Annotated in this window: 52 protein-coding genes and 1 pseudogene (1 of these 53 only partly in view); 23 read left to right on the top strand and 30 right to left on the bottom strand. The window is 62.1% G+C overall.

All coding sequences use genetic code 11. The features are described from left to right. Positions 1-384: hemagglutinin repeat-containing protein (locus HHJ18_RS15090; protein WP_296916657.1), on the bottom strand; the 384-nt coding region annotated here is incomplete at its 3' end. A gap of 209 nt (positions 385-593) precedes the next feature. On the opposite strand from HHJ18_RS15090, the gene HHJ18_RS15095 reads away from it, so the two are divergent. Both HHJ18_RS15095 and HHJ18_RS15100 read left to right on the top strand, forming a co-directional pair. Then, on the top strand, positions 594-1,193 hold the full coding sequence (locus HHJ18_RS15095; RefSeq protein ID WP_296916658.1) for a phosphoheptose isomerase: 600 nt from the start codon (positions 594-596) through the stop codon (positions 1,191-1,193). Continuing rightward, positions 1,190-1,852, top strand: coding sequence for a BON domain-containing protein (locus HHJ18_RS15100; RefSeq protein ID WP_296916660.1), 663 nt, complete (start codon positions 1,190-1,192; stop codon positions 1,850-1,852). Before HHJ18_RS15095 ends, HHJ18_RS15100 begins: the two co-directional genes overlap by 4 nt. Before the next feature lie 57 nt (positions 1,853-1,909). Here the strand turns inward: HHJ18_RS15100 and HHJ18_RS15105 are convergent, their stop codons facing one another. The 4 genes from HHJ18_RS15105 to HHJ18_RS15120 form a co-directional block, all read right to left on the bottom strand. Then, positions 1,910-2,812 carry an NAD(P)-dependent oxidoreductase gene (locus HHJ18_RS15105; RefSeq protein ID WP_296916662.1) on the bottom strand — a complete coding sequence of 301 codons (903 nt, stop codon included), beginning with the start codon at positions 2,810-2,812 and terminating at the stop codon, positions 1,910-1,912. A gap of 96 nt (positions 2,813-2,908) precedes the next feature. Beyond that, the gene (locus tag HHJ18_RS15110; protein WP_296916663.1) at positions 2,909-4,045 is read right to left on the bottom strand and encodes a PilT/PilU family type 4a pilus ATPase; all 1,137 of its coding nucleotides are present in this window, start codon (positions 4,043-4,045) and stop codon (positions 2,909-2,911) included. A gap of 42 nt (positions 4,046-4,087) precedes the next feature. Continuing rightward, positions 4,088-4,720 (bottom strand): cyclic nucleotide-binding domain-containing protein, encoded by a 633-nt coding sequence (locus HHJ18_RS15115; protein ID WP_296916666.1) that lies wholly within the window; start codon positions 4,718-4,720, stop codon positions 4,088-4,090. Between the two features lie 26 nt (positions 4,721-4,746). After that, the gene (locus tag HHJ18_RS15120) at positions 4,747-5,790 is read right to left on the bottom strand and encodes a type IV pilus twitching motility protein PilT (RefSeq protein WP_296916668.1); all 1,044 of its coding nucleotides are present in this window, start codon (positions 5,788-5,790) and stop codon (positions 4,747-4,749) included. Between the two features lie 62 nt (positions 5,791-5,852). Here HHJ18_RS15120 and HHJ18_RS15125 point away from each other — a divergent pair, with 62 nt between their 5' ends. Further along, a complete protein-coding gene (locus HHJ18_RS15125; RefSeq protein ID WP_296916670.1) occupies positions 5,853-6,572 on the top strand; it encodes a YggS family pyridoxal phosphate-dependent enzyme in 720 nt (239 codons plus the stop codon). 134 nt (positions 6,573-6,706) lie between these two features. Here HHJ18_RS15125 and HHJ18_RS15130 read toward each other — a convergent pair whose 3' ends face one another. Next, entirely contained in the window at positions 6,707-9,214 is a 2,508-nt protein-coding gene (locus tag HHJ18_RS15130) for an EAL domain-containing protein (protein WP_296916672.1), read from the bottom strand. Positions 9,215-9,724: 510 nt separating this feature from the next. On the opposite strand from HHJ18_RS15130, the gene HHJ18_RS15135 reads away from it, so the two are divergent. Both HHJ18_RS15135 and HHJ18_RS15140 read left to right on the top strand, forming a co-directional pair. Further along, positions 9,725-10,006, top strand: a complete 282-nt coding sequence (locus HHJ18_RS15135; RefSeq protein WP_296916674.1) for an RNA-binding protein — start codon at positions 9,725-9,727, stop codon at positions 10,004-10,006. Positions 10,007-10,253: 247 nt separating this feature from the next. After that, positions 10,254-10,805 (top strand): polymer-forming cytoskeletal protein, encoded by a 552-nt coding sequence (locus HHJ18_RS15140; RefSeq protein ID WP_296916675.1) that lies wholly within the window; start codon positions 10,254-10,256, stop codon positions 10,803-10,805. A gap of 99 nt (positions 10,806-10,904) precedes the next feature. Here the strand turns inward: HHJ18_RS15140 and HHJ18_RS15145 are convergent, their stop codons facing one another. The 3 genes from HHJ18_RS15145 to HHJ18_RS15155 form a co-directional block, all read right to left on the bottom strand. Continuing rightward, positions 10,905-11,630: an LrgB family protein gene (locus tag HHJ18_RS15145; protein ID WP_296916677.1), complete on the bottom strand. Its 726-nt coding sequence runs from the start codon at positions 11,628-11,630 to the stop codon at positions 10,905-10,907. Continuing rightward, positions 11,623-12,003, bottom strand: coding sequence for a CidA/LrgA family protein (locus HHJ18_RS15150; RefSeq protein WP_296916679.1), 381 nt, complete (start codon positions 12,001-12,003; stop codon positions 11,623-11,625). Before HHJ18_RS15150 ends, HHJ18_RS15145 begins: the two co-directional genes overlap by 8 nt. 153 nt (positions 12,004-12,156) lie before the next feature. Next, the gene (locus HHJ18_RS15155; protein WP_296916681.1) at positions 12,157-13,659 is read right to left on the bottom strand and encodes an FAD-linked oxidase C-terminal domain-containing protein; all 1,503 of its coding nucleotides are present in this window, start codon (positions 13,657-13,659) and stop codon (positions 12,157-12,159) included. 774 nt (positions 13,660-14,433) lie between these two features. Here HHJ18_RS15155 and HHJ18_RS15160 point away from each other — a divergent pair. Beyond that, on the top strand, positions 14,434-14,946 hold the full coding sequence (locus tag HHJ18_RS15160; protein WP_296916683.1) for a nuclear transport factor 2 family protein: 513 nt from the start codon (positions 14,434-14,436) through the stop codon (positions 14,944-14,946). 93 nt (positions 14,947-15,039) lie between these two features. Here the strand turns inward: HHJ18_RS15160 and HHJ18_RS15165 are convergent, their stop codons facing one another. Genes HHJ18_RS15165 through HHJ18_RS15180 form a run of 4 tightly spaced genes read right to left on the bottom strand, consistent with a single transcriptional unit; the run spans position 15,040 to position 20,008 of the window. Next, positions 15,040-16,023 carry a response regulator gene (locus HHJ18_RS15165; protein ID WP_296916685.1) on the bottom strand — a complete coding sequence of 328 codons (984 nt, stop codon included), beginning with the start codon at positions 16,021-16,023 and terminating at the stop codon, positions 15,040-15,042. Continuing rightward, positions 16,020-17,237, bottom strand: a complete 1,218-nt coding sequence (locus tag HHJ18_RS15170; protein WP_296916687.1) for a hybrid sensor histidine kinase/response regulator — start codon at positions 17,235-17,237, stop codon at positions 16,020-16,022. The genes HHJ18_RS15165 and HHJ18_RS15170 overlap by 4 nt, the downstream gene beginning before the upstream one ends. Before the next feature lie 9 nt (positions 17,238-17,246). After that, positions 17,247-18,581: an ATP-binding protein gene (locus HHJ18_RS15175; protein ID WP_296916688.1), complete on the bottom strand. Its 1,335-nt coding sequence runs from the start codon at positions 18,579-18,581 to the stop codon at positions 17,247-17,249. 20 nt (positions 18,582-18,601) lie between these two features. Further along, positions 18,602-20,008, bottom strand: coding sequence for a class I SAM-dependent methyltransferase (locus tag HHJ18_RS15180; RefSeq protein WP_296916690.1), 1,407 nt, complete (start codon positions 20,006-20,008; stop codon positions 18,602-18,604). Between the two features lie 203 nt (positions 20,009-20,211). Here HHJ18_RS15180 and HHJ18_RS15185 point away from each other — a divergent pair, with 203 nt between their 5' ends. Together HHJ18_RS15185 and HHJ18_RS15190 are read left to right on the top strand one after the other, a co-directional pair. Beyond that, positions 20,212-21,156 carry an alpha/beta hydrolase gene (locus HHJ18_RS15185; RefSeq protein WP_296916692.1) on the top strand — a complete coding sequence of 315 codons (945 nt, stop codon included), beginning with the start codon at positions 20,212-20,214 and terminating at the stop codon, positions 21,154-21,156. A 127-nt stretch (positions 21,157-21,283) separates the two neighbouring features. Then, positions 21,284-21,754, top strand: a complete 471-nt coding sequence (locus HHJ18_RS15190) for an OsmC family protein (RefSeq protein WP_296916693.1) — start codon at positions 21,284-21,286, stop codon at positions 21,752-21,754. Positions 21,755-22,031: 277 nt separating this feature from the next. Here HHJ18_RS15190 and HHJ18_RS15195 read toward each other — a convergent pair whose 3' ends face one another. From HHJ18_RS15195 to argS, 9 genes are all read right to left on the bottom strand, one after another. After that, positions 22,032-22,853 carry a UPF0149 family protein gene (locus HHJ18_RS15195; protein WP_296916695.1) on the bottom strand — a complete coding sequence of 274 codons (822 nt, stop codon included), beginning with the start codon at positions 22,851-22,853 and terminating at the stop codon, positions 22,032-22,034. Between the two features lie 121 nt (positions 22,854-22,974). Further along, positions 22,975-23,433 (bottom strand): putative toxin-antitoxin system toxin component, PIN family, encoded by a 459-nt coding sequence (locus HHJ18_RS15200; RefSeq protein WP_296916697.1) that lies wholly within the window; start codon positions 23,431-23,433, stop codon positions 22,975-22,977. Continuing rightward, complete coding sequence (locus tag HHJ18_RS15205; protein WP_296916698.1) at positions 23,430-24,776, bottom strand: THUMP domain-containing protein; 1,347 nt, start codon at positions 24,774-24,776, stop codon at positions 23,430-23,432. Before HHJ18_RS15205 ends, HHJ18_RS15200 begins: the two co-directional genes overlap by 4 nt. Positions 24,777-24,999: 223 nt before the next feature. Next, a complete protein-coding gene (locus HHJ18_RS15210) occupies positions 25,000-26,535 on the bottom strand; it encodes an RNA polymerase factor sigma-54 (protein ID WP_296916699.1) in 1,536 nt (511 codons plus the stop codon). 301 nt (positions 26,536-26,836) lie between these two features. Beyond that, positions 26,837-27,595, bottom strand: a complete 759-nt coding sequence (lptB, locus tag HHJ18_RS15215) for an LPS export ABC transporter ATP-binding protein (RefSeq protein WP_296917340.1) — start codon at positions 27,593-27,595, stop codon at positions 26,837-26,839. A gap of 40 nt (positions 27,596-27,635) precedes the next feature. Then, on the bottom strand, positions 27,636-28,277 hold the full coding sequence (lptA, locus tag HHJ18_RS15220) for a lipopolysaccharide transport periplasmic protein LptA (RefSeq protein ID WP_296916700.1): 642 nt from the start codon (positions 28,275-28,277) through the stop codon (positions 27,636-27,638). Positions 28,278-28,421: 144 nt separating this feature from the next. Further along, on the bottom strand, positions 28,422-29,081 hold the full coding sequence (locus HHJ18_RS15225) for a thiol:disulfide interchange protein DsbA/DsbL (protein WP_296916701.1): 660 nt from the start codon (positions 29,079-29,081) through the stop codon (positions 28,422-28,424). Between the two features lie 143 nt (positions 29,082-29,224). Beyond that, on the bottom strand, positions 29,225-29,869 hold the full coding sequence (locus HHJ18_RS15230; protein WP_296916702.1) for an SPOR domain-containing protein: 645 nt from the start codon (positions 29,867-29,869) through the stop codon (positions 29,225-29,227). Positions 29,870-29,914: 45 nt separating this feature from the next. Then, positions 29,915-31,600, bottom strand: a complete 1,686-nt coding sequence (gene argS / locus HHJ18_RS15235) for an arginine--tRNA ligase (protein WP_296916703.1) — start codon at positions 31,598-31,600, stop codon at positions 29,915-29,917. A 106-nt stretch (positions 31,601-31,706) separates the two neighbouring features. On the opposite strand from argS, the gene HHJ18_RS15240 reads away from it, so the two are divergent. The 3 genes from HHJ18_RS15240 to HHJ18_RS15250 all read left to right on the top strand — a co-directional run bounded on the left by HHJ18_RS15240 (position 31,707) and on the right by HHJ18_RS15250 (position 33,477). Further along, positions 31,707-32,006 carry a PsiF family protein gene (locus HHJ18_RS15240; RefSeq protein WP_296916704.1) on the top strand — a complete coding sequence of 100 codons (300 nt, stop codon included), beginning with the start codon at positions 31,707-31,709 and terminating at the stop codon, positions 32,004-32,006. Between the two features lie 110 nt (positions 32,007-32,116). Further along, the gene (locus HHJ18_RS15245; protein WP_296916705.1) at positions 32,117-33,103 is read left to right on the top strand and encodes a glycosyltransferase family 2 protein; all 987 of its coding nucleotides are present in this window, start codon (positions 32,117-32,119) and stop codon (positions 33,101-33,103) included. Beyond that, the gene (locus tag HHJ18_RS15250; protein WP_296916706.1) at positions 33,085-33,477 is read left to right on the top strand and encodes a GtrA family protein; all 393 of its coding nucleotides are present in this window, start codon (positions 33,085-33,087) and stop codon (positions 33,475-33,477) included. Before HHJ18_RS15245 ends, HHJ18_RS15250 begins: the two co-directional genes overlap by 19 nt. Here HHJ18_RS15250 and HHJ18_RS15255 read toward each other — a convergent pair. From HHJ18_RS15255 to HHJ18_RS15270, 4 genes are all read right to left on the bottom strand, one after another. Next, a complete protein-coding gene (locus tag HHJ18_RS15255) occupies positions 33,373-35,007 on the bottom strand; it encodes a glycosyltransferase family 39 protein (protein ID WP_296916707.1) in 1,635 nt (544 codons plus the stop codon). The two genes, HHJ18_RS15250 and HHJ18_RS15255, sit on opposite strands and share 105 nt — an antisense overlap. Positions 35,008-35,010: 3 nt before the next feature. After that, the gene (locus HHJ18_RS15260; RefSeq protein WP_296916708.1) at positions 35,011-35,829 is read right to left on the bottom strand and encodes a ChbG/HpnK family deacetylase; all 819 of its coding nucleotides are present in this window, start codon (positions 35,827-35,829) and stop codon (positions 35,011-35,013) included. Further along, complete coding sequence (locus tag HHJ18_RS15265; protein WP_296916709.1) at positions 35,826-36,737, bottom strand: LysR family transcriptional regulator; 912 nt, start codon at positions 36,735-36,737, stop codon at positions 35,826-35,828. Before HHJ18_RS15265 ends, HHJ18_RS15260 begins: the two co-directional genes overlap by 4 nt. Before the next feature lie 72 nt (positions 36,738-36,809). Further along, entirely contained in the window at positions 36,810-37,736 is a 927-nt protein-coding gene (locus tag HHJ18_RS15270; RefSeq protein ID WP_296916710.1) for an HTH-type transcriptional regulator ArgP, read from the bottom strand. A 143-nt stretch (positions 37,737-37,879) separates the two neighbouring features. On the opposite strand from HHJ18_RS15270, the gene HHJ18_RS15275 reads away from it, so the two are divergent. From HHJ18_RS15275 to HHJ18_RS15295, 6 genes and pseudogenes are all read left to right on the top strand, one after another. Then, entirely contained in the window at positions 37,880-38,536 is a 657-nt protein-coding gene (locus tag HHJ18_RS15275) for a LysE family transporter (RefSeq protein ID WP_296916711.1), read from the top strand. Between the two features lie 615 nt (positions 38,537-39,151). Next, positions 39,152-40,519: a HAMP domain-containing sensor histidine kinase gene (locus tag HHJ18_RS15280; RefSeq protein ID WP_296916712.1), complete on the top strand. Its 1,368-nt coding sequence runs from the start codon at positions 39,152-39,154 to the stop codon at positions 40,517-40,519. A gap of 88 nt (positions 40,520-40,607) precedes the next feature. Beyond that, a pseudogene (locus tag HHJ18_RS20995) lies at positions 40,608-40,754 on the top strand (DNA-binding response regulator); the annotation flags it as partial. A 117-nt stretch (positions 40,755-40,871) separates the two neighbouring features. Continuing rightward, positions 40,872-41,108 carry a sigma 54-interacting transcriptional regulator gene (locus HHJ18_RS21000; RefSeq protein ID WP_366558857.1) on the top strand — a complete coding sequence of 79 codons (237 nt, stop codon included), beginning with the start codon at positions 40,872-40,874 and terminating at the stop codon, positions 41,106-41,108. 113 nt (positions 41,109-41,221) lie between these two features. Next, a complete protein-coding gene (locus HHJ18_RS15290) occupies positions 41,222-41,923 on the top strand; it encodes a haloacid dehalogenase type II (protein WP_296916714.1) in 702 nt (233 codons plus the stop codon). Between the two features lie 71 nt (positions 41,924-41,994). After that, a complete protein-coding gene (locus HHJ18_RS15295; protein ID WP_296916715.1) occupies positions 41,995-44,205 on the top strand; it encodes a malate synthase G in 2,211 nt (736 codons plus the stop codon). Positions 44,206-44,388: 183 nt separating this feature from the next. Here HHJ18_RS15295 and HHJ18_RS15300 read toward each other — a convergent pair whose 3' ends face one another. After that, positions 44,389-45,801, bottom strand: a complete 1,413-nt coding sequence (locus HHJ18_RS15300) for an SEC-C metal-binding domain-containing protein (RefSeq protein ID WP_296916716.1) — start codon at positions 45,799-45,801, stop codon at positions 44,389-44,391. 307 nt (positions 45,802-46,108) lie between these two features. Here HHJ18_RS15300 and HHJ18_RS15305 point away from each other — a divergent pair, with 307 nt between their 5' ends. The 3 genes from HHJ18_RS15305 to HHJ18_RS15315 all read left to right on the top strand — a co-directional run bounded on the left by HHJ18_RS15305 (position 46,109) and on the right by HHJ18_RS15315 (position 50,186). Next, the gene (locus tag HHJ18_RS15305; RefSeq protein WP_296916717.1) at positions 46,109-48,643 is read left to right on the top strand and encodes a DUF1631 family protein; all 2,535 of its coding nucleotides are present in this window, start codon (positions 46,109-46,111) and stop codon (positions 48,641-48,643) included. A 308-nt stretch (positions 48,644-48,951) separates the two neighbouring features. Beyond that, on the top strand, positions 48,952-49,779 hold the full coding sequence (locus HHJ18_RS15310; RefSeq protein WP_296916718.1) for a fused MFS/spermidine synthase: 828 nt from the start codon (positions 48,952-48,954) through the stop codon (positions 49,777-49,779). A 134-nt stretch (positions 49,780-49,913) separates the two neighbouring features. Continuing rightward, positions 49,914-50,186: a hypothetical protein gene (locus HHJ18_RS15315; protein ID WP_296916719.1), complete on the top strand. Its 273-nt coding sequence runs from the start codon at positions 49,914-49,916 to the stop codon at positions 50,184-50,186. Positions 50,187-50,234: 48 nt separating this feature from the next. Here HHJ18_RS15315 and HHJ18_RS15320 read toward each other — a convergent pair whose 3' ends face one another. Next, positions 50,235-50,915 carry a hypothetical protein gene (locus HHJ18_RS15320; RefSeq protein ID WP_296916720.1) on the bottom strand — a complete coding sequence of 227 codons (681 nt, stop codon included), beginning with the start codon at positions 50,913-50,915 and terminating at the stop codon, positions 50,235-50,237. 250 nt (positions 50,916-51,165) lie between these two features. Between HHJ18_RS15320 and HHJ18_RS15325 the strand changes: the two genes are divergently transcribed. From HHJ18_RS15325 to HHJ18_RS15335, 3 genes are all read left to right on the top strand, one after another. Next, complete coding sequence (locus HHJ18_RS15325) at positions 51,166-51,936, top strand: Crp/Fnr family transcriptional regulator (protein WP_296916721.1); 771 nt, start codon at positions 51,166-51,168, stop codon at positions 51,934-51,936. A gap of 139 nt (positions 51,937-52,075) precedes the next feature. After that, positions 52,076-52,267, top strand: a complete 192-nt coding sequence (locus HHJ18_RS15330) for a 4-oxalocrotonate tautomerase (RefSeq protein WP_296916722.1) — start codon at positions 52,076-52,078, stop codon at positions 52,265-52,267. Between the two features lie 2 nt (positions 52,268-52,269). Further along, positions 52,270-53,067: a class II glutamine amidotransferase gene (locus HHJ18_RS15335; protein ID WP_296916723.1), complete on the top strand. Its 798-nt coding sequence runs from the start codon at positions 52,270-52,272 to the stop codon at positions 53,065-53,067. Positions 53,068-53,073: 6 nt separating this feature from the next. Here HHJ18_RS15335 and gshB read toward each other — a convergent pair whose 3' ends face one another. Beyond that, positions 53,074-54,033, bottom strand: coding sequence for a glutathione synthase (gshB, locus tag HHJ18_RS15340; RefSeq protein WP_296916724.1), 960 nt, complete (start codon positions 54,031-54,033; stop codon positions 53,074-53,076). A gap of 257 nt (positions 54,034-54,290) precedes the next feature. Further along, on the bottom strand, positions 54,291-56,118 hold the 3' portion of the coding sequence (locus tag HHJ18_RS15345; RefSeq protein ID WP_296916725.1) for a potassium transporter Kup. The gene runs 41 nt beyond the window's last position; only the last 1,828 of its 1,869 coding nucleotides appear in the window; the start codon falls outside the window, past its right edge; its stop codon occupies positions 54,291-54,293.

Here is a 56,118-nt window from a genome sequence, read left to right on the forward strand (position 1 = left end):
CAAGCATTGGTGGAAGACACGGGTTGATCCGTTTGCCGACGCCTGGTCGACCATTGAAGGCTGGCTGATTGCTGAGCCCGCTGTTTCGGCGAACGACTTGATGGATCGGTTAGCCGCGATGGAGCCGAAGAAGTCGCTTTCGCTGGTGGTCAGCCCAAAGCTGTAGCCGTTAGTTTGCTGGCCTGCCGTGAGATTGACGTCGTTGCCGACCATGGCCAGCAGGGCGCCTTGCGCCTGGACCTTGGCGGCCTTGGCGTTCAGGTCAGCGCCGGCGGCCAAACGAAGATTGCCTGCGGCCCGGATCTGGCTGCCGAGCTCGGCGCTTTGGCTGTCCTTGAGGTAGTTGTCGGCATCACCTTTGAAATATCCGGGACAGTTGTTCAAACAACCGGGGCCACTTCTTGAGAGGGGGGAACTCACTTTGAAAACTGCCAGAACTGCAAAGGCGACGTCGATTGGTAAATCAAACTTTCGCAACGATGAAGGCTTTGATACGCGTAAGCTGTTGATTTGTAAAGAATAACAAATCAAACTTAATTCTAGGAAGTCAGACTTAATTCCAGATCACAACCAGCACCCGCTATCATTGATACATGCTTGAACAACGTATCGAACAGCAATTTATTGACAGCGCCGACCTCAAATACCAGGCGGCGCAGGTCTTGTCCAAACCCATCGCGGCAGCGGTGCAAGCCATTTTGGCCAGCGTCACCAGTGGCGGCAAGGTGCTGTCCTGTGGCAATGGCGGATCGGCCGCCGATGCCCAGCATTTCGCCGCCGAATTCGTTGGCCGCTATGAGCGCGAGCGGCCCGAGCTTGGCGCGATTGCCCTGACGACGGACAGCTCCATCCTCACGGCGATTGCCAACGACTACGATTTCAGCGTGATTTTCTCCAAGCAGGTGCGCGCTTTGGGCGGTGCCGGCGACGTCTTGCTGGCACTCAGCACCAGCGGTAACTCCGCCAATGTGCTGGCCGCCGTTGAAGCGGCCCACGAGCGCGAGATGACGGTAGTGGCACTGACCGGCCGGGGCGGCGGCAAGATGACCCACGCATTGCGCGAAACCGACGTGCATATTTGTGTTCCGCATGAGCGCACCGCGCGCATTCAGGAAGTGCATCTACTCGTCCTTCACTGCATTTGCGACGGTGTGGACACCCAGTTACTTGGCGATCAGGAGTCTTCTGTATGAAATTTATTGTGATGAAACGGCTGGCTTTGGCGCTGGGCGCGGCGGCTTTACTCTCTAGCGCCCTGACCGCCTGCGTGCCGTTGGTGCTGGGCGGCGCCGTGGCCGGAGGCACCCTGCTGGCCAGCGACCGCCGCACCTCCGGCACCCAGCTGGAAGACGAAGGCATCGAATTGCGCGCACTCAGCCGCATTCGCGGCAACGTCGGCGACCGCGTTCATGTGAACCTGACCAGCTACAACCGCCAGGTGCTGTTGACGGGCGAAGTGCCCACCGCACAGGAAAAGCAGCTGGTTGAGCAGATCGCTTCGCGCGTGGAAAACGTTAACTCGGTGGTTAATGAACTGGTCGTCGCGGGCAACTCCTCGCTGGCCGATCGCTCATCAGACACCCTGACCACCGGCCGCGCCAGAGCCATGCTGATTGATGCCCGCGACCTGCATTTCAATGCTTTCAAGGTCGTGACCGAGCGCGGCACCACCTACCTGATGGGGCGCGTGACCCAGCGCGAGGCAGACCGGGCCACGGCGGTGGTTCGCGCCACGCCGGGCGTGCAAAAAGTCGTGCGGATTTTTGAGATCATCAGCGAAGAAGAGCTGGCGCGCGTACCGGGCAAGCCGCAAGCGCAACCCGCAGCCGCTATCAAGCCCCTGAGCGACTAAGGCGGACCGGCCCCGCAGGCAGGGCCATTGCCTTGGTGGGCCCATGTCCTCGGTTTCCTATTTCAAGCGCTTGATCAGGCTGGAAGTATCCCAGCGCCGGCCGCCCATGGCTTGCACATCGGCGTAGAACTGGTCGACCAGCGCCGTCACCGGCAAACGGGCGCCATTGCGTTTGGCTTCGTCCAGCACCAGCCCCAGGTCCTTGCGCATCCAGTCCACCGCGAAGCCGAAATCAAACTGGTCGGCCACCATGGTTTTGCCCCGGTTGTCGAGCTGCCAGCTTTGCGCCGCGCCCTTGCCAATCACGTCCAGCACCTGGTTCACGTCCAGCCCGGCTTTCTGGCCAAAGGCCACGGCTTCGCTCAAGCCCTGCAGCAAGCCTGCAATGCAGATCTGGTTGACCATTTTGGTGAGCTGGCCAGCGCCGCTGCCGCCCATCAAGGTGAAGGCTTTCGAAAAAGCCAGGCCCGCCGGCTTGACGACATCGAACGCGCTGGCATCGCCGCCGCACATCACGGTGAGCGCGCCATTTTGGGCGCCTGCCTGGCCGCCCGAGACCGGTGCATCGACAAAATGCAGCCCGAGGTTTTTTGCCGCGCCGTGCAGCTCGCGGGCAACATCGGCCGAGGCCGTGGTGTGGTCCACCAGCACCGCGCCGCTTTGCATGCCCGCCAACGCGCCGTCGGCACCCAGCGTGACGAAGCGCAGATCCGCGTCATTGCCGACGCAGCAAAACACGATCTCGGCGCCTATGGCAGCCTCGCGCGGCGTGGCTGCGCTGGCGCCCTTGAATTCTGCGACCCAGGCCTGCGCCTTGGCGGCGCTGCGGTTGTATACCGTCACCTGATGGCCGGCCAGCGCGAGATGGCCGGCCATGGGATAGCCCATGACACCCAGCCCCAAAAATGCGACTTTGCGCGGCGTGGCTGCTTCGTAGGTTTTCAGATGGGTGCTGGTCATAGGGGCGTGAGATCAAGGGTTGGATGGGCGAAGGCTGCGTTCATCATTTTGTGCATTGCATGGCCATGAGCATGCCAGGCGGCAGGTATCGGCAGCCTAGACGATGGCGAAATTTTCCGTGCCAGCGGCCAGATCCGTTGACTTAGCGCGCTTTGAATTGAGCTTGATTTGCAGTCGAAGGTCGTTGATCGAGTCGGCATTGCGCAAGGCCTCTTCATAATTGATGAGGTTGCTTTCGAAGGCGTCAAACAGCGCCTGGTCGAAGGTCTGCATGCCCGAGTTGCGGCTTTTCTTCATGATCTCCTTGATCTCGCTGACTTCGCCTTTCAGGATCAGGTCGGAAATCAAGGGCGAATTGAGCATGACTTCAACCGCCGCAATGCGGCCCTTGCCGTCCTGTTTGGGAATCAGCCGCTGCGACACCATGGCTCTGAGGTTGAGTGACAAGTCCATCAGCAGCTGGGTGCGCCGCTCTTCAGGAAAGAAGTTGATCACCCGATCAAGCGCCTGGTTGGCGCTGTTGGCGTGCAAGGTAGCCATGCACAGATGACCAGTTTCGGAAAAGGCGATGGCGTGTTCCATGGTTTCACGGTCGCGGATCTCGCCCATCAAGATCACATCAGGGGCTTGGCGCAGCGCATTCTTGAGCGCAGCGTCCCAACTGTCGGTGTCCAGCCCTACTTCGCGCTGCGTCACCACGCAGTTTTTGTGCGGATGCACGAACTCCACCGGATCTTCAATCGTGATGATGTGGCCGCACGATTGCTCGTTGCGCCAGTCCACCATGGCGGCAAGGGTCGTCGACTTGCCCGATCCGGTTGCCCCCACCAGAATCGTCAGCCCACGCTTGGACATCACCACCTGCTTGAGGATCTGCGGCATTCCCAGCCCGTCAATCGTCGGCAGCACGGCCGGAATGACACGCAGCACCATGCCAACCTTGCCTTGCTGCAGGAAGGCGCTGACCCGAAAACGCCCGACGCCCGGCGGCGAGATCGCGAAGTTGCACTCCTTGGTGCGTTCGAATTCGGCGGCCTGCTTGTCGTTCATGATGGCGCGCGCCAGCGCCAACGTGTGGCTGGCATTGAGCGGCTGCGGCGACATCTTGGTCATGGACCCATCGACTTTAATGGCCGGTGGAAATTCCGCCGTGATGAACAGGTCGCTGCCGTTGCGGCTGACCATCAACCGCAGAAGATCGTTGATAAATTTGCTAGCCTGGTCGCGTTCCATCACATGTCCTTTGGATCTGCTTGGCTTGCCCTGCGGCGGCCGCTAGCTGTTGTTGTCGGTGAGTCGGGCGCTGACCAGGCGCAGGCGCAGCGATAGCTTGCGCGCCAGCAGTGCGATCAGGCCGGCGGCCAGTGCCGGGTCGGCGCTCGTCATCTCGTCGAGCGCGTGCGCATCGAGCACCGCGATGTCGCATTCGGTCAGCGAGGCGCAGATCGAAAAGCGTTTGCCGCTGTCGAGCAGCGACATTTCACCAAGAATGTCGCCGGGGCGCGCCTCCGTCAGGCGCAGGCGCTCGCCCCAGGGCTGCAAACGGTCCACCGCGATGACGCCGCTCAGCAGCACGATCATGAAGTTGCCGTATTCCTCTTGCCGGATGATGTCGCGGTTGGCCGGTATGCTGGCGAACTCGAAAAAATGTTCCAGCCTAGGCATGGCGTCGGGCGTCAGCCGCGCCATGTACTTGTCCTGGTTCCACAAGGCCTGCAGCGTCTTGCTGCCGCGCGCGGCCGAAAGGCGCTTGGCACCCACCTCGTTGGCACGCGCCTCCCAAGGGACCAGCTTTGAAGAATCTACCCCCTGATCGGCAAAGGCGGTGCTGAACATCAGTGAATCCTGCGGCTCGACATCTCGTCGGGGAGGGCTGGACTTCTTGAGGAGCCCGAGTAATCCTTTCATTTGTCTTGTCTCCTAATAGCCAGGCGTTAGCCGGGAAAGTTGTCAGGTATTTTGGCCTTGCCACGCGCTTCCGCAGCAGAAATCACATTGCGCTTGACCAGGTCGGTCAGGTTCTGGTCCAGTGTCTGCATGCCCACATTGCTGCCAGTCTGAATGGAAGAGTACATCTGCGCGACCTTGGCTTCCCGGATCAGGTTGCGGATGGCGCTGGTGCCCAGCATGATTTCGTGCGCCGCCACACGGCCCTGGCCGTCCTTGGTTTTGCACAGCGTTTGCGAGATCACGGCCTGCAGCGATTCCGACAGCATGGAACGGATCATTTCTTTTTCCTCGGCGGGAAACACGTCGATGATCCGGTCTACTGTCTTGGCCGCACTCGAGGTGTGCAGCGTGCCGAACACCAGGTGGCCGGTCTCGGCAGCCGTCATGGCCAGGCGAATGGTCTCCAGGTCGCGCATCTCGCCTACCAGAATCGCATCCGGATCCTCGCGCAGCGCGGACTTCAGCGCGGCGCTGAAGCTCAGCGTGTGCGGGCCGACCTCGCGCTGGTTGATCAGGCATTTTTTCGATTCGTGTACGAACTCGATCGGGTCTTCCACCGTCAGTATGTGGCCATACTCGGTTTCGTTGAGGTAGTTGACCATGGCAGCCAGCGTGGTCGACTTGCCCGAGCCGGTCGGGCCGGTCACCAGTACCATGCCGCGCGGCTTGAGTGCCAGCTCGCCAAAAATCTTGGGCGCGCCCAGCTGCTCCAGCGTCAGGATTTTTGAAGGAATGGTACGCAGCACGGCACCGGCGCCGCGGTTGTGATTGAAGGCATTGACACGAAAGCGCGCCAGCCCATCGATCTCGAAGGAAAAATCAACCTCTAGAAACTCTTCGTAGTTTTTGCGCTGGGTGTCGTTCATGATGTCGTACACCATGGCATGCACCTGCTTGTGGTCCAGCGGATCGATGTTGATGCGCCTTACGTCGCCGTGCACCCGGATCATGGGCGGCAAGCCTGCCGACAAATGCAGGTCGGACGCCTTGTTTTTGACGCTAAAGGCCAGCAGCTGGGTAATGTCCATCCCGGGGGATCCTTGAAAGTCGCGGTTGAGTCTTGGTTTGTAACTAAGTTTACAGTTCGATTATGACCACGATTGAGCAAAACCTTCACTTGGTGCGTGACCGAATCGCCACAGCCTGCCGGGCCGCCGGGCGCGCACCAAACAGCGTGCGGCTGCTGGCCGTGTCCAAAACCTTCGGCGCCGATGCCGTGATAGCGGCGCTGCCGGCCGGGCAGCGCGCGTTTGGCGAAAACTACGTCGCCGAGGGAATTGAAAAGATTCTGGCGCTGCGCGTCTGGTGCGCGTCCCACTCCCTGGCTGCTGGCAGCGCGCTGGAGTGGCACTGCATAGGTCCGCTGCAAAGCAATAAAACCCGGCCAGTTGCCGAACACTTTGACTGGGTTCAGTCGGTTGACCGCCTGAAAATTGCACAGCGCCTGAGTGAACAGCGACCTGCCCACCTACCGCCGCTGCAAATATGCCTGCAGGTCAACATCGACGCCGGCGCCAACAAATCGGGCGTGGCGCCGGCCGACGCCCAAGCGCTTGCCGCCGCAGTCGCACAACTGCCGCGCCTGACGCTGCGCGGACTTATGGCCATCCCTGAGCCTGCTATTGATTTTGTAGCGGCTTGCGCCCTCCACGCAAGGACCAAAGCCCTATTCGACCAGATAAATGCGGCGGGGGTGCTAGCCCGGCCGATGGACACGTTGTCGCTGGGCATGACGGCGGACCTGGAAGCGGCGATCCATGCCGGCAGCACCATGGTGCGAGTCGGCACCGCCATTTTTGGCGGCAGATAAAGAGTAGCGCTCGGGCGGTGGCGCTACTACCGGCTCCGCCTGAAATAGATATCAAATTGGCTTCTAGACCAATACACACGGGCGCAAGCAGCTATTAATTTAGTAGCATTCTATTTGCATTCGCTAGCCGGCGCCTACAAGGCCTGCAGCGGCAAGCCTTGTAGCGCACGGGCTTGCATAAAGGCCTCAAGTTCGTAGAGCGGCAAGGCTTTGCAAAACAGATGGCCCTGGTAGTTCTCGCAGCCGTGCCGTGCCAGAAACTGGCGCTGGGCCTCAGTCTCGACGCCCTCGGCCATGACGTCCAGACCCAGGCTTTGCGCCAGGCCAATGATCGTGCGGGCAATGGCCGCATCGTTGGGGTCGGTCAGCAGATCCTTGATGAAATTCCGGTCTATTTTTAGCTGGTCCAGCGGCAGGCGCTTCAAGTAAGAGAGCGCTGAGTAGCCCATGCCGAAGTCGTCGATGGACAGAGTGACGCCGGCGCGCTTGAGCCGTCCCATTTTGGCAATGGTTACCTCGATCCCGGTGGCCAGCGAGCTTTCAGTCAGCTCCAGTTTAAGCCGCCGTGCGCGAACGCCGTGCTTCTGAATGGTGCGCATCACCAACTCGACAAACTCCGGGTCGCGAAACTGGCGCGCACTCACGTTCACGGCGATGCTCAGCCTTTTGGTTTCAGGGTGAGCGGCCCAACGGGCCAGTTGCGCGCAGGCGGTCTCCAGCGCCCACTGGCCCAGCGGCAAGATGAGCCCGCTTTCTTCAGCATGGAGGATGAACGCATCTGGAAACACCAGACCGCGCTCCGGATGCCTCCAGCGGATCAGCGCTTCGACGCCGAGCATGCGTCCGTCGCGTCCCACCTGCGGCTGGTAGTGCAGCAAAAACTCATGATTGCGCAAGCCCTGACGCAGCTCCATATCCAGGCCGGCGCTCGCGCTGGCGACCGCCTGCATCATCGGATCAAACAGGCAGATGGCGTTGCGCCCCTGCGCCTTGGCCTGGTACATCGCCAGATCCGCCTGCTTGAGCAGGTCGCCAATGCTTTGCTGGTCCTGGCTGAATGAGGTGATACCGATACTGCAGGTGCTGTGGTGCTGGAAGCCCGCCAGGTCATACGGTTCACTGAGCGTGGTCAAGATTTTATGGCCGACCACCTGGGTCTTGTCCGCAGCGACCTGCGCGTCGTCGCCCAGGTCCTCCAGCATGACAACGAACTCATCCCCACCCAGGCGCGCAACCGTGTCGGTGATGCGCACACAACTCGACAGGCGCGTGGCGACCTGTTGCAGCAGCAGGTCGCCTATGGCGTGCCCCAGCGTGTCGTTAAGCACCTTGAAGTTGTCCAGATCAATAAACATCAGCGCGCCGATTTTTGTATGCCTGGCGCCTTGGGCCAGCGCATGCTGCAGGCGGTCCATCAGCAGTTGCCGGTTGGGCAACTGCGTCAGCGTGTCGTAAAACGCCAGATGCTCGATTTCTTCTTCCGCGCCCTTGCGTGCGGTAATGTCACGGGCCACGGCGACCCAGTGCGTCAGCCCACGGTCGAAATAATCCACCGGCACAATGTCCAGCTCAAGCCAGAACAACTCGCCATTTTTTTTGTAGTTGATGAGCTCCGCACACACCGGTTGCGCTTGCTGCAGCGCTGCGCGGATACGGTCCAGCTCGCTACGCTGCGTTAGCGGCCCCTGCAGCAGGCGGGGCGTCTGGCCCAGCACTTCTTCTCGGCTATAGCCGGTGAGCCGTTCAAAGGCGTCATTGACAAACACAATCCTCGGACCCGGCGCGTTGAGCGTCTTGGCTTCGGTGATAAAGACCATGTCGTTCAGGCGGGAAATGCTCGTCATCAGCAGCAACTGCTGCTCTTGTGACTGCCGCCTGTCGCTGACGTCGCGAATATACACGGCCAGGCCTTCCTCGAAAGGATAGGCGCGCAGCTCAAGCCACTTACCCAGCGCTGCATAAAACTCCTCGAATTCCAGATGTTTTTCGCCGTTCATGGCTTTAATAATTTCGCTACGTGTACGCCCGCTCCCTTTGATGTCCAGCTCGTGCCATATTCTTTGCCCAAGCAACTCCCCGCTGCTGCGGCCAAGCAAGCGTTCGGTCTCGCGGTTGACGTAGGTAAAGCGCCCCTCGCGGTCCAGCGTGACAAAGGCGTCGGTGATGCTGGCCAGCGTTGTGCTCAGCTGCATGGTCAGGCTTGAGGACGCCTGCTGATCGCGTTTTTTCAGGGTGAGATCCTGCAGCACACCTTCCATGCGCAACACCGTCCCGCCGTCGTCCAGCACCGCCTGACCGAGCGAGCGCACCCACACGCGCCGCTGGCTGACCGTGATGACCTCCACCTCTTCATCAAACGCGGCACCGTTCGTGCGACAGGCATGCAGCGCCGCCGCCATCCGTTCGCGCGATTCAGGCGCATAAAAATCGAGCGGGTCGGCATACAGCGTCGCGTCGTCGTGCGGCACCTCCAGCAGCGCGGCCAACGATTCGGACCAGGTCAGGCGCCCGCCTGACCTGTCAAAGACCCAGGTTCCTGCGCCTGCCGCATGTTCAAGCAGCGCTAGAAGCGGACGCGCCGGATCATCAGTACTGTTGCAGCGGTGGGCCGGTAGCGGCACGGTCTGACGTGAAGGTTGCATGGCATGGTGGGTTGAACATAAACATGGCGGGCAGCCGGCGCACCGGTCCCTTCTAGCTTACTGCTTTGGGCGGACAACTGCAGCCTGCAGGCGGCTCAGCAAGCTACGGCGCTTGTGCCCTAGCGTTTTATTTCTTGTAATTGCATACCAAGGAAAAGACATAACGAGGGCGGAGCGGTTCGGCCGCAAGCTCTGTCCTCATGCATTGCGTTTGCCGTTAAAGATTCAAAATGTTTTGTAATTGTAATAAACGTCTTGATATGTCTTTTCACCAGCGTTAGTCCGACAGAATTTATAGCACTTTTAAACTAAAAAGTGCTGCCATCTCCTTGTCAGTTTACTCAACACTGAATTTTTATGACTAATTTTAAATGTAAGTGACTGTCACAAACTTGCAGGTGAGATACCCGAAAGTTCCGGTAGATTGCTATCTAGCGCTTGGGCAGGGGCGCGCAAACCGCATGCCGTTGAGGCGCAAAAAGTCCACGAACTCACAAGAGGAAAAGTATCGTGAATGCACTTGATGATCTCAGGCAATGCCCGGACGTTGCCACCTTGAAGCCTGCCCTGCAAAAACTTTGTGAAAAGTTCGGGAAAATTGCAAGGCTGGACATCCTTACCGCCATGCATGAAGGCACGAAACAGGCCATCTGTTTTTTGCGGCTGGACGCGCCAGACAAGGAAGTGGCACTGATGAAGGCCTTGGGTGTGGGGCGATTCGGCGGGGAAATTGTGTTTGTGGTGAACCTCGATGATTCGGCCATCGGCAAGGGCGCGAGTTCTTCCTCCTAGTGGGCCGAGGTCGAGGGCATGGAATAGGAAAATAGGCTGAACGGGACAGCCCGGTCCGACGCCGGCCATCCTGCCGCAACCTCGCGCTTCAAGCAGGGACGCGAAAATTATTGGGTCGCCGCTGACTTCCTGACACAAGTTCAAGTGAATCCCTGAGTGTAAAAATTGGTTCAGTTACCACTCTTGCATGAACGTGACGTTTGGGGATCTTTGCGGACGTACCATGCGTCCCTTTAAAGGAAGTCACATGGCAACACCGTTTTTTGGCAAACGCGAAAATGAGTCCCCTAGCAATTTGCGTCCCGGTGCAGCCGGCGGCTATGGCTCTACGGGCTCTTCAAGCACGCTGCATTCTGCCGCCCCAGGTGCCAGCCAGCAAAATTCGTCCAAACCTGTGAACGAAGCAGCCTCCTCTGCGAGCACCGGCAAAGAAGGCGGCAGCAAGCTGACAGTGGGGCCGAACATCAAGCTCAAGGGCGTTGAAATTACCGACTGCGATACCCTGGTAGTTGAAGGGCTGGTTGAAGCCACCATGGACTCACGCGTGATTCAGATCGCGGAGCAAGGCGCTTTCAAGGGTTCGGCTGAAATCGATGTAGCCGAGATTCGTGGCGAATTTAACGGCAATCTGACGGTGCGCGACAAGCTGGTGATTTATTCGACCGGCAAAGTCACTGGCACCATTCGCTACGGCAAGCTGGTGGTGGAAGAAGGCGGCCAGCTCTCCGGCGAAATCATGCCTGGCACGGGCGGCACCAAATCGAGCAGCGCCAGCAAGACCGGTTTGCAGGCAGTCTGAAACGCGAAAGCCTGGCGCAACCGTCGCCAGGCAAACACAACACTGACCGGCGAAAGCAAACTTGCCTGACGCTGCGGTCACGCCATTGCAAAGTCGCTGCTAAAACAGCCGGAAAGCCAACGGTATCAACAGCGACGCCAGCACCACTTGCAGGCCCAGGGCCAGTCCCGCATAGGCGCCGGCATCGGCATTAACTTGAAGTGCGCGTGCCGCACCAATGCCGTGTGACGCAGTGCCCAGCGCGAAGCCGCGCGCGGCCCAGCCGGCGCTGTCGGTCGGGATGCGCAGCCCGTCAAACAGGTATTTGCCGCTGAGCGCGCCCACCAGCCCGGTAATCACCGCAAAGACGGCCGCCAGTGCCGGAATGCCGCCTATCTGTTCAGCGATACCCATCGCCACCGGCGCCGTCACCGACTTGGGCACCAGCGACAAAATGACCCCTGCAGGCAAGCCGAAGAGCCAGCCTAGCAGCAGCGTGCAGCCCGCGGCGACGCTGCCACCGGCCAGCGCGGCGATCAAGAGATGGCGCCAACGTTGGCGCAGCTCTTCACGGCGCAGCCATAGCGGCCAGGCCAGCGCCACCACGGCCGGGCCCAGCAGGAAATGGATGAATTGCGCGCCGGCAAAGTAGCTCGGGTAAGGCACGCCGGTTGTCAGCAGACCGGCGGCAAGGACCACCACCGTCCACAGCACCGGATTGGCCCACGGCGCTTGCCGCAGACGCACATAAACTGCTTGCGCCAGGGCATACACCATCAGCGTGGCGGTCAGGCCGAACAGCGGCGTGGCCGAAAGATAAACCCACAGCTCGACAAACTTAGGCATGCGGCACCTCTTCGGGTGGCGGCTTGCCGGACCCTGGGCGGTTGCGCAACAAGTGAAGAGTGAGCACCGTCACGGCCAAACCGGCCAACGTCGAGACAACAATAACCACCAGCATGCGCACACCGTACTGGCTGACAAGCGAAAGATGGGTCATGACACCCACGCCCACCGGTACAAAGAGTAACGAAAGGTGAGAGAGCAGAAAGTCGGCGCAAACAGCCACCGGCTCGCGCACCAGGCGCCAGCGCAGCGCCAGCAGAAGTAAAACCATGCCGACAACCGGCCCAGGAAAGGGCAAAGACAGGCCGCGCGCCAGCACTTCACCGAGGGATTGAAGCACCAGCAGCCAGACCAGCCCGCGCAATGCTTGCATTTCAGGCTTTCCCGAAAATGTTCTGAGCGGTGAATCGCCACGCGCCGCGCTGGGCCGCCCCAAGCAAGGCCAGCCCTTCTTCCTGGTGAAAGGGGCCTCGCACCGCCGAAGGCACGCGAAGCGACAAGCGTGGGGGCTCCATAGGTTTATGGTTTAAAAACGAGGCAGGTCAGGGTGCGTTATCTGCCCGTCCCGCACCAGCATTTTTCCGTAATCGGCGCAGCGATTGAGTGTCGGGATCACCTTGCCGGGATTGAGCAGGCCTTTGCTGTCAAAAGCGCGTTTCACGCCGAACATCTGCTCGTTTTCCTGCGCTGAAAACTGCACACACATGGAGTTGAGCTTTTCCACGCCGACGCCATGCTCGCCGGTAATGGTGCCGCCCATGGCAACGCTGGTTTCCAGAATCTCGGCGCCAAACAGTTCGCAGCGGTGCAGCTGATCGGCATCGTTGGCATCGAACATGATCAGTGGGTGCAGGTTGCCATCGCCCGCGTGGAACACGTTGGCACAGCGCAGACCGTATTTCTTTTCCATCTCGCCTATCGCCAGCAAAATGTCGGCCAGGCGCTTGCGTGGAATGGTGGAGTCCATGCACATGTAGTCGGGGCTGATGCGGCCAGAGGCTGGGAATGCGTTCTTGCGTCCGCTCCAGAAGCGCAGGCGCTCGGCTTCGTTCTGGCTCACAGCAATGGCGGTCGCGCCGTGCAGACTCAGCACGGCGTTCATGCGGCCGATTTCTTCCTCGACCTCTTCCGGCGTGCCGTCGCTCTCGCACAGCAAGATGGCCGCGGCGCTCAGGTCATAACCGGCATGGACAAAGGCTTCCACTGCAGCCGTCATCGGCTTGTCCATCATTTCCAGCCCGGCCGGAATGATGCCTGCGGCAATCACCGCAGCCACCGCATCGCCGGCTTTGCGCAAATCGTCGAAGCTGGCCATGATGCAGCGCGCCAGTTGCGGCTTGGGCATCAGTTTCACGGTGACTTCGGTGGTGACTGCCAGCATGCCTTCGCTGCCAATGACGATGCTGAGCAGGTCAAAGCCCGCCGCATCCAGCGCATCGCCGCCGAACTCGACTTCTTCACCCTCGATGGTGAAGCCCCTGACCTTGAGCACGTTGTGCACCGTCAGGCCGTATTTGAGGCAGTGCACGCCGCCGGAATTTTCAGCCACATTACCGCCTATGGTGCAGGCGATCTGGCTGGAAGGATCGGGTGCGTAATACAGGCCGTGCGGCGCCGCCGCTTCGGAAATGGCCAGGTTGCGCACCCCGCCCTGCACCACCGCAGTACGGCTGATTGGATCAAGCTTGAGGATTTTGTTGAACTTGGCCAGCGACAAGGTCACGCCAAGCTTGTGCGGCATGGCCCCGCCGCTCAGGCCGGTGCCCGCGCCGCGCGCCACCACCGGCACATCGAGTGCGTGGCAGGCCAGGAGCACAGCCTGTACCTCGGCGTAGGTTTCCGGCAAGGCCACGACCAGCGGCCGCTGGCGGTAAGCGGTCAGCCCGTCGCACTCGTAAGGCGTGGTGTCTTCACTGTTCCACAGCAGGGCATGGGCGGGCAGCACTGCCGTCAGCGCGGCAACCACTTGCGACTGGCGCTCTGCTCTGCTCAAAGAATCATGCTGCTGCGAAGAAAGAGGTGCGTTCATGCTGGGGTTCCCGGTGTGAAAGCAGACTGTAGAGCAAGCCGCCGCCGTCGGGTTGAAGAAAATTAAGGCCGCGCATGAAAACGAGCTTGAGTTCCACCGGTGATTTTGTCGAAGGCGTCTTGCTGAATCAGTCCCCCCAAAGCTGGCGGGCTGTTTCCGCGTCATTTTGTCGAAAATTGGACAAAATAAGCTTCCAGCCCAACCAGGGCGGGCGCTAACAGCTATGTTTTTTATAGCATTCAAGCCTTCGTTGCTGCCGCACCGTGGCTCACCAGGCGCGCCTTGCCGCAGATCAATTTTCCGGCCGCCCCTTCAGCGCATGGCCGATTGTGCGCGCGCAGTTTGCGCTGCGCACCGACGACATGCTGGCCTACTGAAAAGCGATACGTCCCGGTCTGGGCGTCGGGTTTGTCGCCAAATATTTGCTGGCCACCGACCCCGGCGTACGGCGCGTGCTCCCACGCTCTCGCTGCCGGCACTGCCGATCTGGCTAACCGTGCACCGTAAGTTGCGCAGCAACGGCCGCATCCGGGCGGTTTACGCTTTTCTGGCGCCGGCGGCCCCGCAGGCGTCGATCCCACGCATTTGCGAAAGCCTCGCGCTGCGCGCTGCCCCGGTTTGCTATTGTTTCAATAGCTGTTTTCGCCCGTATCTATTGGACTACAGGCACTATTTGCTATTAAAATTAATTGCAGGGCAGACTCGTATAGAGTTGCAAAACCGGCCGAAGCTTGCAGTTGCCGGTACAGATCAGACCCCACCAGAGGACTCAGCATGCATCCCAACCAGACCAGGCTCGACGACTTTTACGCGGCGTTTTCCCGTCTTGACGCCGACACCATGGTCACTTTTTATGCGCCTGATGCGCAGTTTCATGACGAGGCCTTTTCGCTGCGCGGCCACGAACAGATAAGCGGCATGTGGCGCATGCTGTGCGACGGGACCAAGACAAAGGGCGACGTCTGGAAACTAGCCTACAGCGGCATTGAGGCAGACGCACAGCGCGGAAAGGCCCATTGGGAAGCCGACTACTGTTTCGGCCAGCCCGGGCGCCTGGTACACAACGTCGTCGACGGTGTGTTTCAATTCGATGAAAGCGGGCTGATTACCCACCACTATGACCGCTTCAGTTTCTGGGCCTGGTCGCGCCAGGCCTTGGGGGCGCCCGGCATGTTGCTGGGATGGACGCCGTTCTTGCGCCGCAAGGTCGAAGCGCAGGCCGCAGCCAACCTGCAGAAATACCTGTCCACGCGCAGAACTGATACGGCGCAGGCAGTCGCCGCCTGAACGTCTGGCTAGGTAAAACCCAGAACAGGTTGCTGTTTGCGGCGCAGCACCTCATCTTCGATGCGCTGACACCGCCACCCCATGCCAGCCGACCTACTGCTCCATCAGCTGTTCGATCATGCGCTCCAGCCAATCGGACGCCGGCGCGCTCTCTTGGCCGTCCGGGCTGTCGGCAAGGGGTGCTCGCAGAGTCAGCCCGCCCGCCGCACTGGCGTGCACCTGAACTGGTGCGTTCCACCACAGCAGCCAGGCCAGCCATGCCGTGTCGCCGGCTTGCGGCAGCTGGCCCGGCGCGGCGTCCAGCAACACCGTCAGGGAAGCCGCGGAAGGCAGGTGCACGCTGGCTCCTTGCGCCTGCGCACCGAGCGCACCGGCCAGCAACGCAAAGGCGCGTTCGGGCGTGCGGTCATCGCCAAACTCGCCGTGCCAACGCGCCAGGCCTTGAGCAATGGCCACGCCGCGTTGCGCCTCGGCTTGCAGCAGACCGGCATAGTCCCACTGATGCAAGGGCGCGAGCGGCGTGGTGGCCGCGTTGCAACCGGCCGCCAGCGCGGCACGCGCAAAGCGCTGCATGGCGGCGTTGCTGTCGCCGCGCACGAAGCCCGCGCCCAGCATGGCCAGGCTGGCCAGGCGGCTGCCCAGCAACTGCTGCTGCTGCACCAGCATCTTCTCGCGCACCAGATGGTCGCGTTCATTGCGCAGCTCGGCCAGTTCCAGCGCATTTTTCAGGTCGGCATGCAGGCTGCCCATGTCCCAGGGCTTGGTGATGTAGCGGTAAATTTCGCCGCTGTTGATGGCTTCGATAGCTTCACCGAGTTCGGAGTAGGCCGTGGTCAGCATGCGAACAATGCGCGGATGGTATTCGCGCGCAAAGCGCAGCAGTTCATTGCCATGCGCGCCCGGCATCCGCTGGTCGGACACCAGCACGGCGATTTCGCCGCCGCGCTCGCGCAATACGGCCTTGCCTTGCTCGACCGACGACGCGGTGATCACGGGTGCCAGGGGACTGACCAGCCGCTCAAAATATTTGAGCGCCATCGGTTCATCGTCAACGAAAAGAATCTTGTCTGGACTCATAGTTCAGCCCCTCCCAGGTTTGCATCAGAATTAAATAACAGCGCGACGCTGGCACCGCGCCCCAGCTCGGACTGGACTTCCATCAGCCCGCCCATGGACTGCACCACGCGTCGGCAAAACAGCAGCCCCATGCCGCTGCCACCTTGCGCGGCGCGCGTGGTGACCGGCTCGCGCGTCAATCGCGCAAAGATTTCAGGCGCGATGCCCGGGCCGTTGTCGGTAAAACGAATGATGGATTGCAGTGCCCGGTCTGGCGCGCTGATCTGCTCCAGCGTAATGTGCAAGCTGGGGTGCGGGCCACCGCGCAAGGCCAGCAAGGCATTTTTGGTCAGGCTGCACAAAACGAGGTAAAGCAGGTCAGGCTGCCCCGGCAGCTCAAAATCGGCAGCCATGTCGCAACTCACCCAGGCGCGCTCGTCGCCTTCAAAAGGGTATTCGTCCAGCAGCGCACTGACCAGTCGGCTGGCCCGCAGCGGCGCCGGCGCCGCGCCGGGGTAGGCATCGCGCGCCGACTGCACAAAGGTCGCCACCAGCGACAGCGCATACAGCGTGCGGCGCTCGGCCGCCTCAATCATCGTGCGCGTGTCACCAGCGCGGTTTTCAGCAATGCGCGCAATGCCAGGCAACTCATCCGGCGCCGGGGCACAAGTGCGGCGCTTGAGCTCTTCCATGTAACCGAGCACCGTTGCCAGCGGGGTGTTCAATTCGTGCGCCAAAAAGCCCAGCGTCTCGCGCATGGCGGCCGCCCGGCCTTCCACCAGAAAATGTTCGCGCTCGCGCCGGCGGTAAATCGCCAGGGCTTCGCGCAAGGCTTCGCGCACCTGCAAATCGTCAAACGGTTTTTCCAGGATTCGCAGCACCCGGCCCTGGTTGATTGCCGCAATCGCCACGTCTTTTTCGGCATAAGCCGTGGCCAGCAGCCGCACGACATGCCGATGTTCGCGCTGGGCCGTGATCAGCAAGGCCAAGCCGTCGCGACTTGGCATCCGGTAGTCGGTGACCAGCACGGCGATCTCCGGGCCGCGCTCGCGCAGCGTGCGCAGCGCCTCATCCACACTGCCTACCGTAAGAATAGAAAATTCATCGGAGAACGAACGGGCGAACCACTTGCGCGCCTGGGGCTCATCGTCCACGAACAGGATCACGCTGGCGTCTTGTGAGGCCGAAGAGGCCGGGGAGGCCTGAGAAATTGGGGGCAATGGGGTCAAGGGCATGGCAATCGTTCAGCGCTGCGGCGTCGCAAGGTCAAAGGAGAACTCGGTCCACGCGCCAAACTCGCTGCTGACTGACAGCGTGCCCGCATGGCGCTGGATGATGCCGTAGCTCACGCTCAAGCCGAGACCCAGGCCAGCACCGACATCTCGGGTGGTGAAGAAGGGCTCCAGCACGCGGCCGATATTTTCGGGTTTGATGCCGGTGCCGTTGTCACGCACCGCCAGCCAGAGGCGCCCGCCACGGTGTTCGCCGCGCATGGAAATTTGCGGCAGCGCGCGTGCCGCGCTGACCAGGGCCAGCGCGGCATTGCTTAGCAGGTTGATCAACACGCCAATGATGGCCGGCTCATCGCCCAGCACATGCGTGTCCAGCGGCAGCGCCAGTTCCACCTTGACATTCTTGAGCTCAAAACTGGTCAGGCGCAACGCTGACTGCACGGCCTTTTCGAGCAGAAATACGCGCTGGCTGTCCTCCTCGCCAGGTTTTTGGTAAGCAAAAACCTTGAGGTCGGACACGATGGCCTGAATGCGCTGCATGCCTTCGCGCGCATCGACCAGGCTTTCCTTGAGGTCGGCACTTTGCACCACGGCTTGATCTAACAGGGCCATGTTGATGGCCATCAGGCTGTAGTTCACCGGGTTGTTGACTTCGTGCAGCAGGCCGGCAGACAAAGTACCCAGGGCTGCCATTTTTTCGCGCTGGACTAATTGGCCTTTGACTTCGGCGAGTGCTGCGTTGGTTTTTTGAAGTGCGTCATTTTGCGTCGCTACCTGCTCTTGCAGCGCAAACATGCGCAGGCGTCCTAGCTCAGCGAAGTAAGCGGCACCCGCTGAAATGATCGCGGCAAACGACAAGAGCATCAGATTGGTCGCGAACTGCCCAATATCGCCAATGCCACCCGGATGAAAAAAGCAGGCCAGTATGTACACCAAAACGGTGAACAAGCCGTAGCCCAAATTCTCAAGATGGTTGGCCGGTACGAGCATGCCTCCACCGAAAAATGCGAGCTGCATACCCACAAAGTAGATCGACGCCGAACCATCGGTCACGGCAATCATCCAGCCGATCATCAGCTGCGGCAGTGCGAGCCATAAAAAGGTCAAGGACTGAACATGTGGCCGGCCGCGCTTTGTCAGGATAAGCAGCAGGATCAACAGCGTGAGCCCGGCTGTCAGTACCCGGGCCGCAAAAAAATAGGCGAGGTGCTCGGGATACAAGCTGTAATCCAGACCCACGCCAAGGAGTACCAATCCAATGACAAACAAACAGCCCGTTTTGCTATGGGCAATACGCAGCTTATGCAGCGCCTGGTTGTATCGGATCAAGGTCTGATCACGGGTCATGCCCGCCAACAAGGCGGCAGTCAAGACTGCCTCGGGATGCGAAACTCGGCGAATACATTCACGCCCGTGTCATCGGTGTAGATGCGCGTGTCCTCACGCGGCGAAGGCAGCACGGACTCCAGCGAGCGCTCGTCGCGGTAGATCAAATGCCATTCCAGCACATGCTCCATCACGCCGGTATTCGGGTTGCTCGAATGCACATTGGTCACCAAAATGCTCCCGCCCGGGCGGCTGCGCTGCACAAAATACTGCAACAACCGCGCGCAAACCTTGTCCGACAAATAATCAAACAGGCCCGCGCAATAGACGAAGTCGAAAAGCTCGCCGTCCGCCGTCGCTTCGGGTCGCACCGCACGCTTGAGCAGGTCATGAACCGATTCATGCACCAACTGAACATTCGTCGTCTTGCCTCCCGCACGGGCGGCGCTGTCAATACGTTCGCGCGTGTAGGCCAGGGTTTCCTCGCTGAAGTCCACCAGGGTGAACGACAGACATCCGGGGTCAGGGTGTGTCTCGATGAATCGCTGAATCTCCACGGCGGGCCCGCAACCCACATTCAAGATGCTCACCTGCCGCTGCTCTCGCTTGGCCAGGTCTGCAGCCCGGTTGAGATAGTCCACCAGCGTGTCAATGCGGTTGCAATGGGCCTTCACCACGGCGGCCTGAAGAAACTGCGCATTGACGATCTGGAAATAAGTGCTGGGCCCCTGCTGCGGATCCCCGAGTATCTGGTTGACCATTTCATAATCACCGGCATAACCAAGTGGTTTGACAAAAGTGCGGTAGACGAAGGGGGCACGCAGCAGCAGAGGATGCAAGGCCGTTTGCAAAAAGCTGCGATGCGCAACGGCGTCATCTGCCGGAACGGACCTGGTCTCTTCCTCTATCCGGTCAAAGTATTCTGCCCCCTTCACCATGATCGGCTTGGCCAAATCAAGAAACACATCCGAGCGGATGCGCCCGTCTTCATTGCGGGGCAGGATGCCACTCATGTCGGCTTGGTCCGCCCAACGTGCAGTTTCCGACAGAAAGGCTCTTGTTTCGCTGACCGCCACCTGGTAAGTGCGACCGATCCGAAATCGGCTCTGCCAGTCATCGACAAAGCGTTGTGCCTCGTCTGAGATGCGCGTCATATCTCCGCGCACGACGTTCAGGTCAGTCCACTCGTCAATCAGCACCACGGACACCACCGCCATCAAGCCGGTATTGAGCAGGCTGGTGACCACCGCCTTGCCCTTGTAGATGCTGCGCTCGCCCGAGCGGATGTTGAGGTCGTTGAGCACCTCGCTGACCTGAACGATCGAGTAGGGGTTGTAAATTTCCATCACCAGCGAGCGGCGCTGGACGTTGGTCAGGGTGCCGCGCACCGCTTCACCCTGACTGTTGCGAAAGGAGATGACGGGATCGATAGGGCGAATTGGATGCACGGTGTCAGGCGTCCTTGAGGATGTAAAGGGCCGGTAGCGCAACAGCAGGTAAGTTGTCGCGCAACTTGCGATTGTGACATTGAAGGCCGGGCCCCAGCCTTTCAACCAACCAGGGCCGAGTCAAGCAGGCAAGCATTTACACCGGCTGGCACTGGCGTATGCTTAGTCCCGCACTAAAGCCCACTCCAACAAGGGAAAGCCGCATGAATTCATCGAGCCACTGGTTTAACGGTTTTGAATCGCGCAGTTTTGAGGTCAATGGCGCATCCATCCATGCCCGCTTCTCCAAAGTGGCGCTGGGCGAGCCGCTGCGCCCGGCCCTGTTGCTGCTGCACGGCTTTCCGCAATCGCATGTGATGTGGCACCGCGTGGCGCAGCGCCTGAACCAGTACTACTTTCTGGTCATGCCGGATTTGCGCGGCTACGGAGACTCTTCCAAAACGCCGGGCCTGCCCAACCACAGCAATTACAGCAAGCGCAACATGGCCCACGACATGGTGGCCGTGATGGACGCCTTGGGCTTGGACAGTTTTTACCTGTGCGGCCACGACCGTGGCGGCCGTGTGGCGCACCGGCTGGCGCTGGACTACGCACCGCGCGTCGACAGACTTTGTGTCATCGACATTGCCCCTACGCTGGACATGTACGAGGGCCGCAGCATGACGCAGCCCTACATGGAATTTGCCCGCGCCTACTACCACTGGTTTCACATGCTGCAGCCGGCGCCGCTGCCGGAAATCATGATGGGCGCCAACCACCCGGAAACTGCCAGGGCCTATCTGCACGCCAAGCTGGGCGGCTGGGGCAGCGCGGGGTTGCACTACATAGAACCCCAGGCGCTGACCGAGTACGAACGCTGCTTTTGCAATGCTGAAGCGCTGCACACTGCCTGTGAAGACTACCGGGCCAGCGCCGGCATAGATCTGGAGCACGACCGCGAAAGCCGCGCCCGGCACCTCAAGGTGGCCTGCGACATGCTGGTGCTATGGGGTGAGCGCGGCGTGGTCAACCGGCTGTTCGACCCGATGGCGCTGTGGCAAGACCAGTGCAGCGGCGAGGTGGCCGGTCATGCCATGGCGGCCGGACACTTCATTCCCGAAGAGCAGCCCGAGGCGACGGCCCGCGCGCTTCAACAGTTTTTCATCTAATTCCATTCTTAAATAAATCGTGAACGCGAAGGCGAAACGACGGCAGTATCTACGTACGGCGAACGAAGCCAACAAAGTGCACGGTTGATTTATAAATGGAATAACGCCTGATTGGAGGGAGTTGTTCATGTCCACCTACATCGCTGAAGTTTTATGGTTGCGCAACGACGGAGATTTTGTCGGCAGGCGCTACAGCCGCAACCATCTGCTGCGTTTTGACGGCGGCCTGGAAGTGCCCGGCTCGGCATCGCCGCATGTGGTGCCGCTGCCGCTGTCCGATGCCTCGGCACTGGACCCGGAGGAGGCTTTTGTGGCCTCGCTGGCGAGCTGCCACATGCTGTGGTTTCTGTCGATTGCCGCCAAACAGGCCTACTGTGTGGACCGCTACTTCGATGCGGCCAGCGGCCTGATGGAAAAAAACGCCGCCGGGAAAATCGCCATGACCGTTGTCACGCTGCGCCCCGACGTGACGTTTTCCGATGATCGCCTGCCGAGCCGCGCAGAGCTGGACCAGTTGCACCATGCGGCCCACGAGAGCTGCTTTATTGCCAACTCGGTTAAAACCGATGTGCGCTGCGAGCCGGTCTATCCGGCTTAGCCCGCTCGGTCGAATTTCCGTCTTCATCCTACGCGGAAAAAGGCAGCCAGCACAGGCAGAGCGCTATTAAATTAATAGCTGCTTGCGCCCGTATTTATTGGGCTGGAGCCTTGAAATACCCCAAAAAATGGCGGTCTCTACCTGCCGGCTGCACCCGTAACCATTTAGCAAGGGTGTCGATCTGCCCAGGAAGTCGTTTTCAGGCACGAAATTAGCCTCTAGCCCATTAACTACGGGCGCAAGCAGCTATTATTTTAATAGCACTTTCAGCACTCCATCATCCCGCCCCGTGGCACTTCTTGTACTTCCTGCCGCTGCCGCAGGCGCACGGGTCGTTACGGCCTTGTGTGGCTTCCTTGCGCACGGTTTCGACGCGTGGTCCCAGCGTTTTCCACAATTCGCGCAGGTCGTAAACCGCCCAGATCGCCTCGCCAAAGGCATTGAGCCTGGCGATGCTGGTGCTGGGTGCGCCATCTTCGCTGAGGGGTGAGACTTCGGGCGCGGCACTGTCGTCTTCCGTCATGGCGACGATGGCCTGCAGCGCGCCATCCAGCCATTTGGCCGCGTCCTTGTCGCGCGGGCTGGCCCATTCCTCGGGCCAGCTTTCCACGGCAAACATGAAACCCAGCGCCCACACCTGGGCAAACGCGGGCAGTTCTTCGCCTTTGAAATCAGCCTGCTCATCAGCCGGCATCTCGGCGACGGCGCCTCGAATGTCCACCACTTCGGGGTGGTAGCAGTGGTCGTCTTCGAGTGAGTTCACCTCGGCATCGAGCGCTGTGCGCACCTCGTTCCAGCGCTGCTGCCAGAGCGTGAGGAAGCGCGCACGCTGCGCGTCGCTGGCAAACGAGCCGCCTTCGGTATCGGGCGCGTCACCCTCGGCAGGCGTGTCGAGCAGCAGCGGCAGGTATTCATCGACGGCGATGGGCCGACGCGAGCAGATCACGGCGGCCATGAAACCTTCGCAAAACTCCCACTGCGGCGTTTCGTCGTAGCGGCTGCGCAAGTCGTCGAGGATGGCATCGAGTTCGTCGAAAGCTTCGCTTTCCAGCCAGATCGTGTCGGATGGCGTGGCGGGGGTGGGCAATGAGGTGTTCATGAGAGGCAGTCTTGAGCCTGCGGCGAGGCTCTTGGGGTGAAAGTGGGGAAAGTGTATCTGCCGCAATGGCGCTGGCGATGCCGCATTGCGCTGCGTTCATCCGGTCTGCGTAAGCTATCAATTACATAGCTTTTCGCACCCGTACGTCATGGGCTAGAAGCCTTTTTGACATGCAAATTACATCCCTGTCCCGGCTCAGCAGCAAGGCTTGGTGGGCGACTGCGAGGTCGATAAATTTCTGGTCGTCCGCGTCGCTGCAGGTCAGGCTGGCCTTGGCTGCGGCTTCCGCCAGACGAGCGTGCCGATCAAACGCGGCGAGGACATCGCTGGCACTGAGCTGGTAGAAATTGAGGCGCGGAACGATTTTCGGATAGGCCAGCACGCGCGCCAGTTCGTCGCGCATCGGTTGGGTGGCGATCCAGTCGAGCGCGCCTGCCTCCAGCGCCTGCCGGACGGGTTTTGCGGCTGCATCATTGAATACAAAAACGTCTAGAACAATGTTGGTGTCGATGACGACCGGCGCCTTGTACACGGGTGAAATTTCGGCGGCGGGCCCGGCGCCGTTGACCGTTTCGCTCATGGCGTTTGCGGCGCGCCGGCAGGCTTGCCGCGCGCCGAGCCGGCCACCATGTCAAAGCGGAACAGCCGGCATTCAATTGGGCCGTTCCACATCGGCACCCGGCGCGATTCCTTCAGGCGCATCTTGCTGGGCAGTTTCAGGTCGGGCGTCAGCACATGGGCGGTCCAGCCAGCGTAATTTTTCTTCCAGTGGGCGGCCAGCCGCGGAAAGAAATCAGCCGCTTCTTCGCCGCTTTCGGTGTAAGCCTGTTCGCGCGCGGGGTTGGCCGAGCGGTCGCGTGGTGCCTCCGCCGCGCCCGTGTCACGCCGCAGCGGCTGGCCAAACTCGTCAACGCCTTGGCGCCGCTCATCGCGCTGGTTGCGGCTCTGCACGCCGGAAATACCGGCCACGCCGGCCACATCAATGCGCTCGCCATACGGCGGATTGACCAGCATGACGCCGCTGGGGGCTGGCGGCATGCGTTGCAGCGCATCGCCGCCACGGAACTGCACGGCCTGCCCGACACCCGCGCGCTCGGCATTGCGCTCTGCAAAGTCGACCATGCGAAAGGAGACATCGCTGCCAAACACCGGCGCACTGGGCGCTGTGATGGCGGCTTCGGCGTGGTCGAGCAGGCCGTCCCACACATGCGCCTGAAACGGCAGATATTTCTGAAAAGCAAACTTGCGGTTGATGCCAGGCGCGATGTTGCAGGCGATCTGCGCGGCTTCTATGGCGATGGTGCCCGAGCCGCAGCACGGGTCGTACAGCGGCACGCCTTGTTTGCACAATTGGTCCCAGCCGCTGGCGGCAATCATGGCGGCCGCCAGCGTTTCCTTCAGCGGCGCATCGCCCTTGTCCTCGCGCCAGCCGCGTTTGAACAGAGGCTCGCCCGAGGTGTCAATGTAAACGGTGACGGTGTCGGTGGTCAGGTGCACATAGACGCGCACGTCGGGCCAGTGGGTATCGACATCGGGGCGCACGTCATACTTGGCGCGAAAGCGGTCAGCGATCGCGTCCTTGATCTTGAGGGCGGCAAAGTTCAGGCTGGTCAGCGGGCTGTGCTGGGCCGTGACCTCGACCTTGAAGGTCTGCTTGGGCGTGAACCAGATCTCCCACGCCACGCTGGCAGCCGCGTTGTACAGGTCCTGCTCGTTGCGGTACTGCCCGTGCTGCAGCTCGATCAGCACACGCTGGGCCAGCCGGCTGTGCAGGTTGAGCTGCAGGGCGTCGCGCCACGAGCCTTGCAGTTGCACGCCGGCGCGCCAGGCCTTGCCGGCAATGCCGGTGACACGTTGCACTTCAGTCGCCAGCAGCGCTTCAACGCCGGCGGCGCAGGGGAGGAAGAGTTGGAGTTGGTTCATAAGTTATGTGACTAAAGCGTAGGGGGTTCTTTCAGGCAGGCCCCCATCCCCGCCTTTACCCAGCGGGGAAAGAAGCAGTTCGGTTAGAGAAAAGCGCAAGAGCAATCCCCGCTTCCTCTTCAAGCCAGTCAGGGCCGCGGAACCGGCTTTGCCGGGCCGCAGGCGCAGCGGCCCCCTCGGGGGGCAGGGAGTTACGCGAAGCGAACGACCGTGGGGGCAACATCTACAGCGATTTACGCAGGTTGGTGGGCGCTATGCGCAGCGTCTCGCGGTATTTGGCCACGGTGCGGCGGGCGCATTCAATGCCCTGCTCCTTCAGCATGTCGGAGATCTGGTTGTCGCTGAGCGGCTTGTGCGCGCTCTCGGACGAGACAAACTGCTTGATCAGCGCACGCACCGCCGTGCTGGACGCATTGCCGCCGGTTTCGGTCCCCAGGGCCGAGCCAAAAAAGTATTTCAACTCGAAGGTGCCGTAAGGTGTGCTCATGTACTTGGCCGTGGTGACGCGGCTGATGGTGGACTCGTGCAGGCCCAGTTCGTCGGCAATTTCGCGCAGCACCAGCGGCCGCATGGCCAGCTCGCCGTGCGAGAAGAAGCTTTTTTGCCGCTCCACAATCGCACTACTGACGCGCAAGATAGTGTCAAAACGCTGCTGGATGTTCTTGATGAACCAGCGCGCTTCCTGCAGCCGCTGCTGCAGCGCCGGCCCGCCCTGACCCTTGTGCTGCTTGAGGGCGCTGGCATAAATGTCGTGCACGCGCAGGCGCGGCATAACGTCCCGATTGAGCGAGACCTTGAAGTTGCGACCGGCCTTGACGACGATGACGTCGGGCACGACGACGTTGCGCTCTACGTTGACAAAACGGCGGCCGGGCTTGGGGTCGAGCCGCCCTATCACGGTAATCGCGCCCTTGATCACGGCTTCCGGAAACCCGCACAGGTAGACCAGGCGCTTGACATCGCGCTTTGCCAGCAGCTCCATCGGCTGCTTGCACATCGCCATGGCGGCACGGGTTTCGTCGCAGTCCTTGCAGTCGAGCAGCTGCAGGCCCAGGCACTCGGCCAGGTTGCGCGCGCCGACGCCGGCCGGCTCCATGTGCTGCAGCAGCTGTAGCGCCATGGCGAAGCACTGTTCGAGCTCTTCAGCCTGCACCAGGTCTTCACCGGCAAGGCCCACGGCCAGCTCAGCCAGGCTGTCTTCAAGGTAGCCGTCGTCGCTCAGCGACTCAATCAGAAAGTACAGGGCTGCGCGGTCCTCGTCAGACAGCCGCAGGCCGAGCGACTGCCGGTGCAAATGATCCTGCAGCGTGATGTGGCTGCCGGTCAGGTCGGAGGCCTCGGCATCACTGTCTTCAAGGTTGTTTTTGCGCGCAGGCGCGTCGCCGCCCCATTCGCTGTCGTCGGGTGCGGACTCAACCGTGCCGTCGCCGTCCCAGCTTTCCTCGATCTTGGCCTCAGCGCTGGTTTCCGGCTCATTTTGGCTGGCAGCACTTGTTTCATCGGAACTAGCTGCTACTAAAGTTGTAGCAGACTCGAACTCTTGGCTGTCCCGGCTGACCGGCGTGTTGGTATGCTCCAGGCCAAATTCCTCACGCTCCGCGGCATCTTCCGATACTTCCAGAAACGGGTTTTCGTCGAGCATCTGCTCAACTTCCTGGCTCAGCTCCAGCGTGGACAACTGCAGCAGGCGAATCGACTGCTGCAGTTGGGGCGTGAGCGCCAGATGCTGCGAGACGCGAAGGGACAGGCCTTGCTTCATGACGATGGTGCCCCCACGCTCCCCACTGCGTGTGGTTCGCTGCCCCCCGAGGGGGCCGCCCCGCCTGCGGCCTGGCAAAGCCAGTTCCGCGGCCGGTACTTGCACGGTCGGGGATTGGTGCAGGCCTTAACGCTTGCTGCTGCATGTGGTTGGTTGAGCCCCCGGGGAGCTGACCTTGCTTCGGGAGCGCGTCCCCGCCTGTGCAAGTACCGGCCGCAGGACCGGCTTTGCCGGACTGCAGGCGGGGCGGCCCCCTCGGGGGGCAGCGCAGTACACGAAGTGGCAAGCGTGGGGGCCATATTCACATTTTGAAGTGTTCGCCGAGGTAGACGCGGCGAACTTCGGCATTGTTCACGATCTCGGTCGGCGTACCGGCCGCCAATACATGGCCGTCGTTGATGATGTAGGCGTGGTCGCAAATACCCAGCGTTTCGCGCACGTTGTGGTCGGTAATCAAGACGCCAATGCCGCGCGACTTCAGGAAGCCGATGATGCGCTGGATCTCGATCACGGCAATCGGGTCGATGCCGGCAAAAGGTTCGTCAAGCAAAATGAAACGCGGTTGCGTCGCTAGAGCCCGCGCAATCTCGACGCGCCGCCGTTCGCCCCCCGAAAGCGCTGGCGCTGGCGAATCGCGCAAATGGTCCACCCGCAAATCCTTCAGCAGGGCATCCAGCCTCGCCTCGATAGCGGCCCGGCCCAGCGCCTTGCCAGCGTCATCTTGCTGCAACTCCAGCACGGCGCGCACGTTTTCCTGCACCGTGAGCTTGCGAAAAATAGAGGCCTCCTGCGGCAGGTAGCTCAGGCCCATGCGGGCCCGCCGGTGAATCGGCATGTGCCCGATTGACTCGCCATCGATGGATATCTCGCCGGCATCGGCGCGCACCAGCCCGACGATCATGTAGAACGAGGTGGTTTTGCCCGCTCCATTGGGGCCAAGCAGCCCCACCACTTCGCCTTTTTGCACAGTCAGCGAGACATCCTGGACCACCTTGCGGCTGCCGTAGGATTTTTGCAGTCCCTGCACCACCAGGCGACTGGGCGCTACGCTCTCGGCCATCGACGGATCGGTGAGCAGATTCATCGCTTGCGGTTTCTTTCTACTTTTTATCGGTTTTTTCAGTGCCCAGCGAAGTGCTGGGGCGCAGGCTGGGCGCGGGCCCGACCGCTGCCGCCGCCGGGGCGCCGGCTGTCGGCGCAGCACCGCGCGGCGACAGCATGGCGCGAACCCGGCCCGATGGATTGGTGGCTGTGCGGTTCTGCGCGCCACCATCGACGGTGAACACGTCGGTGTTGTTGTCGTAAACAATCAGCGAGCCGGTGGTTTCATCGACCAGCGTGGCGCCGTTGTAGCGGCGCATCACGGCGCGCGTAATGAATTTCACGAGATCGGCGCGGCTGTCGTATTCGATGCGTTCCCCTTCGCCCTCGATGTATTCGTCCACGCCATCACGCTTTTTGCGGTAAAAGGCGAGTTTGCCCGGTGCGGCAATGGAAACGGCTTGCTGGTAACCCTCGGGGTCCTGGCTAACATCGACCCGGTCGCCCCGCACGATGGTGGAGCCTTTGGTGATCACCACGTTGCCGGTGAAGACGCTGCTTTGCTTGAGGTCGTCGTAACGCAAGGCATCGGCCTCGGCGTTCATGGGCTTGTCGCGATCGCCTTTTTCAGCGGCAGCCGGCAGCACCGTCCCAAGTGCCAGAGCGGCCGTCAAAATCAGCGAGAAAAAGGGGGTTTTCATAAGGCACGAATCTTGCTGCGTGGAGGTTCGCTCATTGTAGCCATGCCGGCTGCAGCCATGGCGTCCTAATGAACTTGAATCCAAAAAAAAACCCGCCTGCTGCTGGCGGGTTTTTTGCCGGAGCGTCAAGACGCCTAACCCATCTTACTTGGCTTTGCCGCGCGATTGCCCGACCAGATAATCGGCTACCTGCAGCGCGCGATCCATGTTTTTTGCGAGGTCGCCGGAGGTGTAATAACGCCCCCCAATGCCGAGCGCCGGCACGCCGTCAACCTTGTAGAGGTTCTGCAATTGCGTTGCCTTGCGCACCTTGGTGCTCACCGAAAACGAGTTGTACATCTCGACAAACTTGGCTTTGCTGATGCCCTGCTTTTCGGCCCAGGCCGCCAGCAGCGCCTCCGTGTTGAGCGGCTGTTTGTCCACGTGAATGGCGTAAAACACCTTTTTGTGCAGTTCCTCGACCTTGCCCATGCCTTCGAGCACATAAAAAAGACGCTGCTGCGGCTCGAAATCGGGGCGAAACGACACCGGCACGCGTCTGAGGGTTACGTCCTTCGGGGCTTGCTTGGTCCAGGCCTCCAATTGCGGCTCAAAGGTGTTGCAGTGCGGGCAGCTATACCAGAAGAACTCGACCACCTCGACCTGGCCGGCAGGCACTTCGGTAGGCGCGGGCTTGTCCAGCATCAGATAGTCGGAGCCCTCCTTGAAGGCCTGGGCTTGCGCCACGCTGGGCAGCACGGCCGCACCCAAAGAGGCGACAGCCGCCACGGAAGCAGCCGAAAGGGAAAACTCGCGTCGTTGCATCAATCTTTCTCCTGGAAAATTGCCGAAATAGCTGAAATAGCGGGTGGCCGGAATGGCAACAGTAACGTTAACAGTGTCGCGCAGGGGTTTGACGGCCCGGCCCGGAAAAGTTCAGTGCCTTAACTCTCGACCAGGCCTGCGCGCTAGCGCTGGACCCTGACCAAGGCCGTCTCTATGGAGTTGTTGTCCAGCCGCTCTTTGGCCTTGTCGGCGTCGTCCTTCTTGTTAAACGGTCCCAGGCGTACCCGGTAAACGGTGCGGCCTGCCTGCTCGCGCTCACTGACCTTGGCCTGCATGCCCAGCAACATCAGCCGGGCACGCTGCTGCTCGGCGTCTTCAGGAGTACGAAATGCGCCAGCCTGAATGAAATAAGTGAAGGGATCAGCACCAGCCCCGGACGGCGGCGCTTCGCTTTTGGCCTTGGCCAGATCGCCCAGCGGATCGCTCGGCTCGGCCGGTTTGGCGGCTTTGGCGGGGGCTGATGCGGCAGACTTGGGTGCGATAGCTATGGGGGGCGCAGCGGTATCGGGTGGCGTACCAGTGCTCACTTCGCCGGAGGCCGAAGGCGGCCCTTTGACGCCGTTTTTTCCCGCCAGCGGTGCATTCGGGTTCCAGTCCCGGTTCTTTTTGGCCTCGGCAGCGTCGCTGTCGGTGTTGCGCGACTGGCTCTTATTCATGAAGGGCACCGGCACCTTGGTGATATACACCGCTACCGCCAGCGCGGCGCCCAAGCCTACCAGCGCGCCAAGAATCAACCCCAGCAGGGTACCGCCTCGTTGTTTTTTCATACCTTGCCTGATTTCCATGCTCGACTCTAAGTAATTCATGCTTGTTTACATTTTGCGCGGCGCGCTGACGCCCAGCACGGCCAGACCATTGTGCAACACCTGCGCGGTGGCCGCGACCAGCGCCAGCCGCGCCAGCTTGACGCCCTCGTCATCGACCAGAATGCGCTCAACGTCGTAGTAGCTGTGGTAGCTGGCAGCCAGCTCGCGCAGGTAAAACGCCACATCGTGCGGCGCCAGACCGGTGGCGGCGTTATCCAGCATGTCAGGGTATTTGGCCAGCAAGAGCATCAGTGCCTGCGCCTGCGGGCTGCTCAGCGCAGACAGGTCCACGCCCTTCAGCAAGTTCTCATCGCCGCCCTGGCCAATCCAGGTGGAGAGGATGGAGCAGATGCGGGCGTGCGCATACTGCACGTAATACACCGGGTTTTCATTGTTCTTGGCCAACGCCAGGTCAATGTCAAAGACGTATTCGGTGTCGGGCTTGCGGCTGAGCAGAAAAAAGCGCACGGCGTCGGCGCTGGTCCATTCGATCAGGTCGCGCAGCGTGACGTAACTGCCGGCGCGCTTGGAAATCTTGACCTCCTCGCCATGGCGCATCACCCGCACCATGGTGTGCAGCACATAGTCGGGGTAGCCCTGGGGCACCCCGGCGTTGGCCGCCTGCAGCCCGGCGCGCACGCGGGCAATCGTGCCGTGGTGGTCCATGCCCTGGATGTTGATGGCCTTGCCAAAGCCGCGCTCCCATTTGGCTAGGTGGTAGGCCACGTCGGGCACAAAGTAGGTGTAAGTGCCGTCGCTCTTTTTCATCACGCGGTCTTTGTCGTCGCCGTAATCGGTCGACTTGAGCCAGAGCGCGCCGTCCTGCTCGTAGGTTTTGCCGGCGGCCTTCAGCGTGGCTACCGCCGCTTCGACCCGGCCCGAGCTGTACAGGCTCGATTCGAGGTAATAGTTGTCAAAGTGCACCGAAAAGGCCAGCAAATCGAGGTCCTGCTCGCGCCGCAGGTAGGCCACGGCGAACTGGCGAATCGAGTCGAGATCGCCCGCGTCGCCTGACGCGGTGAATTCCCGGTCGTCGGATTTGACGGTTTTGCCGGCCAGAAAGTCGGCGGCTATGTCGGCAATGTAGTCGCCGTTATAGGCCGGCTCGGGCCAGCCGCCATCGCCTGGCTTGAGGCCTTGGGCGCGCGCCTGTGTACTGGTGGCCAGGGTGTTGATCTGCACGCCGGCATCGTTGTAATAAAACTCGCGCCAGACCTGCACGCCCCGGGTGGCAAACAGGTTGCAGATGGCGTCGCCCAGCGCCGCCTGCCGGCCATGGCCCACATGCAGCGGGCCAGTCGGGTTGGCCGAAACGAATTCGACAATCATGCGCGGCTGGCTGCCGGGCGGCTGGCTGCCATAGCTGCTGCCTTCGCGCAGCACCTCGCGCACGGTTTCCTGCTTGGCGGCGGGCTTGAGCCGGATGTTGAGAAATCCCGGGCCGGCAATTTCCACCGCATCGACCCAGCGCTCGAACGCGGGCGCCTGCAGCAGCAGGGCGCGAAGATTCTCGGCCAGCACTCTCGGGTTTTGTTTGAGCGACCTGGCCAGTTGCATGGCCGCTGTACAGGCGAAATCGCCGTGGGCCGCGACCTTGGGAGACTCAAACGCAGCCTTGTCAGCCGCACCAGGGGAAAGTTCTTCCAGCCCGGCAGCCAAGGCTGCGAGCAGGTCTTTTTTAATCGAGAGCATGGGGTATTTTACGTTTAACAACGTCGCAGAACTTGCTGCGCCAGACGTTGTGTGATCGAATCCACCCGGCCTTCAACCCCTGTTCCCCCACTCAAAGGAGCCTTCCATGAAAAAACTGTTGTCCTTGGTCGCTGTCGTTTTTGCCTTCTCGATGGGCCTGTCGCCCTTGGCGCAAGCTGCCGACGTTGCGGCAAAAACGCCCCAGCAAAACAAAATGGCCACCTGCAACAAGGATGCCGAAGGCAAAAAAGGCGATGAACGCAAGACCTTCATGAAAGAGTGCCTGAGCGCCAAAAAAGAAATGCCGCAGCAAAGCAAGATGAAAAGCTGCAATGTCGACGCCAAAGACAAAAAAGGCGACGAGCGCAAGGCCTTCATGAAAGAGTGCCTGAGCAAGGCGGCCTGATTTTGCGGCGTCTACCTCAGACGCCCCGAATCCCATAACTGACCCGGCGGACCGCGCAAGCGATCTGCCGGGTTTTGCTTTTGAGCCGTTTTATTTGGCATGATGGGGCAATGATTTCCCGCGCTCACCTGACCCCGTCCATTTCATGCGTCATGCCCGCCTTCAACGAGGCGTGCAACCTCGGCGTCGTGGTGCCGCATACGCTGGCTGCGCTGCAACAACTGACTTCCCAGGCCGAACTGATTGTGGTGGATGACGGCAGCAGCGACAACACCGCCAGCGTCATGGAAACACTCTGCGCAGCCCATGCCCAGCTGGTGTACATCCAGCTTTCGCGAAACTTTGGCAAGGAACACGCGCTCACTGCCGGCCTGGACAGGGCGCGCGGCGACACCATCGTGATAATGGATGCGGACGGCCAGCATCCGACCTCGGTGCTGGCCGACATGTTGTCGAAATGGCAAGAAGGTGCCGACGTGGTGTACGCGGTGCGCAAAAGTCGCAACGACCAGTCCGGCTTGCAAGCCGGACTGGTGGGGCTTTTTTACCGGCTCATCAACTGGGGCAACCACATCGAGATCCCGGCCCACGCGGGCGACTTCCGCTTCATGGACCGCAAGGTGGTGAATGCCCTGAAGGCCTTGCCGGAGCGCAACCGTTTCATGAAGGGCCTGTATGCCTGGGTCGGCTTCAACAGCACGGCGATTGACTACGAACCGCTGGCGCGCGTGGATGGCCGCACCAACTTTGGCCTGCGCAGCTCGTTTGGGCTGGCCTTGACCGGCATGGTGGCTTTTTCTACCGCGCCGCTGCGGCTGTTGGCCTGGCTGGGCTTTCTGATGGCCGCTGGCGCGCTGGGCTTCGGCAGCTGGGTGGTGCTGGAGCATTTCATCTGGGAGATGGCCGTGCCCGGCTACGCCACCCTGGTGGTGGGCATGATGTTTTTAAGCGGCATTCAGCTGCTGAGCATTGGCATTCTGGCCGAGTACGTGGGGCGTATTTACGAGGAAGTAAAGCAGCGGCCCAGCTATGTCGTGGCGCGGCGCGGCGGCCAGGGCTTGCCTGACCCCTGCGACGAATGCCCGCACCAAGCTTGACCGTGGCGCGCCAGAACGCGCTCTGGTTCCTCGCCGTGGGTGGCGCCGCCGCGCTGACGCATTTGCTGGTCTTTAGCCTGACGCAGCACCAGATGTGGCCCGAACTGGCCAATGCCATCGGCTTTTTGGTGGCTTTTTTTGTAAGCTTTTTCGGCCACCGGCTGCTCAGTTTTCGCGACGCCAGCACCAGCGTGGCACAGAGTTTTCAGCGCTTCGCCGTCACCGCATTGGCCGGCTTTGCCACCAATGAAGCGATGTTCGTACTGCTGCTACGCGGCGCCGGCTGGCCCGCGCTGCTGGCCTTGCTGCTGGCCTTGCTGGGCGCCGCTGCCCAAACTTATTTCCTCAGCCGCTTCTGGGCTTTCCGGCGCTGATTCGGTGCCCTGATCGAGCGGTTTGTACAGCGACCAGGCGCGCCCTACGAACACCCGGACAAAGCCGCCCAGCTCGACTTTATGACGCGCTAGCACCCACACCCCCCGTTCCCCGCGCTGAGTCAGGTCCAGCGCCAGCAACCGGGGGGTTTGCAGAACGCCGGCGGCCGGCGGCTCAAAATCAGCGCCCTCCAGCATCTCGTGCTGCCAGTCGTCGCCGGGGAACTGGCGCAGTGCGGGCCAATCTTGAAGCACCACCATGTGCGTACTCGCTCGACGATAAAACGGCAGATCGTAGGCAAAGTCGTTGAGTAGATAGACCGTGTCTGAGGGCTGAGCCCCCGCCGCTTCGAGCGCCTGCGCGATATCTTGTGTGGCGTATTTTTTGGTGTACTCGGCCGCCGCCAGATTGGCCCCGATGGCAATTCCGATACTGACCACGCACAGCGCTGCAAACCACCGGGCTTGTGCAGGTGCACCGAGCTTGAGCCGGGCCATGGCGTCGTCCCAACCCAGCGCCGCCAGCAGCGCCAACGGCGGCATCACCGGCAAGGCATAGCCGATGATCTTGGAGTGCGGAATGGAGAAAAAACCGATGATCGCTAGCAGCCAGATCCAGCCTAGTGCCGTGCCGGCGCCAGGCCTCGCATCCGCTATTGATTTTGTAGCTGTCTGCGCCCGTCTTGCCTGGGCTACAGCCTGATTGATCGCAAAAATGACCCACGGAAAGAGCAGCACCAGCAGCGCCAGCCCGTAAAACCACCAGGGCTGGGCGTTGTTAAAGGTGGTGGCGCTGAAGCGGGCCACCTGCTGCGTGCCAAACATGTAATCCAGCATGCCCGGAAATTTCTGCCCTGCCAGCCAGAACCAGGGTGCGGCAATCAACCCAAACAGCAGCAGCCCTGAAATCCAGGGCAGGTAGAAAATTTTCTTGAACTGCCGGGTCCAGAGCAGCCAGATCAGCAGCACCAGGCCCGGCAGCGCCACGCCAATCAGCCCCTTGGACAACACGCCGAAAGCGCAGGCCACAAAGCCCCAGCGCGCCAGCGCTGCGTGCGGCTTGTCGCCGTGCATGAAGGCCAGCGCAAAGCACCAGATGGCCACGCCTATCCAGGCTGCGACCAGCATGTCGTGGTTCACGTACTGCCCGCCAATCAGAAAGGAAAGGCTGGTACCCAGCATCCAGACAGCGCGACGCGCTATGGTTTCAGTAGCAAATTGGCGCGCGCCCAGGTATAGCGCGAGCAGCATCAGCCCGGCATGCAGCGCCGGTACCAGGCGCAGCGCCCAGGAGTGCACGCCAAACGTGGCGAGCGACAGCGCCTCCAGCCAGTACAGATAAGGCGGTTTGTGAAAAAACGGTATGCCGTTCAGGCGCGGCGTCAGCCAGTCGCCGCTGACCAGCATCCAGCGCCCGATCTCGCCGTAGCGGCCTTCGTCGGGTACGGCCAGCGGTCGAAAGGCGGCCAGCATCAGCAGCAGCACAAACAGGGCAGCCAGCGTCAGCCTGGATTTGCGTTGTTCGGTCATGCTTTAAAGGATGGGCGCACCGCGCGAAAGAGCCACGCCGGCACGCGCCAGCGCCTGCGAAAAGGCGTCGCTGGCCAGATAGTCATGCTCCCAGGTGCGTGCCGCGCCAATCGCATCAAGCGCCTCGGCACGCACGGCGGGGTGGCACATGATGATGCCGCCCGCCGGCGTGTCCTGCAGCCAGCGCGCCATCAGCGTGGCGTAGCGCTGCGCCCCGCCGGTGAAATCGTAAATACCCGACAAGGCCGGCGCGCAGGCAATGCCGGCCGCGCCCGCCCCGTGCGCCAGCGCGCCGGCGCCGAGCCTTGCGATAACCTGGGTCTTGAAGCTCTTATCCGTTATTGCGCCCTTGGATAAACGAAAGTATGCTCTGTTTTTTATAGCATAGCGCTGCTCCATTGCGGCCACCAGGGCGTCACGGATGCCGGCAAACTGCTGCACATGCTGGTGCCCGTCGATGTGGTCGGGCGGGCCCTGCCAGACCGCTTCAAAGGCGTTGAGCTGACGCTCTATCACCGCACGCGCGGCCGCCCGGTTAAAACCGCCCAGCACGGCCTTGAGCATCGCGCCCGTCAAAGACACGCCATGGCCGGCACTGCGCGCAAACGCGCTGGTCCAGTCCAGATGCAGGCCCACGTCGATGCGCCCGCGCAGTTCTTGCAGCAGTGCGGCGTCCTGTGCCCAGCGCGGCGACAGCACCATGACGCTGGTGGCACTGATGCGCCCCGCGAACGCCAGCGCGGCAATGCCTTGCGAGGCGGCCGCGTTCAGCGCGAAGTCGTCAGCGCACACAATCAGGCGCTTGAGCGGCGCAGTGGTCATGCCACACCCTTCCAGAACGCCGCCTGTCCGTAGTGGTGCTTCAAAAAATCAATCCACAAGCGCACCCGCAGCGGCAAATGCTTGCGCTGCGGGAACACCGCGTAAATGCCATTGGGCGGCGCCGCAAAGTCCTCCAGCAGCGCCAGCAACCGGCCATCGGCCACTTCCGATTCGACCTCCCAGCTGCTGCGCCAGGCGATGCCGTAGCCAGCCAGACACCAGTCGTGCAGCACCTGGCCGTCCGAACAATCCAGCGGACCGCCGGGCTTCAGGTGCACCAGTTCGCCGTCGACCGTGAAAGCCCAGCCACGCGTCTGCGAGGCATCGCTGGACAGCGTCAGACAGTCAAAGCGGGCCAGCGCGCTGGGGTGCTGCGGTGTGCCGTGGCGCTTCAGATATTGCGGCGTGGCCACGCACAGGCGCCGGTTGTCGGCCATGCGCACGCTGACCAGCGAGGAGTCGGGCAAATCGCCGACGCGCACCGCGCAGTCAAAGCCTTCGCCCGCCAGGTCCATCACGCGGTCGCTCAGGTTCAACGAGATGGTGACGTCCGCATGCTGCTCGCGAAATCGGGGCATCAGCGGCGCCACATGGCGCCGGCCAAAGCCGGCCGGCGCGGTGATGCGCAAGTGCCCGCTGGCTTTCGCACCGCCGGCCGACACGCTGGCCTCGGCATCGGCCAGCTCTGCCAGCAGGCGCTGGCAGTCTTCCAGAAAGGCACTGCCCTCGTGCGTCAGGGTGATGCGCCGCGTCGTACGTAGCAGCAACCGCACATCCAGCCGCTGCTCCAGCGCATCCAGGCGCCGCCCCATGATGGCGGGCGCCACGCCCTCGGCCTTGGCCGCCGCCGTCAGGCTGCCGCGTGCCACCACCGATACAAAAGATTCGAGCTGCTTGAGTTTGTCCATGCGCAGGGATTATCGGTTGCACCTCGGCGCTGCCTGATTCGAGACTTTACCCAGGTGGCCCGGAGTGAACGCTTAAGTGGTTGAAGGCTGTATCAGTCGTGCCAGCGCGGCCTGCTTCACCGCCCGCGTGAGGCGCTGGGCCAGCACGGATTCGCGCGCCCAATGCTGCCAGTAAAGCGCCACATCCACCGGGTGGCCGGGCCAGACCTCGACCAGCGGCGGCTGCCGCGCGCGCGCTGCGAGCAGCAGGTCGGGCACCATGCCCCAGCCGAGGCCGAGTTCCAGCGCCAGCTCAAAAGCATCCACCGCCGGCACAAAGTGGCGCGGGTACACGGCTTCGCGCAGCCCGAAATGCTGGGTCAGGTAGGCGTCCTGCAGCGCGTCCTTGCGGTTAAAAATGATCGCCGGGCTGCCAAGCAATTGGTGCGCCAAAGCGGCGGCACCTGCTGTGGCATGGGGACCCCACTGCGCCAGCAACGCTGGCGCCGCGACACAGCGGTAGCGCATCAACCCGAGCGGCTCTGCCACACAGCCACGCAGCGCACGCGCCAGCGTCGTGACGCAGCCGGTGACGTCACCGCTTTTGAGCGCGTCGTGGGTGTGGTCCTGGTCGTCAATCACCACGTCAATCAAGAGACGATGCTGCTGCAGCACAGGCGCCACGCCGCCCAAAAACCAGCCGGTCAGTGAATCGGCATTGACCGCCACTGAGAGCGACTGCATGCGCCCGGCCTGGCCCGCGTCGCCGCCCTGAAGGCCTCCCAGCAAATCGGTCTCCATCAGCCGCACCTGCCTGACATGGCCCAGCAGCGCCTGCCCGGCGGGGGTGGCCCGTACCTGCTTGCCCCGCACCAGCAGCCGCCGGCCCATGGTTTCTTCCAGCGATTTGATGCGCAGCGACACGGCCGCCAGCGTCAGCGAAAGAGCTTTGGCGGCCGCGCCAAAGCTGCCGTATTCAATCACGGCGGCAAGCGCGTCCAGCTGGCGGGCATCAAGCATTTTTTATTGAGTTTTTGTTTAGTGATAACAATTTTAGTTAACTTTATTTAATCAAAAATGGATTCGCACGACACTTGGAACCTGACGCCCATTCTTCCCGTTTGGTCCGGATTTTTTTGCCTCGCCTTTTAACGTCCTGACCCATGAATCTGTTCATCGCCCCGGCATTCATTGCAGGCTTCCTGTTAAGCCTGTCACTCATCATGGCCATTGGCCCGCAAAACGCGCACGTCATGCGCATGGGGCTGTTGCGCCAGCATCTGTGGCTCACGATAGCCATCTGCGTGCTCACCGACATCGCGCTGATCGCCGCCGGCGTCGGCGGGCTGGCCCAGTTAGGCGGACTTTCCGACAAGCTGCTCGGGGCGATGACGGGCGCGGGCGCGCTGGTGCTGGCTTTATATGGTGCCCAGGCGATGCGGCGTTTTTTGACCCCCCCGCTGACGCAACCCGCGCAAGCGGAGGCGGACGCGGCAGTTGGCTGCGCTGCGGACCCGGCCGGCATGTCGCGGCGCCGCGCCGTCGGGCTGGCGCTGGCGCTTTCATGGCTGAACCCGCACGCCTGGCTGGACACCGCAGTGGTGATTGGCAGCGCCTCGCTGGCTTACGCGCAGCCCGACAACGCGGTCTTCGGGCTGGGTGCAGCGACCGGCTCGGTGCTGTGGTTTGGCATGCTGGGCCTGGCCATGCTGGTCCTCGGGCATCGCCTGAACTCACCCGGCATCTGGCGCGCACTCGACGCACTGGTGGCGCTGATGATGTGGGGCACCGCTCTGTGGCTGCTGCTGGGCTTGCTGTAAATCAGGCAGTCTGAGCCGAGGCGTGCGATCACCCTGGCGGCTTCTGGCCGGTGCAGCAACTGAAGCAGTGGCCGTGCCGGCGCGAAGGGCCGCGCCAGCGGGCTGCGGCCCGGCTGCGGCTGCGGCTGCGGCTGCGCGCCGTCAGGTTTAACAGGTTTTAGCCGTTTTACCCATCAAATATGCCTCTAGACCATATAGCACGGGCGCAAGCAGCTATCTATTTTATAGCATTATTGACTCAAAACCTGGTCGACAAACCCAGGCCTGCGGGCAGCCCGGCAAACAGACCTGAGATCCGGGCGAGGCGGCGGTTCGATCAAAACCCAACTGGAGTGGGCCCTCATCAAAAAAAAAGGTTTGCTGGAGCGCATGCTTTCTTCTTGGGTTAAACCCAGCCCCCGGTGCGCAGACCTGCACGGACAGCGTGGTTAGATACTTTCCAAGGCGGTAAACATGCCACGCTGCAATAGCCGGAAAACAGCGCCATGAACCAATGCGGTGGCGTCGCAGCCGCAGACGGTAGGGGTGAAATCATCCGCTCAACCCCAGACGCTGAGTGATTTTGACTTGAATCAATTAGCATGTGACCGTATTCACCGCGAGGAAAAAGGCGCCATGGACCCTGCTTTTGAAGTGTCAAAGCCGTTCAACCTGAAGCGGCGCTTCGCCCTCACCAGTCTGGTGGTGATCACCGCCATGGCGCTGGGCCTGAGCTGGCTGCTGTCAGACATGCTGACCCGGCGCATGCTGCAGCGCGAAGGCGAGGTCAGCATGGACTTCATCCAGAACCTGATGCGCACCGACGACTCCGCGCGTTTTCTGGCCGACGCGAATGACCCGGAGCTGCGCGTGCGTTTCCTCAATTCGATGGCGCATATTGCTTCCATGCGCGAACCGGTGCGCGCCAATGCCTACACGCTTGACGGCACGGTGGCCTGGTCCACCGATGAAAATCTGGTCGGCAAGCGCTTTGCCGACAACGACGAATTGAAGGAAGCGCTGAGCGGCAAGCTGGTCGTCAAAAGCGGCGATACCGAGGACACCCTCGGCGCCAAGACCGAGCATGAGGGACTGGCTTCGCGCACCACCAAATTTGTCGAAAGCTATATTCCGATCCTGGATCCACAAAGCAACCGCGTCGTCGGTGCGATGGAGCTTTACAAGACACCGGCCCGCCTCACCGCGGCGATCCAGGAAGGCCAGATCTACCTTTGGGTGGCCTGCGGTATCAGTGGCACGGGGATATTTCTGGCGCTGTACTGGATCGTGGCGCGCGCCGACCGCAGGCTGCGCGCGCAGCAGGCGCGCCTGGCCGAAGCGCAAAGCCTGGCGGCGGCGGTCGAGCTGTCCAGCGCCGTGGCGCACAACCTGCGCAACCCGCTGGCATCGATCCGGGTCTCGGCCGAGATGCTGCTGGACAGCGAGCCGCTGTCCAGCCAGGCGGAGGTGCTCGAACATTGCCAGGACATCACCAACGCGGTGGACCGCGCTGACCGCTGGATCACCGAACTGGTACGCGTATCGCAGGCGACGCAGTTGCAGCCCGAAGCGGTACCACTGGGGCCGCTGGTGCGTGCCTGCTTTGAAGAAATGCGCCCCGAGATGGAGCGGCGCCGCATCAGCTGGCAGCTGCCTGAGCACGACGCCGGTCAGGTGCAGGCGCACACCGCCATGCTGCGCCAGATCATCCTGAGCATTATTGCCAACGCGGTAGACGCCATGCCGCAGGGCGGTCAGCTGCGCGGCGTCTGGCGCGCTGACGGTGGCCGGCAGCTGCTGCAGCTGATAGACAGCGGCCAGGGCATTCATGAGGAGATGCGCAAGCGCCTGTTCCGGCCATTTTTCAGCACCAAGAGCGGCGGGCTGGGCATCGGACTGGCGCTCGTCAAGCGCATGGTCGAGCAGTGGCATGGCAGCGTCACACTCAGCGCCGTTCTGCCGCACGGCACCTGCGTGGAAATTTCGCTACCGCGCGCGGACTGAAAGGAACGCTGCCATGGCCACCTTGCTGGTGATTGAAGACGAGTTGGCGCTGGCCAAGAACATCACGCGCTAGTTTGAAAAGCTCAACCACAAGGTGGCGGTGGCGCACGCTGGCCCAAGCGGCATTGATCTGGCCAGGGCGCTCATGCCCGACGTGATGATTGTCTATTTTCAGTTGCCCGGAATGGACGGGCTGGAGGTCATTCGCGCGCTGCGCCGCATCGACGAGCAGGTGCGCACCGTGGTGGACCGCGCGCTGACCGACAGTGGCACGCGCCGGGCGCTGGCCTATTACCAGCGCCGTGAAGCCGACCTCTGCAGCCTCGACTGTTTTCTGGGCGAGTCCGCGCCCATGGCGCCGCTGCGTGATCTGGTGCGTGCCATCGCCGCCAGCGAACCGCTCCTGGCGGCGCTGGTGCAGACGGGCCAGTTCAGGCGCGACTTGCTGTACCGCTTGCGCGTGCTGCAAATCAGTATTCCGCCGCTGCGCTGGCGCGGCGACGACGCCCGGTTGCTGGACGTCAGCCGCGACACCTTGCGCTACCGCATGGCGCGCCACCGGCTGCAGCGGCCCGCAGCGGCGCCGTAAATAGCGGGTGTGCCTGGAGGCGCGCAGCGTTTTTTTGATTGCTGCATTTTTATGGCAGATTAAGCAGTTGCTGAGTACTAAATAGCGCTTAAAGCTTGCAATACACTCGTGTGATGAGTTCCAACGCCACCTTTTTAACGCCACAAGCGGTCTTGTTCGACGCCTACGGCACCCTGTTTGACGTCTACAGCGTGGCTTCGCTGGCTGAACAACTGTTTCCTGGCCAGGGCCAAGCGCTCAGCGTGCTGTGGCGTGACAAGCAGATTGAGTACACCCGGCTGGTCACCACCAGCAACGACGGTGCGCACTACCAGCCGTTTTCGGCGCTGACGCGCGCCGGCCTGCGTTACGCCTGCAAAAAATTCGGGCTGGACCTGAACGCCGAGCGCGAAGAGCAGCTGATGAACCAGTACCGCCACCTGAGCGCCTTTCCCGAAAACAAGGAAGTGCTGCGCGCGCTCAAGGCGCGGGGCCTGGTCACCGGCATTTTGAGCAATGGCGATCCCGACATGCTGGGCGTGGCGGTGCGCAGCGCCGGGCTGGAGGGCCTGCTTGACCATGTGCTGAGTGTGGACGGCCTGCGCAAATACAAAACAGATCCTGCGGCTTACGCGCTGGGCCCGCAGGCCACCGGCCTGAAGCCCGCGCAGATCCTGTTTGTCAGCTGCAACGCCTGGGACGCGCTGGCCGCCACTTGGTATGGCTACCAGACGCTGTGGGTGAACCGCTACAACCTGCCGTTTGAAGAACTCGGCACACAGCCGACGCGCACCGGCAGCAGCCTGCGCGATGTGCTGCGCGCTTTCCCAAACTGAGTTTTCCGGCCTGAATTTTTCTCTTCGGTTTTTTTAGTAATTTTTTAGTTTTATCTAGAAGGCTTTCGCACATGACCATTCCCCGCACCGCCGTTCACCGCCTGCAAGTTGCCAGCGTCCTGCACCGTTTCATTGAAGACAACGTGCTGCCCGGCAGCGGCGTCAAAAGCGCCAGCTTCTGGAAAGGCTTTGACGCCATCGTTGCCGCGCTGGCGCCTAAAAATATCGCCCTGTTGGCCGAGCGCGAGCGCCTGCAGGCCGAGCTCGACGTCTGGCACAAGGCCAACCCCGGCCCCATCACCGACACCCGGGCCTACCGCGCCTTCCTGACAAAAATCGGCTACCTGGTCCCTGCACCGGGCAAAGTCAAAACCACCACCAGCAACGTCGACGCCGAACTCGCCATCCAGGCCGGCCCGCAGCTGGTGGTGCCGGTACTGAACGCGCGCTACGCGCTCAACGCCGCCAACGCGCGCTGGGGCAGTTTGTACGACGCGCTGTACGGCACCGACGCGCTGTCCGAGGCCAAAGGTTGCCAAAAGGGCAAACGTTACAACCCCAAACGCGGCGCCAAAGTGATTGAATACGCCCGCCATGTGCTGGACCGCACTGCGCCGCTGCGCAAGGGCTCGCACATCGACTCGCAGGCCTACAGCATCAAGGCCGGCAAGCTGGTCATCAAGCTGCAGGACGGCAGCAACACCAGCCTGGCCGATCCAGCCCAATGCCTCGGCTTCCAGGGCGAGGCCAAAGCGCCTAGCGCCGTGCTGCTGCAGCACAACGGCTTGCACATCGACATCCAGATCGACCGCAGCACGCCGATTGGCGCCAGCGACCCGGCCGGCGTCAGCGACCTGGTGCTGGAAGCGGCGCTGTCAGCCATCATGGACCTGGAAGATTCGGTCGCCGTGGTCGATGCCGATGACAAAGTGCTGGCCTACAGCAACTGGCTCGGCATCCTCAAAGGCACGCTGACCGAAGAAGTCAGCAAGGGCGGCAAAACCTTCACGCGCGGCCTCAACCCTGACCGCGTCTACACCGGCCTGAGCGGAAAAACCGTCACGCTGCATGGCCGCTCGCTGATGTTCGTGCGCAACGTCGGCCATTTGATGACGAATCCGGCGATTCTTTACACCGCCAAGGACGGCAGCGTCAAGGAAATCCCTGAAGGCATTCTGGACGCCGTGATCACCACCACCATTGCGCTGCACGACCTGCAGCGCAAGGGCCAGAGCGGCATCAAGAACTCGCGCAAAGGCTCGGTCTACATCGTCAAGCCCAAGATGCACGGCCCGGCCGAAGTCGCCTTTGCCGCCGACCTGTTCAGCCGCGTTGAAAAGCTGCTGGGCCTGCCCGACAGCACCGTCAAGCTTGGCATCATGGACGAAGAGCGCCGCACCAGCGTCAACCTGAAGGCCTGCATTGCCGCCGCCGCCAGCCGCGTCGCCTTCATCAACACCGGCTTTCTGGACCGTACCGGCGACGAGATGCACAGCGTTATGCAGGCCGGCCCCATGATCCGCAAGGGCGACATGAAGACCAGCACCTGGATTGCCGCCTACGAGCGCAGCAACGTGCTGACCGGCCTGGCCTGCGGCCTGCGCGGCAAGGCGCAAATCGGCAAAGGCATGTGGGCCATGCCCGACCTGATGGCGGACATGCTCAAGCAAAAAATCGCGCACCCGATGGCCGGCGCCAACACCGCCTGGGTGCCGAGTCCCACCGCCGCCACCCTGCATGCGCTGCACTACCACCAGGTGCTGGTCAGCAGCGTGCAGAAAGAGCTGCAGGCAAGCGCCACCGACAAGCAAATCGACCAGCTGCTGGACGGCCTGCTGCAAGTGCCCGTGATGGCTAATCCCAACTGGTCAGACATCGAAAAGCAGCAGGAACTTGACAACAACGCCCAGGGCATTCTGGGCTACGTGGTGCGCTGGATCGACCAGGGCATCGGCTGCTCCAAGGTACCCGACATCCACAACATCGCCTTGATGGAAGACCGCGCCACCCTGCGCATCAGCAGCCAGCATATGGCCAACTGGCTGCTGCACGGCGTGGTGAGCGAAGCGCAGGTGAAAGAAACCTTCGAGCGCATGGCCGCCGTGGTCGATGGCCAGAACGCCGGTGACCCGCTGTACAAAAACATGGCCGGGAACTTTGAGACCTCGGCAGCGTACAAGGCCGCTTGTGACCTGGTGTTCAAGGGCCTGGAGCAGCCGAGCGGCTACACCGAGCCGTTGCTGCATGCCTGGCGCTTGCAGGTGAAGGCCGGCACCGTCTGAGCTGACAAGCGCAGAACGCTATCAATTAGATAGCTGCTAACACCCGTTCTGCATGGGGTAGCGGCCTGTTTAATGCTTGAAATCCGAAAACGGCACCTGCGGGTGCCGTTTTCATTGGCGCGCCACTCAGGCCAGCGGCAATACCGAGCCCTTGCTGCAGGCCTGGTTGAAACAGCCGTCCAGCTATCGCCGAAGCCCCAGCGCATCCCACAAGAACTGGTAGGAAATGGCGCGGCGCCCCTGCTGCGCGGCCTGCTGCGTTTCGCCGTCTTCATAGCTGCGCAGCAGGCCCTTGACGCGCTCCAGCCCTGGCGCGCTCTGGATCGCCTGACGCGGCGTGCGCCCTTCCAGTATGGGAATGGCTTCGTCCGCCCAGTTCTTGTAGCTGCGCTTGATGGCAGTTTCGACGGCGCCGGCCAGGGTCTCGGCATCAAGTCCCGCTGGCATGTTTGAAGCTGTTTTCGCTTGCGGCATCGCCTGTCCCTCCATGCGCGACATCAGCGCCTTGGGGTCGGACACTTCGCGCAGTTCAAACTTCACCGAGCCCCCGGCCAGCACGTCGAACCAGGCGCGGCCCTGTTCGGCCAGCGTGGCCGTCTTGTACGACACACTCACGCGGTCGCCACCCGGCTTGGCGTTGATGGTGGCTAGCGAGCGGGTGTTACCGTCGTCGCAATCGAGCAAGAGATTCCAGCCCGCTTCGCGATCGCCCTCCACCTCCGGCTCTCTTTTCAGCGCGGCAGTGAGCGCGTCCCAGTCCCGCACAGCGTAGTGGTCAGAGATGAACAGCAGCGGCTCGCCGGAATGGCGGTCAATGATTTCTGGTAGCGGTTCGGGCCGCAGATGCTGCGCCAGCCAGCTCTCGATGATTGTGAGTCCGGCCATGAGAATGTCGTCTTCCTCGTGCAGGTTGGGAACAGCAGCCTGCTCGCGCAGCTTGGCCTGAACGGCGCGCCCGGCCCAGGCCGAGAACGGATAGATCGCGCCGGAAAACTGGTGCCGCCCGCCCACTGCCATCACGCGCGCGCCGATCTGGTTGCCCGCCTGCATTGACTGGCTGCCGGCGCGCTCGTCCACCACCAGCGGCGGCTGGTCGGTAGCCAGCGCGTCGCACACAGTAACACCCACGCCGGGCACCACCTCGGTCACGTCGTACAGGCGCAGCGGCCGGCGCGCATGCTGCTCCAGCCAGGCGCGCTGGCCGGTTGACAGCAGCGGCCCGCGCGGGCCCAGCAACAACTCGGCGACGCGTTGCCGCCCGTCCTTGACCTGAATGTCGCCCTCGGCCAGCAGCCATTCGACGAGGTTGATATGGAGGGCCTGCCGCACTGCCACATCCAGGCCGGCCATGGCAGCGCGCGCTTCGTCTTCGTTGTCGTCGCATATCTCCAGGACCGCGTCGTCCATCCCCGTTTGCAATGCCGCGGCAAAGCCCTTGCGATGGTGCTGCGCCAGCCAGGCCATCGCAAGCGCAATCGCACCCTCATGCGACCCGGCCGGGGCTGCCGCAGGCGCCGCCGGTTGGCCGCAGCAGTGCTTGTACTTCTTGCCACTGCCGCAGGGGCAGGGGTCGTTACGTCCAATTTTTTCGCTCATGGTCGGGCACTTCAGGATAGGGTTGACATTTCAAACATGAAAAAAAGTCTACCAGCCGCCTGTCCCGGCGGTGCTGCGTCACCAGGTCATGCGGTACCAGCAGGCATCCATTGCGCGCCCTGGCTTTGCAGATCAGCGCAGGGCGCTATCAATTAGATAGCTGTTAACGCCCATCCGCGCTGGTCTAGAGGCTTATTTGATTACTTTTCCGGGAAACGACAGCGGCCGCAGCGGTTTTATGGAGGCCCGCGCGGGTGGTGGCGCACCACCCGCAGGCGGTCAAATTCTGCGGTACCCTTCGAAACACATGACAGCGCAACCTGACATTCTGCAATCCTGCCTCCAGCAGGCGGCCCAGGCGGCCTGGCCAGCGCTGAAGCGCTGTATTGAGGACGCGGTGGCGGCGCTGCAGGTGGCGGAAACCCAAAGCCTGAAGCTGGTCGAGCGCGATGCGCTAGCGGCGGCCTGGCGCGGCTTGCTGGACCAGCAGGCGGCCTGGCGCGAGCACTACCCGGCCGCGCTGCTGGTCCTCTTTCATGCCGGTGTGACGCAGGCCCCGTCGCCGGGTGCGCTGCCGCCTGACACGGCCGCAGCGTTGTCCCACGGCGATCTTTCTCTGGTCGATGACGCTGACGTGGCGCAGGCGATTGAATCGTCGCGTTTGCTGCAGCAAATTTTGCCGGTGCTACAGCACACGCTGGCTGAACTCGACACGCTGATGAGCGGCGTGCAGGGCCTGCCCAATGTCAGGCCGGAGCTCAATCCGCTGCGACCGCAGGCCTTCGCGCAGGCGCTGCGCGAACTGGTCGCCGCCAGCGCGGTGAAACCGTCCACCCAGGCGCTTTGGCTGCGCTATTTGGCCGACCCGCTGGGGCGCGAACTGCAGCGCTTGTATGAGCGCATCGTCAACCAGCTTGAGCTGGCCCAGGTGCGGGGTGCGAGCTACCGCGTGCTGCCGACGCCTGCCAGCGTCGCCGGGCGGCGCGGCACCGGCCAGGCCGCGGCTGACACCGGTTCGGGCGGTGGCGGCGCGGGCCCGGGCGGCTATCTGTCTGACGAGCCGATGGCGCCGCCGCCCTCGCACTACGCCGACCTGTCGGACGACGACATCCAGCACGAATTGCTGCAGGACTTTTTGTTTAATGATGGCAGCCGGGCGCACCACGGCCTGGCACCGGCTTACTACGCCACCATCGAGGAAGAACTGACGGCGCTGAAAGCGGCGCGCGAGCCGGTGCCGGCAGCGCCCGCTGCGGCAGCTGATGCGGCACTGGATGAGGAAGCCGAGACGCCATCGGACTACCGCAGCCTGCCGCCGCCTGAGCGTCCCGCGCGCCCTGTCGATGAGCGTAGCGCGCTGAGCCAGCAGCTGTGGGGCGCCTTTGGCCGGGCGCGCGAGCGCGCCATCGTGCGCACGCAGCTTAAAAAAGACGCCCGGCAGGTCGGCCAGGTGCTGGGCCTGGAGGTAGTGCGCAAGCTGGTCGGCCAGGTGGCGCAAGACCCGCGCTTGCTGCCACCGCTGCGCGAAGCCATCGTGGCGCTGGAGCCGTCGCTGCTGCGCCTGGCGATGCGCGACCCGCGCTTTTTCAGCGACGAGCACCACGCCGGGCGCCGCCTGCTTGAGCGCGTGGCGCAGCGCAGCTTCAAGTACAACGATGAATTCAGCAGCGAATTTCTGACCTTTTTCGAGCCGGTGGCGGCCGCCTTCAACGCGCTCAACGGGCAGGTCATTGAAGATGCGCGGCCGTTTGAAGGGGCGCTGGCGGCGTTGCAGGACGGCTGGGACGGGCAAGACCAGCTAGAGGCGCAGCAGCGCCAGCACGCGCTGCAGGCGCTGCGTTTTGCCGAGGAGCGCCAGACCCGGGCCGACCAGATTGCCCTGACGCTCAGTGCGCGTTCGGACCTGGACAAGGTACCGGGTCTGGTGCTGGATTTTCTGTTCGGCCCCTGGGCGCTGGCGATGGCGCATGCCAGGCTGACTGACACGCGCCAGCAGGTCGACCCGCTGGGCTTTGGCTCAGTCGTGCCCGATCTGCTGTGGAGCGTCAAGCGCGACGTCACGCTGCGCCAGCCGGCCAAGCTGATCGCGATGATCCCTACTCTGCTGGGCCAATTGCAGGCCGGACTGCAGTTGCTGGGCCAGCAGCCGCGCGAGAGCGAAGCGTTTTTTGCGGCCTTGATGAACCTGCACCGGCCGGTGCTCAAGCTGCGCCGCCTGAAAAGTCAGCGTGATGCCGACGAACCGGATGCGCCGGCGCTGCCGCCCGAAGCACCGGCGGCCACGCCCGAGCAGCGCCGCGCCAAGGCGGCGCCGCTGCCCTGGCTGGCGCGTGACGAGCTCGACGCCGCCGGCTTTGAAGACACGCTGCCGACCGACTTTGATGAACTGGCGCCGCGGCAAAAGGAGCAGGAAGGGCAGGAAGGGCCCGCAGCGGCGGCTGAATCTTTGCTGGCGCCAACTACGGCAGTCAGCGCAGCAACCGATCCCGCAGCGCCGCTTGCCGAGGCGATGGCGCCGCCGGACGCTGCGCCACCGGCAAGCGCTCCTGTCAACCCAGCTAGCGGCCTCAGCGACGCCGAAGCGCTGCTGCTGAGCCTGCGGCCAGGCAGCTGGGTCGACCTGTATTCACGCCAGCGCTGGCTGCGCGCCCAGCTGGTCTGGGCCAGCAGCCAGGCTATGCTGTTCATGTTTGTCAGCCACGGCGGCCAGGCGCATTCCATGACCCGGCGCAGCTGCGAGCGTCTCCTCAATGCGCGCCTGCTGCGCCCGGTCGAGACGCACGGCGTGGTTGCGCAGGCGCTGGACGGCGTGATGAAAGCGGCAGCGCCGCCGGCGCAGTGAGCCTGCCTGACGACCTTTCGGCTTCCATTTTGGCCGCGCGCGTTAAATCGGCTGGACCGTCGCGAACTTAGTATGCTATTAATTCGATAGCTATTTGCGCCCGTACTTAAAGGGCTACAGGCCCATTTAATCAGTTTTTCGCTGCCGCGGCTGCCGTCAAGCAGCTTATTTCCTCTTTGGCCCTTGCCATAGCGCGCCGATAATAGGGTGGTCTGGCTTGCTGCCCGGCGCCGTTTCATGCCCTTTCCCCCTTCCCCCTTTTCCATTCCATTTTTGTTGCAGCACGGTCCCTGCGTGGCGGGGCTGCGGTGAAAGCTGACGTCGCCACGTCCCCAGACAGCGCGCTGATGGCGCCCGCGCAGCCCGGCGATTTTTTGTCGTTGCAGTTTGTCCAGCCCTTTGTGCGTAACGACGGCGCGGCCAAGTCGCTGCATTTCACGCTGGGCGAACTGCAAAGCCGCATGCTGACACGCATGCCCTGGCGCCTGGAGGTTGACTACACCCGCACCATGATGGGATTTCTGCTGTTCCGGCCGGCGCCTGTGCATATCTGCATGATTGGCCTGGGCGGCGGCTCGCTCGCCAAATTCTGTTACCGCCAGCTGCCGGCAAGCAAAATGACGGTGCTGGAGATCAACCCCTACGTGATTGCGCTGCGGCGCGAATTCCAGATCCCTGACGACGACGAACGCTTCACCGTGGTCGCCGCCGACGGGGCGCTTTATCTGCAAAACGCGCAAGGCGAAAACCCTGACTTCGATGTGTTGCTGGTCGATGGCTTTGACCAGGAGGGCCAGCCACCCGCCCTGTGCTCGCAGCGCTTTTATGACGACTGCTTTGCCGCGCTGGCCGAGGGCGGCGTACTGGCGGTCAACCTGCATTACGACCACCCCGACTACCCGGTGCTGGCAGACCGCATCAGCCGCAGCTTTGGCGGCAACGCGGTTGAAGTGCTGGCTGAGGAAAAAAGCAACGCCATCGTGTTTGCCTCAAAAGGCCAGGCGATTTCGCCGCGCAACATGAGCCTGCCACACAGCCTGGCCGGGCTGGACCAGGCGGCGCGTATGCAGCTCAAGGGAGAACTGGTGCGGATTGCCTGGGAGATGAAAAACCTGGACCAGCACGGCCTTGCTTAAGCTGAAAATCGCAGCTTAAAGGGGTTGGCAGGACGCGCTCCGGTGCTGGCGCGCGGCCCCGTCCGACGCCTGGCGCCGGCCCGCTTTGGCAAACTGAGGTGGCCCAGGCGATCAGTCAAGGAACGCAACCCCCCATGAAAACCAACTACTCTTTTGCGGTGCAGTACAGCGCCAACTCAGGCACCGCGCAGGCGCAGCGCGACAAAGTCATGGGCGCGCTCGAGCCCCTGCTGCAACAAGGCCTGAGGGCCGAGGACAGCAATGCCCGCGTGCTGGTCAGTGACAGTCACAAAGGCGCTGACCACAAGCTGGTCGAGCTGGTGACGACGCTGCAGGACGCGCAGATTGCGCGCATTCTGAAGACTTTTGCCGAGCAGTACGGCGTCAGTGTGAGCGCCTTCGAATAGCCCGCTCTAGCCGGCCCGCTCTGCCGCGAAAGCTGAATCCCCACGCGCTCAAGGAGCGCGCCTGCCGGCTGCCGATGACGCTTCGGCCGGATTAAGCGCCGGGTTTCCCCGCACAGCCGGAATGGCGCCGTTCGGCGCGACGACCGGCGGCCCGGTTGAAGGCGAAGCGCCATCGCCGTTCGGCGCGAACACTTTCGACTGTCGCGCTGGTGGCGGTTTTGGTGCTGGCGGCGGCGCTGACGGCGGCAGCGGAATGGGCGTGCGTTGAATGGTGGGCGCGCCTGGCAGGGGCGCCGGCGCAGCAGCGCTGGCGGCCGCCTCTGTAGGGAGCTTTAAGACAATGCGCAGCTGCGCGCCGTCGCTCACAATGGCCTCGCGCCGGCTGACTTCCTGAACCACGAAGCCAGGCGCGATTTCTGTGCCAACCGCCAGCGGACGCGGCGGCTGGCCATCAACCGACACCAGCACCGCCCCGCCACCGCTTTCGCTGGTGGCAATCACCCCTGACAGCACAAATCGATTTATTGCGGCCGCTGCAGGTACGGCTGCGGCAGGCTGGGCGCCGAGCAGCCGGGCCACGACAGCCTGGCGCGCGGTGGGGTCAGCAGTCGGAGCCTGAACGAAAGCAGCGGGCACTCGCGGGGCCGCGCCACGGCCCATCAGGCGTAAACCCCAATACACCACGCTGGCCGCAGCCAAAACCCACAACAGTGCGGTGAGCAACCGCACGGTCCAATTTCCTTGCATTCCTGGATTTTTGATTGGATCCCATTAAATTTCAAGCCCGACCTAGACCGGTTGTCTGCGCCTTGACGCAAAAAAAAACGTTTTGATAAAGTTTTCACCAATGGTTTCCAACGGGAAACAAACAGGCGCCGTGTGCTCCGGTGTAATCAGTAGGGGGAAAGCAGAAAAACACATGCGCGTTTTCTGGATTGAACCGGCCCCGGTTCAACCGCCAAGTCCAAGGGGAAGTTTGATGCTTCAAAAAGATCTTTCTCTGGCGAACCGCCTGATCTCGGCCTTGCCGGCGCGACAGCGTGGGGTACTTCTTACACACTGTGAGCTGGTGGAGCTCAAGCTACATAAAGTGCTGATTGAATCCGGCGCGCCGCTTGAGTACGCCCACTTTCCGATGGACAGCTTTATCTCCGCCGTCTTGCCGGTATTGGACGCACCCGATGTGCAGGTGGCGTTGGTTGGCAATGAGGGCATGGTCGGCACCTCGATGGTGCTGGGCGGCAACACTTCGGCGCTTACCTGCAAAGTCCAGCGCAGCGGGCGGGCCTATTGCATACACCGGACGGCACTGCAGCACTTGCTCAGTGAAGACCTCGATTTGCGCGACATCCTCAATCGCTACGTAGGTGTGCGCCAAACCCATCTGGCGCAGCAAGCCGCTTGCCTGAACTACCACTCGGTCGAGCAGCGGCTGGCGCGCTGGCTGCTGATGGCGCGTGACCGGGCGCAGTCCATCGAGGTTTTCCTGACCCACGAAGTACTGGCCGCCATGCTGGGCGTGCGGCGCGAAAGCGTGACGCGGATTGCCGGCCTGTTTCAAAAACGCGGCCTGATCAGCTACAGCCCGGGCTACGTGATGCTGCTGGACGAAACCGGGCTGCTGCGGCTTTCCTGCAGTTGCTACCAGTCCGATCTGCTGTCGTATCAGCGCGCTCTCGGCGACCTCATGCCCGAGGCCCCGGCCCAGCATTTGTCAGAAAACGAAGCGGGCGACAGCTATTCAATATGAAATCAATAGCAGCTTACGCCCGTTGCTATTGAGCTAGAAGGTTATTTGCCAGATAAATCGGTTACCCAAAGCCTGTCGCGCGCCCCTGCTTTTAAACTAGGCATGTACCAACAACCCGATTCAATCAATCAAGGAAACCATGCCCACCTACCACGTAGAAATGCTCGAAGGCCGCAGCATCGAGCAGAAAAAGCAACTGGTCGAGGCCATCACCCGCATCAGCGTTGAAATTCTCGGCGGCCAGAGCGACTCCGTCGACATTCTCATCAGCGACATCAAGCGCGAGAACTGGGCCACCGGCGGCAAGCTCTGGACGGAGCCGAGAGACTAAGCATGTGCCAGCTGCTCGGCATGAACTGCAACGCGCCGACCGACGTGACCTTCAGCTTTCGCGGCTTTGCGCAGCGCGGCGGCCGCACCGACGACCATGCGGACGGCTGGGGCATTGCCTTTTTCGAGGGCGACGGTAGCCCCGGCAGCGCAGGCTGCGACAAGGGCCTGCGCCATTTTGTCGACCACCTGCCGGCCAGCGCCTCACCGGTGGCCGAGCTGATTGGCCGCTACCCGATCAAAAGCCGCAACGTCATTGCGCACATCCGCAAGGCAACTCAAGGGCGAGTGGCGCTGGAAAACTGCCACCCCTTCGTGCGCGAGTTGTGGGGCCGCTACTGGGTGTTTGCGCACAATGGCGACCTGCAGGGTTTTACGCCCCGGCTGCACGGCAGCTTCCGGCCGGTCGGCAACACCGACAGCGAGCGCGCTTTTTGCTGGATCATGCAGGAGCTGGTCAAGTCGCATGCCGGCGTGCCCAGCGTGGCCGAGCTCAGCATCACGCTGCGCGAACTGGCGGCGCAGATTGCCCGCCACGGCACGTTTAATTTCATGCTGAGCAACGGCCAGGCGCTGTGGGCGCATGCCAGCACCCGCCTGGTGTACGTCGAGCGACGCCACCCGTTTGCCCATGCCCGGCTGAGCGACGAAGATCTCAGCGTGAACTTTGCCGAACACGCCAGTCCGACCGACCGCGTCACGGTGGTGGTTACGGCGCCGCTCACCACGAACGAAAACTGGATCGCTTTTGCGCCCGGTGAGCTGAAGGTGTTTGAGGATGGCGCGCTGGCGGCAGTCTGAAATTTTTCAGGCAGCCGCCAGCGCAGCTTCCAGCGCATCGATAAACATGGCGGCCACATCAAAGCCGGTCTGCTGAAAAATTTCCTGAAAGCAGGTCGGACTGGTCACGTTGATCTCGGTAACGTAGTCGCCAATCACGTCAACGCCCGCCAGCAGCAAGCCGCGCGCCGCCAGCACCGGGCCCAGCGCTTCGGCAATTTCAAAGTCGCGCGGCGTCAGCGGTTGCGCCACGCCCAGGCCACCAGCGGCCAGGTTGCCGCGCACCTCGCTGCCCTGCGGAATGCGCGCCAGGCTGAACGGCACCGGCTTGCCGCCAATCACCAGCACGCGCTTGTCGCCCTGGGCAATCTCGGGCAGAAACTTCTGCACCATCACGCTTTGCGCGCCCTCCTTGTTCAGCGTTTCGGTGATGCTGCCCAGGTTCAGGCCGTCGGCCTTGACGCGGAAAATGCCCATGCCGCCCATGCCGTCCAGCGGCTTGAGGATGATGTCGCCGTGCTCGGCGTGAAAGCGCTTGATGTCGGCGGCGCTGCGCGTCACCAGCGTCGGGCCGCTGAACTGCGCAAATTCGAGAATCGCCAGCTTCTCAGGGTGGTCGCGCAGCGCACGCGGCTGGTTGAAGACCCGGGCGCCCTCGCGCTCGGCCTGCTCGAGCAGATGCGTGCTGTAAAAATACTCGCTGTCAAACGGCGGGTCCTTGCGCATCAGGACCGCGTCGAAACTGGCGATGGATGCCAGCCCGTCGGGACGGGTTTCATCGGCGACAAACCAGGCGTCGGCTTCGCCCGTCAGCGCGATGTGGCGTACCTGGGTGGTGACCTGGCCGCCGGTTTGCCAGCTGATGTTCTGCGGCTCGCAGGCGCTGACGCGGTGACCGCGCCTTTGCGCCTCGCGCATCATGGCAAAGGTGGTGTCCTTGTAGGGCTTGAACGCCTCAAGCGGGTCGGCAACAAAGAGAATGTTCATGGGGTTTAAAGGCTTTGGAGGTGGTGCGGGGGTGGGACGGCGCCGGCGATTCACAGTCGACTTACAGGCGAGGCGCGGGCTAGTGGCTATTGTTGTACAAACAGCGCCGCCCTGCGCTTGACCCCGAGACCAAGGCTGCATCGGCTGTGGCCAAGGGTGAAGCAGGGACGCCACTCAGGGGATTGGCGCCGCCGCCTTGCTATTAATTAAATAGCTGTCAGCGCCCATTTCTATTGGCTTGCAACCCTAAATCGCCCTCAAATCTCGATCTTGCTGCCCAATTCCACCACCGCGTTATTAGGCAGGTTCAGGAAGCCCGCCGCACCGCTTGCGTTGTGATGCATCTGCGCGAACAGTTTCTCGCGCCAGGGCGCCATGCCGCTGCCCAGCGTCGGTATCACGACATCGCGCGACAGGAAGTAGCTGGTGGTCATGGGATCAAGTTCGCAGCCGCGACCCCTGATCTGCTGCAGGGCTCTGGGCAGATCCAGATCGTTCTTGAAACCGTAGTGCAGGCTAACTTGCCAGCAGTCATGGCCCAGGGTTTCAATTTCAAGCCGCTTGTTCATGCCAATCCAGGGGACCTCGTGGTAGCGCACCGTCACAAACAGGTTCTGCAAGTGCAGCACCTTGTTGTGCTTGAGGTTGTGCAGCAGCGCGTTGGGGACGATGCCCGGCTCGGCGGTCATGAAGACGGCGGTGCCTTCCACCCGAACCGGTGGACTGACAAACACGGCGTCCAGGAAACTGGGCAAGTCGATGGCGTCGCTGCGCATCTTTTCGTTCAGCAGTTGGCGCCCCTGCTTCCAGGTAGCCATCACCGTATACATTGCGCCCGCCAGCACGAGAGGAAACCAGCCACCCTGCGCGATCTTCAGCGAGTTGGACGCAAAAAATGCCAGGTCAATCACGAGAAAGAAGCCGCTGGCCGCGAGGCACAACCACAGCGGGTAGCCCCAGCCGTAGCGCACCACGAAGAAAGTCAGCACCGTGGTTATAACCATGACCAGGCTGACCGAGATACCGTAGGCTGCGGCCAACGCGGAAGACGAGCCGAACAGGCCCACCGCAGCGACGACCCCGGCCAGCAACATCCAGTTCACTGCGGGGATATAGATTTGCCCGGTGTCGCGGATCGAGGTGTGGAGAATGTTCAGGCGCGGCAGAAAACCAAGCTGGATGGTCTGCTTGGTCGCCGAAAATGCGCCCGAGATAAGGGCCTGCGAGGCGATCACGGTGGCCGCCGTGGCCAGCCCCACCATGGGCATCAGGGCCCAGTCGGGCGTCATCAGGTAGAACGGATTTTCCGCCGCTTTGGGGTTGGACAGCACCAGCGCACCCTGGCCGAAGTAGTTGAGCATCAATGACGGCATCACCAGACCGAACCAGGCCAGCCGGATCGGCAGCTTGCCGAAATGGCCCATGTCTGCATACAGCGCCTCGGCACCGGTGACGCACAGAAACACCGCACCCAGCGTGATGAAAGCCACGGTGTAGTGCTCGGACGCAAAGCGCAGCGCATGCACCGGCAGCACCGCCACCAGCACCTGCGGGTTCTGCACGATCTGCAACACCCCGGTAACGGCGATGGCAAGAAACCAGACGACAGTGATGGGACCGAAGAACTTGCCGATGTCTGCTGTGCCCCGGCGCTGTACTGCAAACAGCAGCACCAGCACCACCAGCGAGATCGGCACCACGAAGGGCTTGGCCGCAGGCGTCAGGATTTCCAGGCCCTCCACCGCCGACAGCACCGAAATGGCCGGGGTGATGATGCCGTCACCAAAAAATAGCGCTACGCCGAACACGCCAACCATCAGCAGAACACTGCGCAGGCGCGGCTGGTCCTTGACCGACTGCGAGGCCAGCGCCAGCAAGGCCATCAGTCCGCCCTCGCCACTGTTGTCGGCGCGCATGATCAGCACGACGTACTTGATGGAGACCACGATGGTCAGGGTCCAGAAGAACAGCGACAACACGCCAAGAATGTTGGCTTGCGTGATCGGCACATGGCCACTCACGAAAACCTCCTTGAAGGCGTAAAGGACGCTGGTTCCGATGTCGCCGTAAACGACACCTATGGCG

Origin of the sequence: Polaromonas sp. (assembly GCF_012927455.1) — a bacterium.
Lineage (GTDB): Bacteria > Pseudomonadota > Gammaproteobacteria > Burkholderiales > Burkholderiaceae_C > Polaromonas.

Bases quoted from the DNA above. Each gene is read 5' to 3' on its own strand.
- HHJ18_RS15120 (WP_296916668.1), bottom strand. From the start codon at position 5,790: ATGGACATTACCCAGCTGCTGGCCTTTAGCGTCAAAAACAAGGCGTCC.
- HHJ18_RS15145 (WP_296916677.1), bottom strand. From the start codon at position 11,630: ATGCCTAAGTTTGTCGAGCTGTGGGTTTATCTTTCGGCCACGCCGCTG.
- HHJ18_RS15225 (WP_296916701.1), bottom strand. From the start codon at position 29,081: ATGCAACGACGCGAGTTTTCCCTTTCGGCTGCTTCCGTGGCGGCTGTC.
- HHJ18_RS15250 (WP_296916706.1), top strand. From the start codon at position 33,085: ATGCCCGCACCAAGCTTGACCGTGGCGCGCCAGAACGCGCTCTGGTTC.
- HHJ18_RS15270 (WP_296916710.1), bottom strand. From the start codon at position 37,736: ATGCTTGATGCCCGCCAGCTGGACGCGCTTGCCGCCGTGATTGAATAC.
- HHJ18_RS15335 (WP_296916723.1), top strand. From the start codon at position 52,270: ATGTGCCAGCTGCTCGGCATGAACTGCAACGCGCCGACCGACGTGACC.
- HHJ18_RS15205 (WP_296916698.1), bottom strand. From the start codon at position 24,776: ATGAACCAACTCCAACTCTTCCTCCCCTGCGCCGCCGGCGTTGAAGCG.
- HHJ18_RS15245 (WP_296916705.1), top strand. From the start codon at position 32,117: ATGATTTCCCGCGCTCACCTGACCCCGTCCATTTCATGCGTCATGCCC.
- HHJ18_RS15150 (WP_296916679.1), bottom strand. From the start codon at position 12,003: ATGCAAGCATTGCGCGGGCTGGTCTGGCTGCTGGTGCTTCAATCCCTC.
- lptA (WP_296916700.1), bottom strand. From the start codon at position 28,277: ATGAAAACCCCCTTTTTCTCGCTGATTTTGACGGCCGCTCTGGCACTT.
- argS (WP_296916703.1), bottom strand. From the start codon at position 31,600: ATGCTCTCGATTAAAAAAGACCTGCTCGCAGCCTTGGCTGCCGGGCTG.
- HHJ18_RS15305 (WP_296916717.1), top strand. From the start codon at position 46,109: ATGACAGCGCAACCTGACATTCTGCAATCCTGCCTCCAGCAGGCGGCC.
- HHJ18_RS15265 (WP_296916709.1), bottom strand. From the start codon at position 36,737: ATGGACAAACTCAAGCAGCTCGAATCTTTTGTATCGGTGGTGGCACGC.
- HHJ18_RS15130 (WP_296916672.1), bottom strand. From the start codon at position 9,214: ATGCAACCTTCACGTCAGACCGTGCCGCTACCGGCCCACCGCTGCAAC.
- HHJ18_RS15315 (WP_296916719.1), top strand. From the start codon at position 49,914: ATGAAAACCAACTACTCTTTTGCGGTGCAGTACAGCGCCAACTCAGGC.
- HHJ18_RS15330 (WP_296916722.1), top strand. From the start codon at position 52,076: ATGCCCACCTACCACGTAGAAATGCTCGAAGGCCGCAGCATCGAGCAG.
- lptB (WP_296917340.1), bottom strand. From the start codon at position 27,595: ATGGCCGAGAGCGTAGCGCCCAGTCGCCTGGTGGTGCAGGGACTGCAA.
- HHJ18_RS15190 (WP_296916693.1), top strand. From the start codon at position 21,284: ATGTCCACCTACATCGCTGAAGTTTTATGGTTGCGCAACGACGGAGAT.
- HHJ18_RS15295 (WP_296916715.1), top strand. From the start codon at position 41,995: ATGACCATTCCCCGCACCGCCGTTCACCGCCTGCAAGTTGCCAGCGTC.
- HHJ18_RS15200 (WP_296916697.1), bottom strand. From the start codon at position 23,433: ATGAGCGAAACGGTCAACGGCGCCGGGCCCGCCGCCGAAATTTCACCC.
- HHJ18_RS15210 (WP_296916699.1), bottom strand. From the start codon at position 26,535: ATGAAGCAAGGCCTGTCCCTTCGCGTCTCGCAGCATCTGGCGCTCACG.
- HHJ18_RS15230 (WP_296916702.1), bottom strand. From the start codon at position 29,869: ATGAAAAAACAACGAGGCGGTACCCTGCTGGGGTTGATTCTTGGCGCG.
- HHJ18_RS15175 (WP_296916688.1), bottom strand. From the start codon at position 18,581: ATGACCCGTGATCAGACCTTGATCCGATACAACCAGGCGCTGCATAAG.
- HHJ18_RS15325 (WP_296916721.1), top strand. From the start codon at position 51,166: ATGCTTCAAAAAGATCTTTCTCTGGCGAACCGCCTGATCTCGGCCTTG.
- HHJ18_RS15140 (WP_296916675.1), top strand. From the start codon at position 10,254: ATGGCAACACCGTTTTTTGGCAAACGCGAAAATGAGTCCCCTAGCAAT.
- HHJ18_RS15275 (WP_296916711.1), top strand. From the start codon at position 37,880: ATGAATCTGTTCATCGCCCCGGCATTCATTGCAGGCTTCCTGTTAAGC.
- HHJ18_RS15260 (WP_296916708.1), bottom strand. From the start codon at position 35,829: ATGACCACTGCGCCGCTCAAGCGCCTGATTGTGTGCGCTGACGACTTC.
- HHJ18_RS15160 (WP_296916683.1), top strand. From the start codon at position 14,434: ATGCATCCCAACCAGACCAGGCTCGACGACTTTTACGCGGCGTTTTCC.
- HHJ18_RS15165 (WP_296916685.1), bottom strand. From the start codon at position 16,023: ATGAGTCCAGACAAGATTCTTTTCGTTGACGATGAACCGATGGCGCTC.
- HHJ18_RS15255 (WP_296916707.1), bottom strand. From the start codon at position 35,007: ATGACCGAACAACGCAAATCCAGGCTGACGCTGGCTGCCCTGTTTGTG.
- HHJ18_RS21000 (WP_366558857.1), top strand. From the start codon at position 40,872: ATGGCGCCGCTGCGTGATCTGGTGCGTGCCATCGCCGCCAGCGAACCG.
- HHJ18_RS15100 (WP_296916660.1), top strand. From the start codon at position 1,190: ATGAAATTTATTGTGATGAAACGGCTGGCTTTGGCGCTGGGCGCGGCG.
- HHJ18_RS15125 (WP_296916670.1), top strand. From the start codon at position 5,853: ATGACCACGATTGAGCAAAACCTTCACTTGGTGCGTGACCGAATCGCC.
- HHJ18_RS15155 (WP_296916681.1), bottom strand. From the start codon at position 13,659: ATGAACGCACCTCTTTCTTCGCAGCAGCATGATTCTTTGAGCAGAGCA.
- HHJ18_RS15290 (WP_296916714.1), top strand. From the start codon at position 41,222: ATGAGTTCCAACGCCACCTTTTTAACGCCACAAGCGGTCTTGTTCGAC.
- HHJ18_RS15095 (WP_296916658.1), top strand. From the start codon at position 594: ATGCTTGAACAACGTATCGAACAGCAATTTATTGACAGCGCCGACCTC.
- HHJ18_RS15105 (WP_296916662.1), bottom strand. From the start codon at position 2,812: ATGACCAGCACCCATCTGAAAACCTACGAAGCAGCCACGCCGCGCAAA.
- HHJ18_RS15300 (WP_296916716.1), bottom strand. From the start codon at position 45,801: ATGAGCGAAAAAATTGGACGTAACGACCCCTGCCCCTGCGGCAGTGGC.
- HHJ18_RS15280 (WP_296916712.1), top strand. From the start codon at position 39,152: ATGGACCCTGCTTTTGAAGTGTCAAAGCCGTTCAACCTGAAGCGGCGC.
- HHJ18_RS15240 (WP_296916704.1), top strand. From the start codon at position 31,707: ATGAAAAAACTGTTGTCCTTGGTCGCTGTCGTTTTTGCCTTCTCGATG.
- gshB (WP_296916724.1), bottom strand. From the start codon at position 54,033: ATGAACATTCTCTTTGTTGCCGACCCGCTTGAGGCGTTCAAGCCCTAC.
- HHJ18_RS15170 (WP_296916687.1), bottom strand. From the start codon at position 17,237: ATGCCCTTGACCCCATTGCCCCCAATTTCTCAGGCCTCCCCGGCCTCT.
- HHJ18_RS15195 (WP_296916695.1), bottom strand. From the start codon at position 22,853: ATGAACACCTCATTGCCCACCCCCGCCACGCCATCCGACACGATCTGG.
- HHJ18_RS15185 (WP_296916692.1), top strand. From the start codon at position 20,212: ATGAATTCATCGAGCCACTGGTTTAACGGTTTTGAATCGCGCAGTTTT.
- HHJ18_RS15110 (WP_296916663.1), bottom strand. From the start codon at position 4,045: ATGGAACGCGACCAGGCTAGCAAATTTATCAACGATCTTCTGCGGTTG.
- HHJ18_RS15115 (WP_296916666.1), bottom strand. From the start codon at position 4,720: ATGAAAGGATTACTCGGGCTCCTCAAGAAGTCCAGCCCTCCCCGACGA.